Source organism: Streptomyces sp. NPDC048696 (assembly GCF_043198895.1).
In the GTDB taxonomy this organism is placed as follows: Bacteria; Actinomycetota; Actinomycetes; order Streptomycetales; family Streptomycetaceae; genus Streptomyces.
On the sequence record NZ_JBICVJ010000015.1, the window covers coordinates 114,548 to 169,358 of the forward strand.

Below are 54,811 nucleotides of genomic sequence, written 5' to 3' on the forward strand. Positions count from 1 at the left end.
CACGGTGCCTCCTGCGACCCCCGCGCTACGTGCGTCAAGGGTGACGGTCTTGAGGTTCGACGGATAGGAATGAGTCAGAGGAACCGGGCGGGCATACCGCACGGAAACTTAGACAGTGCACGCCACCTTACCGGCGACCCTGCCCCCCTAGGAACGACCAACCGGGGATGCCCCAATTGAGAGGCATCCCCGGTCGGATGTTCAGGCCAACGAGCTGTCTCAGACGAGCTCGGTGACGGTGCCGCCGGCGGCGGCAATCTTCTCCTTGGCGGAGCCGGAGACGGCGTCGACCGTCACCTGCAGCGCCACGGAGATCTCGCCCTGGCCCAGGACCTTGACGAGGCTGTTCTTGCGCACGGCACCCTTGGCGACCAGGTCGGCAACGGTGACTTCGCCACCCTCGGGGTAGAGGGCGCCGAGCTTGTCCAGGTTCACGACCTGGAACTCGGTGCGGAAGGGGTTCTTGAAGCCCTTCAGCTTCGGGAGACGCATGTGGAGGGGCATCTGCCCACCCTCGAAGCGCTCCGGAACCTGGTAGCGGGCCTTCGTGCCCTTGGTACCACGACCCGCGGTCTTACCCTTGGACGCCTCACCACGACCCACACGGGTCTTGGCGGTCTTGGCACCCGGGGCAGGGCGGAGGTTGTGGGCCTTCAGCGGGGAATTCTCCGCCATGTCAGTCGACCTCCTCAACCGTCACGAGGTGGCGGACGGTGTGCACCATGCCGCGGAACTCGGGACGGTCCTCCTTGACAACCGTGTCGTTCAGGCGCTTGAGCCCGAGCGAACGCAGGGTGTCGCGGTGGTTCTGCTTGCTGCCGATGTACGACTTCGTCTGCGTGATCTTGAGGCGGGCCATTACGCACCCGCCCCGGCACGCGCACGAAGCAGAGCCGCGGGGGCGACGTCCTCAAGGGGCAGACCGCGGCGGGCCGCGATCTCCTCGGGACGCTGCAGGCCCTTGAGGGCCGCCACGGTCGCGTGCACGATGTTGATCGCGTTGTCGGAGCCGAGCGACTTCGACAGGATGTCGTGAACGCCGGCGCACTCCAGAACGGCGCGCACCGGGCCACCGGCGATAACACCGGTACCGGGGGAAGCAGGCTTCAGCAGGACAACGCCGGCCGCCTTCTCGCCCTGGATCGGGTGCGGGATGGTGCCCTGGATGCGGGGAACCTTGAAGAAGTTCTTCTTGGCTTCCTCGACACCCTTGGCGATGGCCGCGGGAACTTCCTTGGCCTTGCCGTAACCGACACCTACGGTGCCGTCACCGTCGCCCACCACGACCAGCGCGGTGAAGCTGAAGCGGCGACCACCCTTGACAACCTTGGCAACGCGGTTGATCGCGACAACGCGCTCAACATAAGCGGTCTTCTCGGCGGCAGCGCCACCGTCGCGACCCTTCCGGTCCCGCCGCTCGCCGCCACCGGCACCGCTTCCGCGGCGCTGGGGTCCAGCCATTGGATTTACCTCTCTCTGTTACGTCCGTTAGTCCCGGAACCGGGGCTTAGAACTTCAGCCCGGCTTCGCGGGCGGCGTCAGCCAGAGCGGCAATGCGCCCGGCGTACCTGTTGCCACCACGGTCGAACACGACGGCCTCGACACCGGCGGCCTTGGCGCGCTCGGCGACCAGGGCGCCGACCTGCTTGGCCTGCGCGGACTTGTCGCCCTCGCCACCGCGGATCGAAGCGTCCAGGTTCGACGCCGACGCCACGGTGTGACCCTTGATGTCGTCGATGACCTGAGCGGTGATACCGCGGTTCGAACGCGTCACGACGAGGCGCGGACGCTCCGCCGTACCCGACACGTTCTTGCGGATGCGGATGTGGCGGCGCGCCTTGGCGGCCCGCTTGTAAGCGTCGCCCTTGGCGATCTTCACACCGTATGCCATGGCTTACTTACCAGCCTTTCCGACCTTGCGGCGGATGACCTCGCCGGCGTACTTGACGCCCTTGGCCTTGTACGGGTCGGGCTTCCGCAGCTTGCGGATGTTCGCCGCGACCTCGCCGACCTTCTGCTTGTCGATGCCCTCGACCGAGAACTTCGTGGGCGACTCGACCTTGAAGGAGATGCCTTCGGGCGCCTCGATCGTGATCGGGTGGCTGTATCCGAGCGCGAACTCCAGGTTGGAGCCCTTCGCCTGGACGCGGTAACCGACACCGCTGATTTCGAGCGCCTTGACGTATCCCTGGGTCACGCCGGTGATCATGTTCGCCACCAGCGTGCGGGACAGGCCGTGCAGGGCCTTGTTCTGACGCTCGTCGTTCGGACGGGTGACGTTGAGAACGCCGTCCTCGCCCTTGACAATCTCGATCGGCGCGGCAACAGCGTGCGTGAGGGAACCCTTGGGGCCCTTCACGTGCACCGTACGGCCATCGATGGTGACGTCCACACCAGCGGGAACCTGGATGGGGAGCTTGCCGATTCGCGACATTAGCTTTTCCTCCGTTCCCGACTACCAGACGTAGGCGAGGACTTCCCCACCCACGCCCTTCTTGCCTGCCTGCTGGCCGGTCAGGAGACCGTGGGACGTGGAGATGATCGCCACGCCCAGGCCACCGAGGACCTTCGGCAGGTTGGTGGACTTCGCGTACACACGCAGACCCGGCTTCGAGATCCGCTTGATGCCGGCGATCGAGCGCTCGCGGTTCGGGCCGAACTTCAGCTCGAGGACGAGGTTCTTGCCGACCTCGGCGTCCTCGACCTTCCAGCCGGTGATGAAGCCCTCCTGCTGGAGGATCTCCGCGATGTGCGACTTGATCTTGCTGTGCGGCATCACGACGGTGTCGTGGTACGCCGAGTTAGCGTTACGCAGACGAGTCAGCATGTCTGCGATGGGGTCAGTCATGGTCATGAATTGGCCTTCGGCCTCTCTCGCCGGGGTTTCCTGTATGCGCCATCCCTCTCCCCACTCATGGGCGGGACGGGTGCGGTGCGGGGACCTACGGCGTAGTAAGTCGTACGGGCGGCGGACGCCCAACCCTCCTAGCCTAAGCCATGGAGGGATGGGCCTCCGCCCACCCTTTGCTTACCGAGAGACTCCGGAAAAACCCGAAATTACGGGGTTTACCAGGAGCTCTTGGTCACGCCCGGCAGCTCGCCACGGTGAGCCATCTCACGAAGGCAGACGCGGCACAGGCCGAACTTGCGGTACACGGAGTGCGGCCGGCCACAGCGCTGGCAGCGGGTGTACGCGCGCACAGCGAACTTGGGCTTACGGGCAGCCTTCGCGATGAGAGCCTTCTTCGCCATCTCGCTTACGCCTCCTTGAACGGGAAGCCGAGGTGACGGAGAAGGGCACGGCCCTCAGCGTCGTTGGTCGCCGTGGTGACCACGGTGATGTCCATACCCCGGGTACGGTCGATCTTGTCCTGGTCGATCTCGTGGAACATGACCTGCTCCGTGAGACCGAAGGTGTAGTTGCCACGGCCGTCGAACTGCTTCGGCGACAGACCACGGAAGTCACGGATACGCGGCAGCGCGAGCGACAGCGTACGGTCCAGGAACTCCCACATGCGGTCACCACGGAGGGTGACGTGGCAGCCGATCGGCTGACCCTCGCGCAGCTTGAACTGCGCGATGGACTTCCGGGCCTTCGTCACGGCCGGCTTCTGGCCGGTGATCGTGGTCAGGTCGCGGATGGCGCCGTCGATCAGCTTGGAGTCGCGGGCGGCGTCGCCCACACCCATGTTGACGACGACCTTGACGAGGCCGGGGATCTGCATGACGTTCTCGTACGAGAACTCCTCACGCAGCTTGCCCGCGATCTCCTCGCGGTACTTCGTCTTGAGACGCGGAGTGGTGGTGGTAGCCATCAGATGTCCTCACCCGTCCGCTTGGCAACGCGAACCTTGTTGCCCTCGTCGTCGAAGCGGTAACCGACACGCGTGACGACCTTGTTGCCGTCCTTCTCCACGACGAGCTGAACGTTGCTCACGTGGATCGGGGCCTCGGTGGTCACGATGCCGCCGGTCTGCGAACCGCGAGCGGTCTGGCCGGCCTTCGTGTGCTTCTTGACCCGGTTGACACCCTCGACCAGGACGCGGTCCTCGCGGGGGAAGGCCGCGATGACCTTGCCCTGCTTGCCCTTGTCCTTACCGGTGATGACCTGAACCAGGTCGCCCTTCTTGATCTTCATGCTTACAGCACCTCCGGCGCGAGCGAGATGATCTTCATGAACTTCTTCTCGCGCAGCTCCCGGCCCACCGGGCCGAAGATGCGGGTGCCGCGGGGGTCGCCGTCGTTCTTCAGAATGACAGCGGCGTTCTCGTCGAAGCGGATGTACGAGCCGTCCTGACGACGACGCTCCTTGACGGTGCGCACGACGACAGCCTTGACGACGTCGCCCTTCTTCACGTTGCCACCGGGGATTGCGTCCTTGACGGTGGCGACGATGACGTCACCGATGCCCGCGTAGCGGCGACCGGAGCCACCGAGAACACGGATGCAAAGGATCTCCTTGGCACCAGTGTTGTCGGCGACACGCAGTCGCGACTCCTGCTGGATCACGTCTATCTCCTGATCGTCTGCCGGTTCCCGGCCGGGGCTTGATCTCTCAAACCCCGGCCGAGCCTGGCGGAACTGATCCTGAGCAAAAGCTCAGGAAATTACTTGGCCTTCTCGAGGATCTCGACGATGCGCCAGCGCTTGCTCGCCGACAGCGGACGCGTCTCCATGATGAGGACGCGGTCGCCGACACCGGCAGCGTTCTGCTCGTCGTGCGCCTTGAGCTTGTTGGTACGGCGGATGACCTTGCCGTACAGCGCGTGCTTCACGCGGTCCTCGACAGCGACGACGACGGTCTTGTCCATCTTGTCGCTGACGACCAGACCCTCACGGGTCTTGCGGAAACCGCGCTGCTCAGTCGTCTCAGTCACATTCTTCTCGCTCATCAGGCGCTCTCCACCGTCTCGATGCCCAGCTCGCGCTCGCGCATCAGGGTGTAGATCCGGGCGATGTCCTTACGGACGGACTTGAGCCGACCGTGGTTCTCGAGCTGGCCCGTCGCCGCCTGGAAGCGGAGGTTGAACAGCTCTTCCTTGGCCTCGCGGAGCTTGTTGAGGAGCTCCTCGTTGCCCAGCTCGCGCAGCTCGGACGCCTTGGTTCCGGCCGACATCACGCCTCACCTGCCTCGCGCCGAACGATGCGGCACTTCATCGGGAGCTTGTGAGCAGCGCGGGTGAGCGCCTCACGAGCAATCTTCTCGTTCGGGTAGGACAGCTCGAACATCACCCGGCCCGGGTGAACGTTCGCGACCCACCACTCCGGAGAACCCTTACCGGAACCCATGCGGGTCTCGGCAGGCTTCTTCGTCAGGGGGCGGTCCGGGTAGATGTTGATCCAGACCTTGCCGCCACGCTTGATGTGGCGGGTCATCGCGATACGAGCCGCCTCGATCTGGCGGTTGGTCACGTACGCCGGCGTGAGGGCCTGGATGCCGTACTCGCCGAACGCAACCGTCGTACCACCCTTGGCCATACCGCGGCGCTTGGGGTGGTGCTGCTTGCGGTGCTTGACCCTACGGGGGATCAGCATTTCGGTCAGGCCTCCGTTCCGGTGCTCTCAGCCGGAGCGGCGGCGGCGGGAGCCTCGGCCTTGGGGGCCTCGGCAACCGGCGCAGCCTGCTGCGGCTTGCGGCCGCGACCGCCACGCTCGCCGCCACGACCACCGCGGCCACCGGCCGGACGGTCGTTGGCGCCACCACGGGCCGGGCGGTTACCCGCACGGGCCGCTGCGTTCTCGGCGCGGACCTCGGCGATGTTCTTGACATCGCCCTTGTAGATCCAGACCTTCACGCCGATGCGGCCGAAGGTCGTCTTGGCCTCGAAGAAGCCGTAGTCCACGTTCGCGCGGAGCGTGTGCAGGGGCACACGGCCCTCGCGGTAGAACTCCGAGCGGGACATCTCGGCGCCGCCGAGACGGCCACCGCACTGGATCTTGATGCCCTTGGCGCCGGCCTTCATGGTGCCCTGCATGCTCTTGCGCATGGCACGGCGGAAGGAGACGCGGGAGGAGAGCTGCTCGGCAACGGCCTGCGCGACCAGCTGAGCGTCCATCTCGGGGTTCTTGACCTCAAGAATGTTCAGCTGGACCTGCTTGCCCGTGAGCTTCTCGAGGTCGCCGCGGATGCGGTCGGCCTCGGCGCCACGGCGGCCGATGACGATGCCCGGACGCGCGGTGTGGATGTCCACCCGCACACGGTCACGGGTGCGCTCGATCTCAACCTTCGAGATGCCGGCGCGCTCCATGCCGGACGTCATCATCCGACGGATGGCGACGTCTTCCTTGACGTAGTCCTTGTACAGCTTGTCGGCGTACCAACGGGACTTGAAGTCCGTGGTGATGCCGAGCCGGAACCCATGCGGGTTAACCTTCTGGCCCATTACCGGGTTCCTTCCTTGCTGCTGACGACCACGGTGATGTGGCTGGTCCGCTTACGGATCCGGTAGGCCCGGCCCTGAGCACGCGGACGGAACCGCTTCAGGGTCGGACCCTCGTCCACAAACGCCTCGCTGATGAACAGCGAAGAGGCGTCCGTGTGGTCGTAGTTGTGCGCGGCGTTGGCGATGGCGCTGTCCAGCACCTTGCCAACCGGCACGCTCGCGGCCTGCGGGGCGAAACGCAGGACCGCCTGAGCCTCCGTGGCATCCATGCCACGGATGAGGTCCACCACGCGGCGGGCCTTCATGGGCGTGACGCGGATGTACCGCGCCTGGGCCCTGGCTTCCATGGTTGTCCCTTCGGTGTAAGTCATAGTCGTTCCACCCCGCGTTAGCGGCGCTTCGACTTCCGGTCGTCCTTGACGTGGCCGCGGAAGGTGCGAGTCGGCGAGAACTCGCCGAGCTTGTGGCCGACCATCGACTCGGTGACGAACACCGGGACGTGGGTCTTGCCGTTGTGCACCGCGATCGTGTGGCCGAGCATGGCCGGGATGATCATCGAGCGACGGGACCAGGTCTTGATGACGTTCTTGGTGCCAGCTTCGTTCTGGGCGTCCACCTTCTTTACGAGGTGTCCGTCGACGAAGGGCCCCTTCTTGAGACTGCGCGGCATCTAAACCCGCTCCTAGCGCTTCTTGTTCGTCTTGCGGCGGCGGACGATGTACTTGCTCGATGCCTTCTTCGGCGAGCGAGTACGACCCTCCTTCTGACCCCACGGGGAGACCGGGTGGCGACCACCGGAGGTCTTGCCCTCACCACCACCGTGCGGGTGGTCAACCGGGTTCATCGCGACACCGCGGACGGTCGGGCGAACGCCCTTCCAGCGCATACGGCCGGCCTTGCCCCAGTTGATGTTCGACTGCTCGGCGTTGCCGACCTCGCCGATCGTGGCGCGGCAGCGGACGTCGACCAGGCGGATCTCACCGGAAGGCATACGAAGGTGGGCCATCGTGCCCTCCTTCGCCAGCAGCTGCACGGAGGCACCCGCGGAGCGGGCGAACTTCGCGCCGCCGCCGGGCCGCAGCTCGATGGCGTGGATGGTCGTACCGACCGGGATGTTGCGCAGCGCCAGGTTGTTGCCGGGCTTGATGTCGGCCGCGGGGCCGTTCTCAATCCGGTCGCCCTGCTGCAGGCCCCGGGGGGCGATGATGTAGCGCTTCTCGCCGTCCGCGTAGTGCAGGAGCGCGATGCGCGCGGTGCGGTTGGGGTCGTACTCGATGTGAGCGACCTTCGCCGGAACGCCGTCCTTGTCGTGACGACGGAAGTCGATCACGCGGTAGGCGCGCTTGTGTCCGCCACCCTGGTGGCGAACGGTCACACGACCGGTGTTGTTACGGCCGCCCTTGCTGTGCAGGGGGCGGACCAGCGACTTCTCCGGCGTGGACCGCGTGATCTCGACAAAGTCGGCGACGCTGGAGCCACGACGGCCCGGAGTCGTCGGCTTGTACTTGCGGATACCCATTTCTCAGTCCTCGTCCGATATTCGGACCAGGGCGCTCCGTTAGGAGGCCTGGCCGAAGATGTCGATACGGTCGCCCTCAGCGAGGGTCACGATGGCGCGCTTGGTGTTGGCGCGCTTGCCGAAACCGGTCTTGGTGCGCTTGCGCTTACCCTGACGGTTGATCGTGTTGACCCCGGTGACCTTGACCGAGAAGACCGCCTCGACGGCCTGCTTGATCTGGGTCTTGTTGGCGCCGGGCGCGACGATGAACGTGTACTTGTTCTCGTCCAGCAGCGCGTAGCTCTTCTCGGAGACGACCGGCTTGATCAGCAGGTCGCGCGGGTCCGTGAAGGTCTTGCTGGTAACGGTCGCCTCAGACATCAGGCGTCGCTCCCTTCGGTCTCAGCGGTCTGGGGGCCAGACACGAAGGACTCGAAAGCGGCCTGGGTGAAGACCACGTCGTCGGAGACGATCACGTCGTACGTGTTCAGCTGGCCCGGCTCCAGGATGTGCACCTGGGGCAGGTTGCGGGCGGACAGCCACGCGGCCTCGTCGGCGCGCTCGACGACCAGGAGCAGGTTCTTGCGCTCCGAGATCTTGCCGAACAGCGTCTTGGCGGCCTTGGTGGAGATACCACCCTCGACCACGCCGGTGACGACGTGGATACGGGAGTGACGCGCCCGGTCCGAGAGGGCACCGCGCAGGGCGGCGGCCTTCATCTTCTTCGGGGTGCGCTGCGAGTAGTCGCGCGGCACGGGACCGTGCACGACGCCACCACCGGCGAACTGCGGCGCGCGGGTCGAGCCCTGACGGGCGCGGCCGGTGCCCTTCTGGCGGTAAGGCTTCTTGCCACCACCACGGACTTCGCCACGGGTCTTGGTCTTGTGCGTGCCCTGGCGGGCAGCCGCGAGCTGAGCGACGACGACCTGGTGGATCAGCGGAACGCTGGTCTTGGCGTCGAAGATCTCCGCGGGGAGCTCGACGGTCCCGGCCTTGTCGCCAGCCGGCGAAAGGATGTCAATGGTGCTCATCGGTTCCTCAAACCCCCTTGGCCGCGGTACGGACCAGGACGAGGCCACCGTTCGGACCGGGGACCGCGCCCTTGATGAGCAGCAGACCCTTCTCCGCGTCAACGGCGTGGACGGTCAGGTTCTGGGTGGTCACACGCTCGTTGCCCATGCGGCCCGCCATGCGGAGGCCCTTGAACACACGGCCAGGGGTGGCGCAGCCACCGATGGAACCGGGCGAGCGGTGCTTGCGCTGGGTGCCGTGACCGGCGCCCAGGCCCTTGAAGTTGTGACGCTTCATGACACCGGCGAAGCCCTTGCCCTTGCTCTTGCCGGTGACGTCGACCTTGACGCCCGACTCGAACACGGCAGCGGTGATCTCCTGGCCGAGCGTGTACTCGCTGGCGTCAGCGGTACGCAGCTCCACCAGGTGGCGGCGCGGGGTGACGTCGGCCTTGGCGAAGTGACCCTTGAGGGGCTTGTTCACCTTGCGCGGGTCGATCTCGCCGAAGGCGATCTGGACCGACTCGTAGCCGTCGATGTCGTTGGTGCGGACCTGCGTCACGACGCACGGACCGGCCTTGACGACGGTCACCGGGACGACCCGGTTGTTCTCGTCCCAGACCTGGGTCATACCGAGCTTCTCGCCCAGGACGCCCTTGATGTTCTTGCTCATCTCGGCCCGTCCCTTCAGAGCTTGATCTCGATGTCGACACCGGCCGGGAGGTCGAGGCGCATGAGCGAGTCAACCGTCTTCGGCGTGGGGTCGAGGATGTCGATGAGGCGCTTGTGCGTGCGCATCTCGAAGTGCTCGCGAGAGTCCTTGTACTTGTGCGGCGACTTGATGACGCAGTACACGTTCTTCTCAGTGGGCAGCGGCACCGGGCCTGCGACCGACGCACCAGTGCGGGTCACCGTCTCGACGATCTTCTTCGCCGAGGAGTCGATGACCTCGTGGTCGTAGGCCTTGAGCCGGATGCGGATCTTCTGTCCCGCCATGGCTACTTAGTAGTCCTTTGTCTCGTAAACGCTCTGGAACCCGGGGGTTCTACTGACTCTGTCTCCGACCCACGCGGTCGGGCGTGTCGCACTCCCTCTACGCAGAAATCCCATACGGGATTTCCCAACCAAGGGGATGCGGGCCACAGGACCACGCGGCCGGGGGCAGAACACCCACCGGGTGCCTGGCCGGAGCCCCGCTGACACTTCCCGGAAGATTCCCGTACGTCCGCTCCAGCGCCGCCGCACGACGATGCCGTACGACAGATGGGGCGACGAGTACTGTGGGACTCGCTTCCGGTCCTCCCGGCGGGAGGCGCGCAGCATCGGCACTCAACCGAGCAACCCCGACAGTCTGCCATACGGGGCGCATGCCTGGCCAATCGAGCCGAGGATCGTACCCCACGTCACAGGGGGGTACGCACGGGGCTCGTCGTCGGCGGGTCGGGGTCGCGGGCGCCGGGCCCCAAAGACGCACCCGGCTCACAGGGGCGGACCGGCCCTCCCGCGACGTTCACCTCGGTCCGGGTACCCCACCGCCGCGATCACTCGGTTTCGAGCAGATCATCGATGTACTCGCGAAGGGGGCCGGGCACGGAGCCCCGATCAATAGCGCGAAGACGCGTCAGGGTTTTTGTATCCGTCAACCCACCCTCTCCGAGCGCCAGGAGCGCATGCAGCTGCGCTTCCAGAGCGGAATGGACTGGTTCGCAGGCCGCGCACACCGACAGGACCGCAGCCAGCATGTGGCCGTCGGCCTCGGAGTACGCGGACACCCAGTCGGTCGATCTGTCAGCCGCCCTCTCGCGGTCCCGGGCATCCGAGGAAACCAGATCGCGGAGCAGTTCCAGCAGCTGTTCCGAATTTACCGACACCGAAACCTCGTCTATTGTTTGGCTGATCAGTAGGGCAAGGGATAGGCCGACGGCCACGGGATGTGGGTGTCATTGGCCGCTCCTGGATTATAGTGCGGGCTGTTCGGATTATGGACCTGCCGATGATAGAGATTTCCTGATAGATCCTGATACTTCCCACCTATCGAAATCCGATAGACATCACCCAGCGACGCATTTGAACCAACTGGCGCTTTTCCGTCCGGGCCATGCACACGCATTCGCACCACGTTTCCCGTGTGGGGGTCGGTCCACTTGTATTCCACGCCGACCTGCGCACCACCGTTGGCGTCGGGAGTCAGCCTCCGCATGTCTGCGCCCGACGGCACCACGTCCATCGGGTTCGCGTGACGCAAGTCCCAGCCGGCATCCGGAATCCTCGGTGGGCACGGGGAAAGCCCCAGCGGGTCGGCCCAGGTGTGTGGGTTGTGAACATAGGCGACCGGGCTGGGGCCGGCTTCCAGGCCCAGCGGATCCACCGACAAATACCGCCCCACCTCCGGGTCGTAATGCCGGAAGTAGTTGTAATGCAGCCCCGTCTCCGGGTCGAAGTACTGGCCCGGGAACCGGAGTGGGGTATAGGTCGTCGCGGATGACGTCCACGTCGTCGTGCCCCACAGCGTCGACCTCGTGCGCCACGCGATCTCGCCACGCTCGTCGATCAGCTCGCTCGGTGTGCCCACCAGGTCCGTGACGATGGTGAAGAATCGCTCGTCGATCGCCTCCTGGGAGGGCTCGCCGACGCGTTCCGTCTGGGCCATCGGCCGCAGGCCGTCGTGGTCCCAGGTCAGTGTGACCGGGGTCGGTGTCCCTGACCCCGTCGTGGTCTGTTCGCACAGGGTCGACCCGTCCCAGGTGAAGAGCACCCGCTCCCCCGACGCCGACTCCTTCGCGATACGGCGGCCCAGCGGGTCGTACCGGTAGTGCCATACGACCCCGTCGGGCGTCGTCACCGACGTCAGGCGGTCCTCGGCGTCCCAGGTGTATCGCCAGACCTCCGGTTTACGGGACAGGCGGGTGCGTCGGCGCAGGATCACCCGGCCCTGCGCGTCGTGCTCGTAGCGGACGCCCCCGGCCCGCGTGATGCGGGTGCCCGCGTACGTACGCGCACCCGTCGCCTCCTGTCCCGGGTGCGTCGTCGGCCAGGCCGCATCCGTCTGGTTGCCCGCCGCGTCGTACGCGTACCGCTCGGTCCAGCCGTGGGCGTGGACCGCCGTCACCCGGCCGACCCCGTCCAGGTCGAAGCGGCGCGGGCCGGACAGCTGGTCGTCGACCGCGACCAGGTTGCCGTCGGGCCGGTAGGTGTACGCCCGGTGCTGGACCCGTCGACCCTCCGCGCCCGTCACCGACTGTTCCGTCAGCCGCCCCAGCTCGTCGTACGCATGCGTGAAGCGGACCTCGCCGACCGCCCGGCTCAGCTCGCGCCCCACCCCGTCGTACGCGAAGGACAGCCTGCGTCCCGACGTCGTCAGGTCCGCCCGGCGCCCCGACGCGTCGTAGCTCCATGCGCTCGCCGCACCTCCCGGCGTCGTCCGGCCGACCCGCCGCCCCAGCTCGTCGTACGAGAACGACAGCCTCCGGCCGTTCACCGTCTCGGCCCTCAGCCGCCCCGCCCGGTCCCGCAGCCACGTCACCGTCGCGTCCGGGTTGGCCGCGAGGGCGAGGCGGTCGGAGAGGTCGTACTCGTAGGTCGTGACCGCACCGGCCGCGTCCTTGCGGACCACTTGGCCCAGGGCGTTCCGTTCGTAGCGGATGCTCTCGCCCAGACCGTTCGTACGGGACGCCAGCGCCCCGGCCGCGTCGTACTCGTAGACCAGCGCGCGGCCGTCGAAGTCCCTCTCGGACACCATCCGCCCGGCCGGGTCGTACGCGTAACTCCACGTCAGGCCCTGCGGGTTGGTGACCCCCACCAGTCGCAGTTCCGTGTCGTGCGCGAACTCGTAGCGCACGCCGTCCGGGCCCGTCCGCGCCGCGAGCAGGTCGAAGTGCGTGTACTCGTACGTGGACACCCCGCCCAGCGCGTCCACGTGCCGGACGCAGTTGCCCTCGCCGTCGTACGTCCAGCTCTGCGCCGTACCGTCCGGCTCCACTCGGCGGGCGATCCGGCCTTCCGGGGTCCACTCGAAGCGGACGACCGCGCCCAGCGGATCGGTCACGGCCACCGGGCGGCCGAAGGCATCGCGCGCGTAGTGAGTCACAGCCCCCAGCGGGTCGGTGACCTCGACCGGGAGGCCCGCCGCATCGCACCGGACCCGCGTCACGTGCCCAAGACCGTCCGTCACCGAGGCGAGGTGGCCCGCCTCGGTGTACGTGAAGCGGGTCGTCGCACCCGCCGCGTCCGTCACCGACGTGCGGTTGCCGCGCTCGTCGTACGTGTAGCGGCACTCCGTCCGGTCGGGCGCGACCACCGAGACCGGCAGGTTCAGCTCGTTGTACGCGATCGAGGAGCCACGCCCGTCCGGCCGCGTCACCGCCACCGGATTGCCCCGCTCGTCATAGGCGAAGCGCGTCACCCGCCCCAGGGCGTCCGTACGGGACAGCAGCCGGTGGTGCCGGTCCCACTCCGAGCGCGTCACCGCCCCCGTCGGGCCGGTCTCCTCGACGATCTGCATGCGCTCGTTCACGGCGTAACGGGTCGTGGCGCCGAAGGAGTTCGTCGCCACGGTGGCTCGCAGACCTGTCGTCGGGTCGGGCTCCTCGTAGCGGAAGGCGTAGCGCAGATGGCCCGCCTCACCCGTCTCGAAGACACAGCGGTCCCGGTCGTCGTACGCGTACCGGTACGAGCTGTCGTTGCGGTCGGTCCAGGAGACGAGCCGGCCCCGCTCGTCGTATGCGAAGCGCATCGGCAGACCCGAGGAGTCGACGACCTCCGTGAGCTGCCCGCCGGTGTAGCCGTAGCGGATCAGCCCGCCCGCCCCCGCGAGGGCGACGGCGGTGATCCGGCCGTCCGAGGTGGTGAGGTCGAGGCGGTGGCCGCCGCAGTGGGAGATCGCAGTCGGGGCGCCGTCCGGGGCGTACTCGAAGGTGATCCAGTTGCCGTTGCGGTCGTCGATCTGGACCAGCGGAGCCGTCCCGTCCGCCCACTCCAGGAAGTGCCGGACCAGGCCGGAGTCCGGGTCCGTGACCGTGTAGCCGCCGTCGGCCGTGCGGTCCAGCGGCAGGCGCGGGCCGTGCTTCGGCAGCACCGGCACCCCCGGCGCGGGGTGCGGATACTCCAGCAGTTTGCCGTCCTCGGTCACGAAGACCAGGCCCTCGGCGTCGATCTCCAGACGCTGGTCGGCCGTGGAGGCCCAGGACGGCCCGAGCCAGCGCCCGCAGGCGTAGCCCGACTCCGTACGGCGCCGGAAGAGCAGGGGGAGCACGCCCGCGAGGGAGACGTCGGTCTCCATCAGGAACACCCGGCCGGAGGCGACGTCGACCGGGTCGCCGCAGTCCTTCTTGGCCTCGTCGGGCCGCGACCTCGCGTGCGGGTCGTCCTTCGCGGCCTGCCGGGCCGCGTTCACTCCGGCGCCCTCGGCACCGTCCTTCACTCCACCCCGCAATACCCCCTTGAACAGCCCCGCGCCCTTGGCTCCCACCAGGTCCGGCACCATCCGCCCCGCGAACTCGCTCGGGTCCTTCTGCGCCGAGTCCCACATGTCGCTGGCCGTGCGGTCCGGGTGGACGGCCGCCGATCCGAGACCCGCGAGGGTCGTGTTGACGTGCTTGTAGTAGTCGGCGGGGTGCGTGAGGTTGTACGGGTCCAGCGGGTCGATGCCGCGTACGAAGTCGAGCAGGCCGCCCGTTCCCTTGGCGAGGCCACCGCCGAAGTGGGCCAGTTCGATGCCGCCGCCCACGCCCCAGTCCATGACGTCGGCCTTGGCGCGGGCGAGTGGCGGGGGCACCTTCGGGGCGTGGGCGAGCGCCGCCGTCACGGCGGCCTTCGCGGTCTCGGCCGCCTCGTTGCGCTGGCGGCGGGCGGCACGGAGGATTTCTGCGGCCTGTTCCCGCTGCGCCTTGCCCGGGTCGCTGAAGGGCGCAGGACGCGGGCCGGGATCCTCGCCCGCCTTCAGCTTGGCGTTGTACGCGTCGGCCGCCGTGTTGTACGCGGTGCGCGCGGTCTCCGAGGACTTCTTGCCCTCCTTGTGGAGCGCGACGGCCTCCTTGGCCTGCCCCTGCGCCCAGTCGACCGTGGCGGCGTACGCGTCCAGCGCGCCCGCCGCCTTGTCGCAGGCGTCCGCCGCGTGCAGCCACTTCGTGGGATGGGTGGCGTACTTGGCGCGGAACGCGTCGCCCGCCTCGCCCTTCCAGTGCGACGAGTCCAGGGCCTTCAAGCCCCGGCCGACCCGTTCGAAAGCGCCCTTGAAGGCGGTGAGGTGCTTCGCGGTCCCGCGGATCTTGCCCGCGTCGCCGTGGACGAGCTCGTTGGCCTCCTCGGTCTGGCCGAGCTGCTTCTCGGCCACCTCCGCGCCCATGTCGGACGCGAAGTCGTCGCCCCAGTCCTCGATGGTGTCCGCGATGCCGTCGGCCCCGACGTATTCGAGCGCGTCCCCGGCCCGGTGGGCGGCCCAGTCGACGCCCTCGCCGACCGCCTTCTTGACCGTGCCGATCCCGTGCTCGATCTTCCCGAGCCCCGAGTTGGCCAGCTTCCCCCAGTCCGGCATCAGTCGCGCCCCCAGTGCGCCCGGTCGACGACCTCCTGGTCGGGGTTGACCGCCCGCCGGGACACCTCGTCCACCTGCGCGCGGGTCCGCTCGTCGATGACGCCGGCGTCGGCCATCCGGTCCATCACGCCCGCCTGTATGTCGTACGAGGCGTTGTCCCAGGTCCGGTTGACGTCCTTCTGCGCCTGCTTGAACGAGTCCGCGCTGTAGTCCGCGCCGTCGAACGGGGTCTGCGTCGCCAAGTCGCCCCAGCTCTTCTTGGCGACCTCCTCCTCGCTCAGGTTGGGATCGCCGTTGACGGAGTTGGCCAGCACCTTGAAGCTGTCGCTGACGTAGTGCTCCTCCTCGTAGATGACACCCGCCGACAGGCCGACGGCGTGCGCGAAGCCGTTGCCCTCCTGGGCGAGGCCGCGCACGCCCCACTCCCAGCGGTCGCAGAACGTCTTGAACTCGGAGGTCAGCCCGGAGTGGCCGAGCTCCATGCCCGAAAGCGCCAGCTCGGAGAAGCCCCGGCCGACCGAGCCCTCCCCCACCATCCCGATGTCCTTGAGCTCACCGAGCGTCTTGTTGATGCCGTCGGTGATCGCCGCGAGCGCGGCCCTCGGCGCCGCGAGGTCGGGGTTCTCGCCGCTCATGCCGCGACCACGGCCACGCTGTCCGGCACGATCCCGGCGACCGGCGGAAACAGCACGCCGTCATCGCCGCCCACATCGAGGGCGACCCCACCCGGCACCCCGAGCGCGGGCACCATCACATCCAACAGCCGTGCGCCGAGGACCCGTTGATACGTCCACTCCCGCGCACCTTCACCCCGTACGCGCGCGAACCGCGCCAGCGCGGCCTCGTCGGAGAAGGCACAGATCCACCGGACCCCGCCCCTGTCCGCCGTCCAGAGACCACCACCGTCGACGAGTGGTACGAGGACGGCGGTACGCCGTAACTCACCCAGCAATTCCGGGAACTGCGCTATGTCGGCATCCACCCGACAACCGTACTGAGGCCCCTCCCGTCACGGCATGAGTACCCCTACTTACTCAGCCGCGCGCGTGCGCGTACGCGATGAAGTCGCGCCATACCTGCGGGCTGAAGCCGAGGCGAGGGCCTTCGACGTTCTTGGAGTCGCGGACGTGCACGAGGTCGGGGGCTGTGGCAATCTCGACGCAGTCCTCGCCATTACTACTGCTGCTGTAGCTGCTCTTGAACCACGCCAGCTTGGCCACGTCACCTGCTGAGGGCTTACGGATCATGTCTCTCCCAGCGCTTGCTCGATGAAGGCCCGTGACTCCTCCGGTGTCAGAGCCCGGGCCCGGATGATGCCATACCGCAGTTCGAGAACCCGGAGATGCCTCGGGTCGGAGACAGGACGGCCACCGAACTGACCGTCCGTACGCCCCAAAGCCGAACCGTCCCCGAACTTCAGCACCTCGATCAGCCCGACTGTTCCCGGGTGGTCCGCCCGGGATGTCGGCATCACCTGAAACTCGACGTACGGCAACTCGGACACCTCCAACAGGTGTTCGAGCTGGCGGCGCAGCACCATTGTTCCCCCGATGGGGCGGGTCAATGTCACCTCCTCCTGCACAAAGCTGAGTTCAGGCGCGGGGGACCGGCCATAGATGGACTTTCGAGCCATCCGCGCGGACAGCAGCCGCTCCAGATCATCCGGTGAGTACGTGGGCCGCCAAGTCCCCAGCAACGCCCGCGCGTACTCCTCCGTCTGCAACAACCCATGCAGATTGTGGTTGCTGTAGAGCTGAAGCTCGACCGCCCGGGCCTCCAGCTTCGCCAGTTCCCGGACCTTCTTCGGGTACCGGGCCTTCTCCAGGTCCTTCTTCATGGCCGATACGAGGCCACCCGCGCCCAGCACCTCGTCCACCTTGTCCAGGAACTCCGGGCGCGGGATGCGCACCCCGCGCTCCACCTTGCGGATCAGGTCCTCGCCGTATCCGATCGCCTCCCCGAACTCCGGCACCCGCATCCCGGCCGCCTCACGCCGGAGTTTGACCTGGCGCCCCACCGCCTCCACCACCGGCGCGATCTCGTCCCCGGGCTCCACGTCCCAGCCGGCCTCGTCCGCACCCTCGCCGTCCGCACCCATCCCGACCACCGCCTCCGCCGTGCCTCCGTACCCGCCGTACAGACAAGACAGAGCCGGACAACGACCGGACAGTCACCGTACGCACCGACTCCGTCACTGTTCACCGTAGGCGCATCCGGCCACGCTGAGTGACGTGAACCAGGAATCCACCCAACTCCCGGCCCCCGTCCGCCACTTCAGCGTTCTGCTGTCCCCCACGCCGCGCGGCGCCCGGCTCGCGCGCCTGCTCGCCGTCGAGTGGCTGCGGACCTGGGAGCTGCCGTACGGGACCGCCGGGGACGCGGCGCACATCGTGGCGGAACTCGCCTCCAACGCGGCCACGCACGGCCGCCTCGCCGGGCGGGACTTCCTCCTCACCCTCCGGGTCGACGGCGGTGTACTCCGTATCGAGGTCACGGACACACGCGGTGACGAACTCCCGCGCCCTCGAACGCCGTCCGCCGACTCCGCGTCGGGGCGCGGCCTGCTCCTCGTCGAGGCACTGGCCGACCGCTGGGGCGTCGAACTCGGCCCCGTCCCACGCAAGACCGTCTGGGCCGAACTTGGCCCCCTCGCACCGGAGCATGGCGGACCGCGCTCCGGCGCGACCGGCGCTCTTCCCTAAGAAACACGGGGAGAAAGAACCCCACCAAGCCCCACCCTCCCGCCCGCCGCACAAACTCACTCCCCCGAGTGAATATGCCCAACTCGGCTGGATTCGAGAGGGGTTGACTGCCCTACGCTCGGCGCGAGCACCACAGGACAACCGCAGACATGCGACGGCCCCCGCCGGGACTGCAATCCCAGTGCGAGGGCCTGACCACCGAGGAAGTAGGGCTTCCCGATGGACACCCAAAACCCTAGCGCGCCCCCGCGCGCCCAGTCCCGTATCCCGGGCAAAAACCACCCCCATCGGGGACCTCGTTCCGGCGTCGTCCACGACAACGCCCGCCACACCACCCGCTTCACGGTGATCGGCAACCACCTCGCCCAGCACCCGGAGCTGTCCGGACTCGGCGTCCACATCCAGCCCCTCCCCGCCGGCGCCCGCGTCGACATCAAATCGCTCGCCGCCCGCTTCCCCGAGGGCCCCACCCGCATCGCCGCCCTGCGCGAACTCGAAGCCCACGGCTACCTCCGCCGCACCCGCGAACCGGTCCGGAACGGCGACGGCTGCGACCGCGGCTACCGCGGCCCGGACCCGCACAGGTGCGGCGCCTGCGCGGCCCGGCACCAGTCACCTCAGAGCACGAAGGAACCCCATGGTCAGCTCGCCCCATGAAGCGATGCACCGCATCTTCCAGGACCGCCCCGAGCTCTTCTCCCGGGTCTCCGAGGTGCTCGGCATCGACTTCTCCCCGCCCACCTCCGTCACCATCCTTCCGACCGACCTCACCGAGACCCGCCCACTCGAACGCCGCGTGGACACGTTACTGAGGCTGGAAATGGGGGACGACGAGCCGCTTCTTCTCGCCGTCGAAGCCCAGGGCAAGAAGGACCCGGCCAAGCCCGCGAGCTGGGCTTACTACGCCTCGTACCTGCTCACCAAGTACCGGCTGCAGCCGATGCTGCTGGTCGTCTGCCAGGACCGCGCCACCGCCGAATGGGCGGCGCGACCGGTCCGCTTCGGCCCTCCTCAGTGGCCCCTGCTCACCCTGCGCCCACTCGTCGCGGGACCGCACAACATGCCTGTGATCACCGATCCGGCCGAGGTCAACAAGGACCTCGCGCTCGCCACACTGGCCCTAATCACCCACGTCACGTCTCCGGACATCGGGGCCATACTCAAATCAATGACGACCGTGCTGCGGGACACACCGCACGCCATCGCCTACCCGATCATCGAACTCATCGCCCAAGGCCTGGGCAAGCACCCAGCCGCAGCACTATGGAGGAAACTGGTGGCCGTGGACCTGTCTTTCTACAAGTCATCCCTGTCCGAAGAACTCCGCGACGAAGGCCGGGCCGAGGGCCAGGCCAAGGGTGAGGCCAAGGGGCAGGCCGACGCCATCCTGTTCATCCTGGCGCGCCGCGGCATCGACGTCCCCGACGAGGCACGGGAACGCATCACCAGCTGCGACGACCTCGACATCCTTCACCACTGGCTCGATCGGGCCCTCACCGCCTCCTCCGCCGACGAGGTCTTCGCGGATGAGTAGTCCCGGCACGCCCGGGCGCGGTACTGGGGCGGGTGCGGTCGACTACGACCCGTCCCAGTACCGGCCGAGCCTCGTGCAGACCCACCGGGTCCGCCTCGTGGTCCCGGTCGCGGACATCTTTACCGAGCTCATCGCCCAGGGCCTGGCCGGTGTGCCGCACGCTTCGAAACTGTGGAGAGACCTGGTGATCAAGGACCTTTCATTCTTCTCGTCTCCGATCTCGGAGGAGATCCGCGATGAAAGCCGCACTCGCAGGCGTGCGGAGGACATCCTCGTCGTTCTGGAAGCACGCGGCATCGATGTCCCCGACGGGACCCGCGACCGCATCACCGGCTGCGACGACCCCGAGCTGCTGCGCAGCCGGCTCGTCCGTGCCGCCACCGCCACCTCCGCCGGAGAGGTCGCCCGATACGCGTAGTCGGCTCGCTACTCCGGCCGGACCACGAACATCGTGACCCGCCGCATCCCCCGTACCTCGCGGCTCCACCCCACCCCCGACGGGCCCCGGCTACGCCACCCGCAAGGACTTCGTCTACGGCGAGGACGTGACCATCGCCGACTGGACGATCCCGACGGACGGCCTGCCCCTGTACGCATAGCCCCCCACCCGGGTCCCGCCCGCGCCCCCGCCACCGCAGACAAAGAGAAAGTGGCCACAAAGAAAACTCCGTTCAAAACAATGCGGACCACAATTCAAACCGTCCCGTAATCGAATTCCTTCGAGCAACCGGCACCCCTTTCCTTCCGTCTACTTCGGCGACCGAAGAGCGGAAGAAATGGACGGGAACGGGGAACGTACGTGTTCGGAGCGAGCAGGGGTGGCGGCGCCGACGGAGCGGGCGAGGACGGCGAAGTCGGCACGGGCGGCACGGGTGACGGGGCGGGCGCGGGCGGCCGGGTGAGTCGGCGGCTTCGGCCCAGTCGGCGTGCCGTGCTCGGCACCGCTGCCGCCGCCGGGGTCGCCGCCGCCGTCGGGTCGTGTTCCGTGCCCGCCTCTCAGCGGCACCGGGAGGACGGGGCGACCGTCGCGCCCGGGCAGCCCGTCGCGGCCGGGCGGCGGGCCGTGCTGATGCAGATCGTGGCGCATCCCGACGACGACCTGTACTTCATGAACCCGGACACCCAGCACGCCCTGGACGGCGGCGCCAGGATCGTCAGCGTGTATCTCACCGGCGGCGAGGCCAACGGGGACAACCGGGTCGTCAGCGATCCCTCGACCATGCACTTCGACAAGGCCGCCTACTCCTCCGCCCGCCACCAAGGACTTCGGCAGGCCTATGCCGCGCTGCTCGGGCTGCCGCTCTTCACGCCCTGGCAGAAGGACGTCCTCAAGCTGCGCGGCGGGCACACCGCCGAGGTCAACTCCCTCGTCCACAACGGCCGCCACGTCGAGCTCGTCTTCCTCAACACCGCCATGCACACCCTGCGCGGCGGCCGTATGGGGCTGCCCAGTCTGTGGGAGGACCGGGCCCTCACCCTCCCCGTCGTCATCGCCACGGGCTCGCCGGTGACCGCCGCCACCCCGTACACGTACGACGAACTCGTCGAGGTCGTCGCCGGGCTGCTCGACACGTACGCGCCCACCCTCGTCCAGACCCTCGACCCCGACCCGGACATCCAGCACAGCCCCGAGAAGACCCGCCAGCACGACAGCGAGCAGCCGGGGTACGCCGACCACGCCGACCACACCGCCGCCGCCTCCTTCGCCTGGGCGGGGATGGTGCGGTATGTCGCCCAGGCCACCCAGCGACAGAAGGGGATACCCGGGTTCGCGGTCACCTCGTACCGCGCCTACTACAACCGGCACTGGCCCAAGAACCTCCCCCCGGACGTCCTCGCCGAGAAGGCCGCCCATCTGATCCCGTACGGCGGCGCCCCGGACTGGAAGTGCGGCAACCCCGGCGGCTGCGGGGACTACAACGTCGGCGGGAAGCGGCCCCTGACCAACTGGAAGGGGTGGGTGCGCTCCACCCACTACCGCTTCCCGGGGCCCCGGCCCGTCGTCGGCAACGAGCCCGACGGACGCCTCGCCGCGTACGGCGTGCTCGGGCTGCGGGCCGTGCGGTGGCGCGAGACCGCGCCCGGCAGCGGGCGGTTCGGCGCGCCGGACGACCTCGGCGGCGGGCCGCTCGCGCCCGTGCTCGGCGGCGCCGCTCTCAAGGACGGGCGGCAGGTGCTGTTCGGGCTGCGGTTCTCCTCCGTCGCCGGGCGCGCCGGGGCCAACACCCGTGAGGTGGTGATGCTCGAACAGGCCGCGCCCGGTGGGAAGTTCGCGGCCTGGCGCGGGCTCGGCAACCCCGAGCGCGGTGACGACCGCGGGCGCCGGATCGGCTCCCCCGTCGCCGTCACCGCCCCCGACGGCCGCCTCCACCTCTTCGTCCGCAACGCCGACAAGGGGGTCAGCTCGCGGGTGCGGGAGAGCGACGGCTCATGGGGGCCCTGGGCCGATCTCGGTGGCCAGATCATTCAGGACGGGCTCGCCACCGCCTTGGACGCCGAAGGGCGCGTGCATCTCTTCGCCCCGGGGTACGACTTCGTCCACCACTGGGCGCAGGACGCCCCCGGGCAGCCTCTCGCGTATGTGAAGAGCGGGCCGCGGCTGCCGCTGGCGGTCGACGCTCCCGCCGCCGTCGGGCTGCCCGCGCAGGCAGGCGGCGGTATACAGCTGCTGTACCGGACCCTCACCGACCCCCGTAAGACCAAGGGCAAGGGACTCGCCCCGGCCGACCCCCGGCTTCTCTCCCTGCGCGCGGACGGCACCTCCACCGGCCCGAACAGCCCGCAGCTCGACGGATACGGGACCGTCGGCGCGCTCCACTCCCCCAAGGACGGCCTGGTCGTCCTCGGCAAGGACGCCAAGGGGCGGGTGCGGGCGCTGGTCGGGACCGAGCGCCGGACCCGCCCCCCGGGCGTGGTCCCCGTCGACGCGCCGACCCTCCACCTCACCGCACGCGGCCCGGTCGCCGTCGGGCTCGGCGTGGACGGCAAGCCCTGGGTGTGGGCGCTGGGAGCCGCCGCCTCGACGGACGTACACGCCGCCGGGTAGGTCCGTGGACAGGCGCGCAAAACAGCGAAGGGCCCCGCACCTCTCGGTGCGGGGCCCTTCTTGGTGCTCAGCTGTGAGCTACCAGGTCAGAACACGAATTACTTCGTGATCTTGACGACCTGGCCGGCGCCCACGGTCCGGCCACCCTCACGGATGGCGAACTTCAGGCCCTCCTCCATGGCGACCGGCTGGATCAGCGCGACCGTCATGGCGGTGTTGTCGCCCGGCATGACCATCTCGGTGCCCTCGGGGAGGGTAACGACACCGGTCACGTCAGTCGTACGGAAGTAGAACTGCGGGCGGTAGTTGTTGAAGAACGGCGTGTGACGGCCACCCTCGTCCTTGGACAGGATGTACGCCTGGGCCTCGAACTCGGTGTGCGGCGTGACCGAACCGGGCTTGATGATGACCTGGCCGCGCTCGACGTCCTCGCGCTTGATGCCACGGAGGAGCAGACCGACGTTCTCACCGGCCTGGCCCTCGTCGAGCAGCTTGCGGAACATCTCGATGCCGGTGACCGTGGTGGTGGTCTTCTCGGTCTTGATGCCGATGATGTCGACGGTCTCGTTGACCTTGAGGACACCACGCTCGATACGACCGGTGACGACGGTGCCACGACCGGTGATCGTGAAGACGTCCTCGATCGGCATCAGGAACGGCTTGTCGACGTCACGCTCGGGCTGCGGGATGGACTCGTCGACGGCCTTCATCAGGTCGAGAACGGTCTGGCCCCACTTGGCGTCGCCCTCAAGGGCCTTGAGCGCCGAGACCTGGACGACCGGAAGCTCGTCGCCCGGGAACTCGTACTCGGAGAGGAGCTCACGGACCTCGAGCTCGACGAGCTCCAGGATCTCCTCGTCGTCCACCATGTCGGCCTTGTTCAGGGCGACGACGATGTACGGAACGCCGACCTGGCGGGCCAGGAGCACGTGCTCCTTGGTCTGCGGCATCGGGCCGTCGGTGGCGGCGACCACGAGGATGGCGCCGTCCATCTGCGCGGCACCCGTGATCATGTTCTTGATGTAGTCAGCGTGACCCGGGCAGTCGACGTGCGCGTAGTGACGCGACTCCGTCTGGTACTCGACGTGCGCGATCGAGATCGTGATACCGCGCTGGCGCTCCTCGGGAGCCTTGTCGATCTGGTCGAAGGCCGAGGCCTCGTTCAGGTCCGGGTACGCGTCGTGCAGCACCTTGGTAATGGCGGCCGTGAGGGTCGTCTTACCGTGGTCGATGTGACCGATGGTGCCGATGTTGACGTGCGGCTTAGTCCGCTCGAACTTCGCCTTCGCCACTGGGTCCTCCTGTGGAGTGGTTCTGTACGCCTTGCTTCATCGGCGCCAGGTGATCTTTGCTGGGATGCCGGGGCCCGGGGGCATTCGCCGCAATACTCTCGCATTGCGGCGAATGCCCCACCGGACTCCGGTGACAAGCCTAAAGCGGGTGAACTCCGAAGAGTTACTCGCCCTTGGCCTTCGCGATGATCTCCTCGGCGACGTTCCGCGGAACCTCGGCGTAGGAGTCGAACTGCATCGAGTAGCTTGCGCGACCCGAGGTCTTGCTGCGGAGGTCTCCGACGTAGCCGAACATCTCCGAGAGGGGCACGAGGCCCTTCACGACGCGGGCGCCGCTGCGCTCCTCCATGGCCTGGATCTGGCCACGGCGGGAGTTGATGTCGCCGATGACCTCACCCATGTAGTCCTCGGGCGTGGTGACCTCGACGGACATCATGGGCTCAAGGAGCACCGGGGAGGCCTTGCGCGCGGCCTCCTTGAACGCCTGCGAACCGGCGATCTTGAACGCGAGCTCGGAGGAGTCGACCTCGTGGTAGCCACCGTCGAGAAGAATGACGCGAACGCCGGTCATCTCGTAGCCGGCCAGGATGCCGAACTGCATGGCCTCCTGCGCACCCGCGTCCACCGACGGGATGTACTCCCGGGGGATGCGGCCACCGGTGACCTTGTTCACGAACTCGTAGGTCGCCTCGCCGCCCTCGATGGGCTCGATCGCGATCTGCACCTTGGCGAACTGACCGGTACCACCGGTCTGCTTCTTGTGGGTGTAGTCGTGACGCTCGACGGCCTTGCGGATCGTCTCGCGGTACGCGACCTGCGGCTTGCCGACGTTCGCCTCGACCTTGAACTCGCGACGCATACGGTCGACGAGGACGTCGAGGTGAAGCTCGCCCATACCACCGATGATGGTCTGGCCGGTCTCCTCGTCCGAGTGCACCTGGAAGGAGGGGTCCTCCTCCGCGAGACGCTGGATGGCGACACCCAGCTTCTCCTGGTCACCCTTGGACTTGGGCTCGATGGCGACCTGGATGACCGGGGCCGGGAAGTCCATGGACTCCAGGATGACCGGCTTCTTCTCGTCGCACAGCGTCTCACCGGTGGTGGTCTGCTTCAGGCCCATGACGGCGACGATGTCGCCGGCGCCCACCGACTCGATCTCCTCACGCTTGTTCGCGTGCATACGGTAGATCTTGCCGATGCGCTCCTTCTTGCCCTTGACGGAGTTCAGCACCGAGGTGCCGGCGTCCAGGCGACCGGAGTAGATCCGGATGAAGGTGAGCTTGCCGAGGTGCGGGTCGCTCGCGATCTTGAAGGCGAGGGCCGACAGCGGCTCCTCGTCCGACGGCTTGCGCTTGACGACGACCTCGGCGTCCTTGACGTCGTGGCCCTCGATGGCCTCGACGTCCAGGGGCGAAGGCAGGTAGCGCACGACCGCGTCGAGCAGGGGCTGAACGCCCTTGTTCTTGAACGCGGTGCCGCAGAAGACGGGGGTCACCGTGGTGTCCCCGCCCTTGCCGGACGCGATGGTGATACGACGGACCGCGGCGTACAGCTGCTCCTCGGTGGGCTCGGTGCCCTCCAGGAACAGCTCCATGATCTCTTCGTCGTTCTCCGCGACGGTCTCGACCAGCTTGCCGCGCCACTCTTCAGCGGCCTCGGTGTGCGTGGCCGGGATGTCGACGACGTCGTACATCTCGCCCTTGGTCGCTTCCGCGGACCAGACCAGGGCCTTCATGCGGACCAGGTCCACAACGCCCTTGAAGTCGGCCTCGGCACCGATCGGCAGCTGCATGACGATCGGGGTGGCGCCGAGGCGGTCCACGATCATGTCGACACAGCGGTGGAACTCGGCGCCGGTGCGGTCGAGCTTGTTCACGAAGCAGATACGCGGCACGCCGTAACGGTCGGCCTGACGCCAGACCGTCTCGGACTGCGGCTCCACACCGGCGACACCGTCGAACACGGTGACGGCACCGTCGAGGACGCGGAGCGAACGCTCCACCTCGACCGTGAAGTCCACGTGACCCGGGGTGTCGATGATGTTGATGGTGTGGTCGACGTCCTCGAGCGGCCAGTGGCAGGTCGTCGCGGCGGACGTGATGGTGATGCCGCGCTCCTGCTCCTGCTCCATCCAGTCCATCGTGGCAGCGCCGTCGTGGACCTCACCGATCTTGTAAGACACACCGGTGTAGAACAGGATGCGCTCGGTGGTGGTCGTCTTGCCCGCGTCGATGTGAGCCATGATGCCGATGTTGCGCACCTTGGCAAGGTCAAGCGAAGTGGTAGCCATATCGGCTCAGTCTTCTCTCGGTCTCGATGTGGGTTGCGACTACCAGCGGTAGTGCGCGAAGGCCTTGTTGGACTCGGCCATCTTGTGCGTGTCCTCACGCTTCTTGACGGCCGCACCGAGGCCGTTCGAAGCGTCGAGAAGCTCGTTCATCAGGCGCTCGGTCATGGTCTTCTCGCGGCGGGCGCGGGAGTAACCCACGAGCCAGCGGAGCGCCAGGGTCGACTGACGACCCGGCTTGACCTCGACCGGAACCTGGTAGGTCGCGCCACCGACACGGCGGGACTTGACCTCAAGGGACGGCTTGACGTTCTCCAGCGCGCGCTTCAGCGTGATGACCGGGTCGTTGCCGGTCTTCTCGCGGAGGCCTTCCATGGCGCCGTAGACGATGCGCTCGGCGGTGGAGCGCTTGCCGTCCAGCAGGATCTTGTTGATCAGCGACGTGACAAGAGGAGACTGGTAGACCGGGTCGATGATGACCGGGCGCTTCGGGGCGGGGCCCTTACGAGGCATTCTTACTTCTCCTTCTTGGCGCCGTAGCGGCTGCGGGCCTGCTTGCGGTTCTTGACAGCCTGGGTGTCAAGCGCACCGCGGATGATCTTGTAACGAACACCCGGCAGGTCCTTCACACGGCCACCACGCACGAGCACGATCGAGTGCTCCTGCAGGTTGTGACCCTCACCCGGAATGTAGGCCGTGACCTCGATGCCGGAGGTCAGACGCACACGCGCGACCTTCCGCAGCGCCGAGTTCGGCTTCTTCGGGGTGGTGGTGAAAACACGCGTGCAGACGCCGCGGCGCTGGGGCGAAGCCTCAAGCGCGGGCGTCTTCGTCTTCTCGACCTTGTCCTGCCGGCCCTTCCGGACCAGCTGCTGGATCGTAGGCACTACTTCTCCGGTTTCTGTGTGCCGTTGGTGAAACTAACCTGGAACGTCACCGACCCACGCGGTCGGGTGTGTCGAATACTGCAGGCTCTCGCCGTGGGCACGGAGAAAGCGCAGATTGCGGTGGCCGTTGTAGGACTCGCCCTGCGGACGTAGGCACGCAGGGGAGCCCAGGGCACACCCCAGGCACAAGGTCTGAGCGTACCTACCTCATCGACTTGGGTCAAAACAAATACCCACACGCGGGACACCCCGGGGGACCGGTGAGACGCGTCTCACCCGGGGCCCTCCTCCGGCGGCTCCGTACCCCCCTTGCCCCGCTCGCGCCTGGGCGCGGCCAGCCGGGGGATGGTGGGCACCTTGGAGTGCGGACTCTTGCGTACGAGCCCGGCCCGGCCGGGATCACGCCCGGGCGCGGCGTCGTCGGTGCGGGAGGCGGGGTCGGGCGCGGCGTCGGAGGCGGGCCGGGGGGCGGCGGGCCCGGCGTCGGAGGGGGGCCGGGGGGCGGCGCCGGGTCCGGTGTCGGAGGGGGGCCGGGGGGCGGCGCCGGGTCCGGTGTCGGAGGTCCGGCCGTGTTCGACTGCGGCGCCGTCGGGTGTTTGGCCGGGCGTGCCGGGTATCTCGTCGGCGCTCTCGCCGGGGGCTGGCGAGGAACGGGGCTCGGCCTGCTGCGGCAGGTCGCGGCGGAGCGGGATGACCTCGCCCCGGCCCGGGCGGCGGCCGGCCCGGCGCAGGGAGCGGGCCCGGGCGGCCGAGGCCGTCTCGTCCAAAGCGCGCTGGTACTGGGCCGCCGCGTCCCGCCAGCCGGCCGCGTACGCGCGCAGCTCGCGGTTCTCCACCTCGGCGCGCAGCAGCACGACCAGCTCCTCGGCGGAGTGGCGTTCCAGGTGGGTTCCCAGGGCGGCCAGCAGCCCCGGCAGGTCGTCCGGGACCGGCGGCAGCCCGGCGGGCCCGTCGGCCCCCTCGGCAGGCTCGTAAGGGCGCGGGCGGTCCTCGGGATCGCGGCCCGCACGCCCGGCCCGGTCGCCGCTGGGCCGGGAGATCCCGTCGCTCTCAGCCATGCACGGCTCTCTCTCGCGTCCCATCGCTGCCAGGCCGTGTCAGCTTACGTCCCTGTGCGACCGCGGAAACTCCGTTGCTGCGGGTTTGGCCGCGGGTGATCGGTGGCCGCCCGCTCCCCGGGTTCTCGGCCCCGCTCCTGGTGGCGCCTACCGCGACTCGACGGACCCCTGCGTCGCCGCGTCCGGCAGGAACTGCCCCGCCACCTTGATGAACATGGCCCGCTGCTCCGGCGGAACGCCGAGCCCGACGGCCGCCTCCTCCAGCGTCAGCTGCCAGGACGGCGTCGACGGCTCGCGCAGCGCGGGCAGCGGCAGATCATCCTCGGTGAGCCGGCCGGAGCGGATCAGCATCTCCCGTACCGGGACCTCCAGGACGTGCGCGAGGCGCCGCGTCGTCTCCAGGTCCGGCATGCTCTGGCGCTGCAGCAGTCGGGTGACGGCGGCCCGGTGGACCCCGGCCTCGTCGGCGAGGCGCGACCTGCCGCCACCGCGCGGGCTGTCGATGTCGAAGCCGCGCCGCCGGATCAGCTCTTCGATCCAGGTCGCGAACCGGTCCAGTTCGCTGGTGGTCATCGTGATCGCCTCCCTCCGAAGCAAGGACCAGACTATCGCGCTTGCGCGCAAGGAATTAATGGCTCGTCCGGCCACCGGTGTAAGGATTTTGTGGCGGGATTCCGAGGCTTGTCGCTCTCATCCCTGTTTGCGTGCCCGCTCGCAAGGTCACAGCGTGCGCCCACGCAACTCCGGGGACCCGCCTACCCTACCCCGGAGTAACCTCCCCGTCGCCCCCGCGCACCGGCATCCGCACCACCCGTCCGCCCCCCTCGGCGCCGCCGGAGGCGTACGCCATCGCCTCCCGCCAGCCGCTGCTGAACCCGCGCGCCTCCCCGTCGACGGCGATCTGCGCGCCGACCTTCGCCACGACCGCCCCGAGCGTCCGGCCGACGTCGGCGGTGTACGTCCCGGACTCCCCCGCCTCGGCGGCCACTTCCACTGCGGCCACCACCACCTCCACCAGCCGCTCCTGGGCGCTCATCACCATGGGCCGCACCGCCTTTCGAATATGCGTTCGACAAGCGCCACCCACGATACGCCGAAGGGCGCCCACCCCGTGTGAAACGGAGTGGGCGCCCTTCAGTGGACGTACGCCTTACTGGTTGTACGGACCGTAGTCGTAGTCCTCCAGCGGAACGGCCTGGCCGGAGCCGGTGCCGAACGGCGAGTAGTCGATGTCGTCGTAGCCGACGGCCGAGTACATCGCGGCCTTGGCCTCCTCGGTCGGCTCGACCCGGATGTTGCGGTAGCGGGACAGACCCGTACCGGCCGGGATGAGCTTACCGATGATGACGTTCTCCTTGAGGCCGATGAGGCTGTCGGACTTGGCGTTGATCGCCGCATCCGTCAGGACTCGGGTCGTCTCCTGGAAGGAGGCGGCCGACAGCCAGGATTCCGTCGCCAGCGAGGCCTTGGTGATACCCATCAGCTGCGGACGGCCGGAGGCGGGGTGACCGCCCTCGGTGACCACACGACGGTTCTCGGTCTCGAACTTCGAGCGCTCGACGAGCTCGCCCGGCAGCAGCTCCGCGTCGCCGGACTCGATGATCGTCACACGGCGCAGCATCTGCCGGATGATGATCTCGATGTGCTTGTCGTGGATCGACACGCCCTGCGAGTTGTAGACCTTCTGGACTTCGCCGACCAGGTGGACCTGGACCGCGCGCTGACCGAGGATCCGGAGCACGTCGTGCGGGTTGGTCGCACCGACGGTGAGCTTCTGGCCCACGTCGACCGCGTCGCCCTCGCCCACCAGCAGACGGGCACGCTTCGAGATCGGGAACGCCGTCTCGTCGCTGCCGTCGTCCGGAGTGACGACGATCTTCTTGGTCTTCTCGGTCTCCTCGATCCGGATGCGGCCCTTGGCCTCCGAGATCGGGGCGACACCCTTGGGCGTACGAGCCTCGAAGAGCTCGACGACACGGGGCAGACCCTGGGTGATGTCGTCACCGGCCACACCACCGGTGTGGAAGGTACGCATCGTCAGCTGGGTACCGGGCTCACCGATGGACTGGGCGGCGATGATGCCGACCGCCTCACCGATGTCGACCAGCTTGCCGGTGGCCAGCGAACGGCCGTAGCAGAAGGCACAGGTGCCGACGGCCGACTCACAGGTCAGGACCGAGCGGGTCTTGACCTCCTCGACGCCCGCGTTGACCAGCGCGTCGATGAGCACGTCACCGAGGTCCACGTTGGCCGGCGCGATGACCTTGCCGTCGACGACGACGTCCTCGGCGAGCATACGGGCGTAGACCGAGGTCTCGACGTCCTCCGTCTTGCGGAGCACACCGTCCTCGCCGCGCACCGCGATCTTCAGCTTGAGGCCGCGGTCGGTGCCGCAGTCCTCCTCGCGGATGATCACGTCCTGCGAGACGTCCACCAGACGACGGGTCAGGTAACCCGAGTCGGCGGTACGCAGGGCGGTGTCCGCCAGACCCTTACGGGCACCGTGCGTGGAGATGAAGTACTCCAGAACGGTGAGGCCCTCACGGAAGGACGCCTTGATCGGACGCGGGATGGTCTCGTTCTTCGCGTTCGACACCAGACCACGCATACCCGCGATCTGACGCATCTGCATCATGTTTCCTCGGGCACCCGAGTCAACCATCATGAAGATGGGGTTCGTCTTCGGGAAGTTCGCGTTCATCGCCTCGGCAACCTCGTTGGTCGCCTTGGTCCAGATCGCGATGAGCTCCTGCGTGCGCTCGTCCTTGGTGATCAGACCGCGCTCGTACTGCTTCTGGACCTTCTCGTCCTGCGCCTCGTAGCCCGCGACGATCGCCTTCTTGGCCTCGGGGACCACGACGTCGGAGATGGCCACGGTGACACCGGAACGGGTCGCCCAGTAGAAGCCCGCCGCCTTCAGGTTGTCGAGCGTCGCCGCCACGATGACCTTGGGGTAGCGCTCGGCCAGGTCGTTGACGATCTCGGAGAGCTGCTTCTTGCCCACCGAGTAGTCGACGAACGGGTAGTCCTCGGGCAGCAGCTCGTTGAAGAGCGCGCGGCCCAGCGAGGTGCGCAGCCGGAACGAGTCGCCCTGCTGCCAGGTCGTCTCGCCCTCCTCCTCGACCGGCGGGGTCCAGCCACGCGGCGGGACGGTGCCGATCGGGAAGCGGATGTCGATGGGCGACTGGAGCGCGAGCTCCCCCGCGTCGAACGCCATGATCGCCTCGGCCGTGGAGCCGAACGCGCGGCCCTCGCCCTTGGTGTCACGGAGCTCACCGTCGGTGGTGAGGAAGAACAGACCCAGGACCATGTCCTGCGTCGGCATCGTCACCGGACGGCCGTCGGCGGGCTTGAGGATGTTGTTCGAGGACAGCATCAGGATGCGGGCCTCGGCCTGCGCCTCCGCGGAGAGCGGCAGGTGCACGGCCATCTGGTCACCGTCGAAGTCCGCGTTGAACGCGGTGCAGACGAGCGGGTGGATCTGGATGGCCTTGCCCTCGACCAGCTGCGGCTCGAAGGCCTGGATGCCGAGGCGGTGCAGCGTGGGCGCACGGTTCAGCAGAACCGGGTGCTCGGCGATGACCTCTTCGAGGACGTCGTAGACGACCGTGCGGCCGCGCTCGACCATCCGCTTGGCGCTCTTGATGTTCTGCGCGTGGTTCAGGTCGACCAGGCGCTTCATCACGAACGGCTTGAAGAGCTCCAGCGCCATGGCCTTGGGCAGACCACACTGGTGCAGCTTCAGCTGCGGACCGACGACGATCACGGAACGCGCGGAGTAGTCCACACGCTTACCGAGCAGGTTCTGACGGAATCGACCCTGCTTGCCCTTCAGCATGTCGCTGAGGGACTTCAGCGGACGGTTGCCGGGGCCCGTGACCGGGCGACCACGACGGCCGTTGTCGAAGAGGGCGTCGACCGCCTCCTGGAGCATCCGCTTCTCGTTGTTCACGATGATCTCGGGGGCACCGAGGTCGAGCAGACGCTTCAGACGGTTGTTGCGGTTGATCACACGGCGGTACAGGTCGTTCAGGTCGGAGGTCGCGAAGCGGCCACCGTCCAGCTGCACCATCGGACGCAGGTCCGGCGGGATCACCGGCACGCAGTCGAGCACCATGCCCTTGGGGCTGTTGCTGGTCTGCAGGAACGCCGAGACGACCTTGAGGCGCTTGAGCGCACGGGTCTTCTTCTGGCCCTTGCCGGTACGGATGATCTCGCGGAGGCGCTCGGCCTCCTCGTCGAGGTCGAAGGTCTCCAGGCGCTTCTGCAGGGCAGCGGCACCCATCGAGCCGTCGAAGTACGTGCCGAAGCGGTCACGCAGCTCGCGGTAGAGCAGCTCGTCGCCCTCAAGGTCCTGGACCTTGAGGTTCTTGAAGCGCGACCAGACCTCGTCCAGACGGTCGATCTCGCGCTGCGCACGGTCGCGCAGCTGCTTCATCTCACGCTCGGCACCCTCGCGCACCTTGCGGCGCACGTCGGCCTTGGCGCCCTCGGCCTCAAGCTCGGCGAGGTCCGTCTCAAGCTTCTTGGCGCGGGCTTCGAGGTCCGAGTCGCGGCGGTTCTCGATCTGCTGGCGCTCGACGGAGACGTGCGCCTCCAGCGACGGCAGGTCGCGCGTACGGCGCTCCTCGTCCACGAACGTGATCATGTACGCGGCGAAGTAGATGACCTTCTCAAGGTCCTTCGGCGCGAGGTCGAGCAGGTAGCCAAGGCGCGACGGGACGCCCTTGAAGTACCAGATGTGGGTCACGGGAGCGGCAAGCTCGATGTGGCCCATCCGCTCACGGCGCACCTTGGCGCGGGTCACCTCGACGCCGCAGCGCTCACAGATGATGCCCTTGAAGCGGACGCGCTTGTACTTGCCGCAGTAGCACTCCCAGTCCCGGGTCGGACCGAAGATCTTCTCGCAGAAGAGTCCGTCCTTTTCGGGCTTGAGGGTGCGGTAGTTGATGGTCTCCGGCTTCTTGACCTCACCGTGGGACCACTGACGGATGTCGTCAGCAGTGGCGAGGCCGATCCGCAGCTCGTCGAAGAAGTTGACGTCGAGCACTTGTCGTCAATCCCTCTTTCGGGGTCGATTCTTCAAGATGGTCTGAGGGGGGTCCGGATGGGGGTCCCTCCCGGGCCCTTAAGGCCCAGGGGGAGGTGGGGGGCTCTCAGGGAGCCCCCCACCAGACCCGTCAGACCTCTTCGACGCTGCTCGGCTCGCGCCGGGACAGGTCGATACCGAGCTCCTCCGCAGCGCGGAAGACGTCCTCGTCCGTGTCGCGCATCTCGATGGACATGCCGTCCGAGGACAGCACCTCCACGTTGAGGCAGAGCGACTGCATTTCCTTGATGAGCACCTTGAAGGACTCGGGAATGCCGGGCTCGGGGATGTTCTCGCCCTTGACGATGGCCTCGTAGACCTTCACACGGCCGGTGACGTCGTCGGACTTGATGGTCAGCAGCTCCTGGAGGGCGTACGCGGCGCCGTATGCCTCCAGCGCCCACACCTCCATCTCACCGAAGCGCTGGCCACCGAACTGGGCCTTACCACCCAGCGGCTGCTGGGTGATCATCGAGTACGGACCGGTCGAGCGGGCGTGCAGCTTGTCGTCGACCAGGTGGTGCAGCTTCAGGATGTACATGTACCCGACCGAGATCGGGTCCGGGAACGGCTCGCCGGAGCGGCCGTCGAACAGGTTGGCCTTGCCGGACGGCAGGACCAGGCGGTCACCGTCGCGGTTCGGGATCGTGGCCTCGAAGAGACCGGCGATCTCGTCCTCGCGGGCACCGTCGAAGACCGGGGTCGCGACGTTGGTGCCGGGGGCGACCTGGTCGGCGCCGATGGCCTGCAGGCGCTGGGCCCACTCGTCGGCCAGACCGGAGACGTCCCAGCCGCGGCTGGCGAGCCAGCCGAGGTGGATCTCCAGGACCTGTCCCGGGTTCATTCGGGACGGGACACCCAGGGGGTTGAGGATGATGTCGACCGGGGTGCCGTCCTCCAGGAACGGCATGTCCTCGATCGGCAGGATCTTCGAGATGACGCCCTTGTTGCCGTGACGGCCGGCGAGCTTGTCACCGTCGGTGATCTTGCGCTTCTGCGCCACGTACACGCGCACCAGCTGGTTCACACCGGGGGGAAGCTCGTCGCCCTCCTCGCGGTCGAAGACGCGGACGCCGATGACCTTGCCGGTCTCGCCGTGCGGCACCTTCAGCGAGGTGTCACGGACCTCACGGGCCTTCTCACCGAAGATCGCGCGGAGCAGGCGCTCCTCCGGCGTCAGCTCGGTCTCACCCTTGGGCGTGACCTTGCCGACGAGGATGTCGCCGGCGACGACCTCGGCACCGATACGGATGATGCCGCGCTCGTCGAGGTCGGCGAGGACCTCCTCGGAGACGTTCGGGATGTCCCGGGTGATCTCCTCCGGGCCGAGCTTGGTGTCACGGGCGTCGACCTCGTGCTCCTCGATGTGGATCGAGGAGAGGACGTCGTCCTGCACGAGGCGCTGCGACAGGATGATCGCGTCCTCGTAGTTGTGACCCTCCCACGGCATGAACGCCACGAGCAGGTTCTTGCCCAGCGCCATCTCGCCGTTCTCGGTCGCCGGACCGTCGGCCAGGACCTGACCGGCGATGACCCGGGCGCCCTCGTCCACGACAACCTTCTGGTTGACCGAGGTGCCCTGGTTCGAGCGGGAGAACTTGTGCAGGCGGTACGTGGTGTACGTGCCGTCGTCGTTGGCGATGGTGATGTAGTCCGCGGAGACCTCCTGGACCACACCGTCCTTCTCGGCCTTGAGCACGTCGCCGGCGTCGGTGGCGCAGCGGTACTCCATGCCGGTGCCGACCAGCGGCGCCTCGGACTTAATCAGCGGCACCGCCTGACGCATCATGTTCGCGCCCATGAGGGCACGGTTGGCGTCGTCGTGCTCAAGGAAGGGGATCATCGCGGTCGCGACCGACACCATCTGGCGCGGCGAGACGTCGATGTAGTCCACCTCGGCCGGCGGCACGTAGTCGACCTCGCCGCCACGGCGGCGGACCAGGACGCGGGCCTCGGTGAGCTGGAGCTCGTCGTTGAGCGCGGCGTTGGCCTGCGCGATGACGAAGCGGTCTTCCTCGTCGGCCGTGATGTAGTCGACCTCGTCGGTGACCTGGCCCTCGACGACCTTGCGGTACGGCGTCTCGATGAAGCCGAACGCGTTGACGCGGCCGTAGGAGGCGAGCGAACCGATCAGACCGATGTTCGGGCCTTCAGGCGTCTCGATCGGGCACATACGGCCGTAGTGAGACGGGTGCACGTCACGGACCTCGAAGCCGGCCCGCTCACGGGAGAGACCACCCGGGCCAAGAGCCGACAGACGGCGCTTGTGGGTGAGCCCCGACAGCGGGTTGTTCTGGTCCATGAACTGCGACAGCTGGCTGGTGCCGAAGAACTCCTTGATGGAGGCGACGACCGGCCGGATGTTGATCAGGGTCTGCGGCGTGATCGCCTCGACGTCCTGGGTGGTCATGCGTTCGCGCACGACGCGCTCCATACGAGCCAGACCCGTACGGACCTGGTTCTGGATGAGCTCGCCGACGTTGCGCAGACGACGGTTGCCGAAGTGGTCGATGTCGTCGGTCTCGACGACGATGTTCCGACCCGACTCGCCGACCGTCTCGGTCTCGCCCGCGTGCAGCTTGACCAGGTACTTGATGGTCGCGATGACGTCGTCCGTGGTGAGGACGCCGGCGTCCAGCGGCTCATCCGCGCCGAGCTTCTTGTTCACCTTGTAGCGGCCGACCTTCGCGAGGTCGTAGCGCTTCGGGTTGAAGTAGAGGTTCTCCAGCAGCGTCTGAGCGGCCTCGCGGGTCGGCGGCTCGCCCGGGCGCAGCTTGCGGTAGATGTCGAGCAGCGCGTCGTCCTGGCCCTGGGTGTGGTCCTTCTCCAGGGTGGCGCGCATGGACTCGTACTCGCCGAACTCCTCCAGGATCTGCTCGGTGGTCCAACCGAGAGCCTTGAGGAGGACGGTCACGGACTGCTTGCGCTTGCGGTCGATGCGGACACCGACCATGTCGCGCTTGTCGATCTCCATCTCCAGCCAGGCACCCCGGGACGGGATGATCTTGGCCGTGAAGATGTCCTTGTCGGACGTCTTGTCGATGTTGGAGTCGAAGTAGACACCCGGCGAGCGGACGAGCTGCGACACCACGACACGCTCGGTGCCGTTGATGACGAAGGTGCCCTTGTTGGTCATGAGCGGGAAGTCGCCCATGAAGACCGTCTGGGACTTGATCTCGCCGGTCTCGTTGTTGGTGAACTCGGCGGTGACGAAGAGCGGGGCCGCGAACGTGAAGTCGCGCTCCTTGCACTCGTCGATCGAGTTCTTCGGCGGCTCGAAGCGGTGGTCGCGGAAGGTCAGCGACATCGACCCGCTGAAGTCCTCGATCGGGGAGATCTCCTCGAAGATCTCCTCCAGACCGGACTTCGTGGGGACGTCCTGTCCGTTCTCGAGAGCGGCCTCGACGCGAGACTTCCAAGCGGCATTGCCGAGCAGCCAGTCAAAGCTCTCGGTTTGCAGCGCAAGGAGGTTCGGAACCTCGAGGGGCTCCTTGATCTTTGCAAAGGAGATGCGCAGCGGGGCGGTGCTGGCGCCGTTGTTCGTATTGGCGGTCGAGGCGTTGCGCGAGGCGGCCAAGAGGGGGTCCTTCCGAGGGCTCGGACTCACTACGCGCGTACCGGTCCCACGAGGGCACAGAGAGAGAAGTTTCCCGATTCAGCCGGAGAAGGCCAGGTCAGGGCAGTTCAATCCGAGGTGCTCAAGCGAGGGCATGCCCCTGGTGACGGGCAGGGGGCAGCTAACAGGCAGCGCAAAGGGTCAGTGTAGCCACTCGGCCCACTGATGTCCAGGGCGGATTTTTCGCGACCCTCATTGTTCTTCTCAGTACCTCGCAAGCCACGCGCTGTGAGGCGCACATCGATACTGCCCTCTTCGTCTTCGATCCATGCCTCGGATCCGGATCGATGTGACGACGCGTCCTGAGAATTGCGCGCTGCGTGCGGTTCGTCAAGACCCCTCAGCTCCGCGGAGATCGCTCCGTGGCTGCTCGTACGGCTACGAGGCGTACACGGGGCGTACGGCGATGATCACCATACTCCCTGTCGTCCGCCGCGCAAGGCAGCCGTCACGGCGCCGCCCGGGTACGCCGAAAGGCGACCACCCGGATGGGTGATCGCCTTTCGGTGTGTGCGCGTTACACGTCCTGGGACGTCACGCACGAAGAGTCAGAAGACTCACAAGGTCACTTGACCTCGACGGCCGCACCGGCAGCCTTGAGGGACTCGGCAGCCTTGTCAGCGGCCTCCTTGTTGACCTTCTCGAGGACCGGCTTCGGGGTGCCGTCGACGAGGTCCTTGGCCTCCTTGAGGCCCAGGGAGGTGAGCTCACGCACGACCTTGATGACCTGGATCTTCTTGTCGCCGGCGCCGGTGAGGATGACGTCGAACTCGTCCTTCTCCTCGACGGCCTCGGCGGCGCCACCAGCGGCACCACCGGCGGCGGCAACGGCGACCGGGGCGGCGGCGGTGACGTCGAACTTCTCCTCGAACGCCGAGACGAACTCGGCCAGCTCGATGAGGGTCATCTCCTCGAACTGGGCGAGGAGGTCTTCCTGAGAGAGCTTCGCCATGATGGGCGATCCTTCCACTAAATCGGCAGGTGCCGGATGTATATAGAGGCGGGCGTAACGGCCCGCTGCGACCCGCGCACTAGGCGGCGCGGATCAATGCGCGAGCCGAATTACTCGGCACCGCCCTGCTCGGCCTTCTTGGCACGAAGCGCCTCCGCGGTGCGGATGAACTTCGAGGGAAGCGCCTGGAAGAGCGCGGCAGCCTGAGACTGCTTGCCCTTCATGGCGCCCGCCAGCTTGGCGAGCAGAACCTCGCGGGACTCAAGGTCCGCGAGCTTCTTGATCTCATCGGCGGACAGCGCCTTGCCATCAAGGACACCGCCCTTGATGATCAGGTTGGGGTTCTCCTTGGCGAAGTCACGAAGACCCTTGGCCGACACCACCGGGTCACCGGTGATGAAGGCAGCACCCGTCGGACCAGTGAACTGGTCGTCGAGCGAGGTGATCCCGGCGTTGTTGGCCGCAATCTTGGTCAGCGTGTTCTTCACCACGGCGTACTGGGCGTTCTCACCGAGCGAACGGCGCAGCGTCTTGAGCTGGGCCACGGTGAGACCCCGGTACTCGGTCAGCACGACGGCGTTCGAGCTGCGGAACTTGTCCTCAAGCTCGGCTACGTCGGCAGCCTTGTTGGGCGTCGGCATAGTGCGTCGGCTCCTTCCGGGTGATGAGGACCGCTCAAAAGGGACCGCGACATAAAAAACGCCCCGGCGCAAGTGCACGGGGCGTAGCTCGACCGGAGCGAGTCCGGGAACTTTCCACAGTCACCTGCGCGGGTCGTCCGCATGCAGCGGATCCTTCGGCCACCGCCCCTTCTTGCGAAGGCACGGCAACGACCAGCGGTCTTTGGCTTCTGTGGAAGAGTACGTGACGGGTGGCGGATCGAGCAAATCCGGTCGTACGGGACGGTCAGGCCGAGCCCGGGGTGCCGTTCTTGCCCAGGTCGCCCAGGCCCTTCAGCATCTCGAACAGATCCAGGGTGTCGTCCGCGGCCGGGGCCTTGACCTCGGCCTTCGTGCCGTAGTCCGAGTAGTGCGTGGACGTGGTCACCTTGCCCTGGGGGCTGTCCATGGCGACGTCCATCTTGACCGGGTAGCCGTCCTTGTTGACCCAGACCTCGGTGTCGTAGCCCTTGACGCCCGTCTTCTTCATGTTGGCGAGGAGCTGCTCGCGCTCCTTGGGGCCCAGGGTGTCGAGCGTCTTGTTGCTCGCCACCATCTCGTCGATGGTGAGCGTGCCCTTGTAGTGCTCGGTCGCGACGCCGTCCGCCTGCTCGGCGCCCAGGTGCTTCAGGTTGGGCGAGTCGAGCAGCAGGGCGAGCTGCTGGGACGGGTCCTGGTTCATGTTCTCCAGGCCGGACGTCATCGACTTGGTCAGCTGGTCGTTGCCGCCCGACATCTTGGCCGCGGCGGCCAGGTCGAGCTTGATCCAGTGCTTGCCGTCGAGGTCCTTGGCGGTCTCGGTGCCCATCGAGCTCGCGTCCATGTACATGACGTTGCCGAGCCAGACCATGCGGGCCTTCTCGGGGGCGCCCGCCGCCTTCGTCCTGGGCGAGGAGTTGACCACGGTCAGGTCCATCGACGTCGGGTTCCACGCCATGACGCCGGTGACCTGGGTGTCGCCCGCGTCCTGACCCATGGCGGCCGGCATCGACATGCTCATCCGGACCTTCGCCGACTTCGCGGCCGACGTCTTCTTGAAGGCCGCCGTCAGCATCTGCTGCGCGTCCGTACGCGACTGCTCGCCGACCACCGGCTTCTTGGCCGCGCCGTCCGCCTTCTTGCCGTCGCCGCCGCCGCAGCCCGCGGCTCCCGCCACCACCACGGCGGCCGTCGCCAGCGAGAGCCCCGTCCGCGTCCATCCGGTCCTGGTCATGCGTCCCACCCCTTGTTTCCCCTGTTCGCCCGTGTCGGGATTTTTCCGATCAGGCGTTCCCCCGCCACGGTATCCGACCACTGTGACAGGTGAGACGAATTAAGGCCTCGGCTCAGCCCTGCTGCTGGGTGGGGGTCTTGGGCTTGATCAAAGTCGTGAAGTCCAGGGTGTCGGCGGCCGCCGGGGCCTCGACGGCGACCTTGACGCCGTAGTCCGAGTAGAACGCCGTCGTGTTCAGCTCGCCGTTCTTCGTCGCCGCCCGCTCGGTCTTCTTGACCAGCAGGTCGTCCTTGTCCACCCAGATGTCGACGGTGTCCGTGCTGATGCCGCTCTGGTTCATCTGCGTCTTGAAGGCGTCCAGCGTCTTCGCGTCGAGCCCGGAGCTCGATCCCACCAGCTTGGCGATGTCGACCGTGCCCGAGTAGTGCGTCGTCTGCACGCCGCGCACGTCCTCGGTGCCGACCTTCTTGACGTCGCCCGAGGCCAGCAGCGCCTTCACGCCCTGCTGGGGCGTCGAGTTCTGCATCTGGTCCTTCATGACGGCGCCGCTCGGGCCCATCAGCTTGGCCATGTCGTCGTAGCCGTAGCGGATCCAGTGCTTGCCGCCTACGGACTGGGCGAAGGCGGGGCCCATGTTGGCGAAGTAGGCGTCGCGCAGATAGCGGGCGTCGATGCTCTCGGCGCCGATCTGCTTCATCGTCTGGGCCATCGTGCCCGCCGTGTACTTCATGCGCATGGTGCCGGTCATCCCGTTGCCCCACGCCAGGTCGCCCGCGCCCTGCAGGCCCATGGTGGTGCCCATGGACATCGTCATCTCGACCTTGGAGGAGCCGGCCCCGTCGGTCTTCTTCTGCACCGCCTGGAGGGCCGCGACCGGGCTGAAGTCCGAGCCCGCCTTGTGCTGCTCCTTGGCGGGCGCGGCCTTGTCGGAGCCGCTGCCGGACCCGCAGGCGGCGACCCCGGCGAGCGCCGCTCCGGCCGCCACCAGCGAGACACACGTACGCCGTACGGACCTGCTGTTCATGCCATCCCCCTCGAATACCTTTTCTCCTGGACATCGAAGGTAGCGCAGGGGTGCGACAACGCCGCGGGCGCCCGGGGAAGTTGGGACGGGGCTGCGACACAGCGTGCCCCTGGCAGCGACGGGCCCGGGCAGCAAAAAGCCGGGCCCCGCACCTGTGAACAGGTGCGGGGCCCGGCCCGGAATCAGCCGTTAGAGCGGTGAGGCTCAGACCGCGGCCGGGTCCTCCTCGACGAGGAGGTTGCGGGTGCGGTTGGCGTCCAGCTGGATGCCGGGGCCCATCGTGGTGGTGATGGTGGCCTTCTTGATGTAGCGGCCCTTGGCGGCGGACGGCTTCAGACGGAGGATCTCCTCCAGCGCGGCGCCGTAGTTCTCCACCAGCTTGGCGTCGTCGAAGGACACCTTGCCGATGATGAAGTGCAGGTTCGAGTGCTTGTCGACGCGGAACTCGATCTTGCCGCCCTTGATCTCCTCGACCGCCTTGGCGACGTCGGGGGTGACCGTGCCGGTCTTCGGGTTCGGCATCAGACCACGCGGACCGAGCACGCGGCCGAGGCGGCCGACCTTGCCCATGAGGTCCGGGGTGGAGACGACGGCGTCGAAGTCCAGACGGCCCTTGGCGACCTCGTCGATGAGCTCGTCGGAGCCGACGATGTCGGCGCCCGCGGCACGCGCGGCCTCGGCACGGTCACCGGTCGCGAAGACCAGGACCCGGGCGGTCTTACCGGTGCCGTGCGGAAGGTTCACGGTGCCACGGACCATCTGGTCGGCCTTGCGCGGGTCGACACCCAGGCGGAAGGCGACCTCGACGGTGCCGTCGAACTTGGTCGAGGAGGTCTCCTTGGCGAGACGGACGGCCTCGAGCGGCGCGTACTGCTTGTCCGCGACGATCTTGGCGTCCGCAGCGCGGAGAGTCTTGCTGCGCTTCACTTCTGCTCCTGTGTTCAATCAGGCATGGAGTCGTGGTGCGGACCAGCGCTTGGTCCTACCACTGGAGTGCTGTGTCACCTTGCGGCTACCGCCGCATGGCGGGGAAAGCTGAGATCAGCCCTCGACCGTGACGCCCATGGAACGGGCGGTGCCAGCGATGATCTTGGACGCGGCGTCCAGGTCGTTGGCGTTCAGGTCGGCGAGCTTCGTCGTGGCGATCTCGCGGACCTGGGCCTCGGTGATCTTCGCGACCTTGGTCTTGTGGGGCTCGCCGGAGCCCTTCTCGACACCAGCGGCCTTGAGGATCATCTTCGCGGCCGGCGGCGTCTTGGTGATGAAGGTGAAGGAGCGGTCCTCGTAGACCGTGATCTCCACCGGGATCACCCAGCCACGCTGCGACTCGGTCGCGGCGTTGTAGGCCTTGCAGAACTCCATGATGTTGACGCCGTGCTGACCGAGCGCGGGGCCGACCGGCGGGGCCGGGTTCGCCGCACCGGCGTTGATCTGGAGCTTGATAAGCCCCGTGACCTTCTTCTTCTTGGGAGGCATTGCTCTCTCCGGGTCCTAGTGAGAGTGAACCGCCTGCATCCGATCATCCAGATGGAGGCATACCGCACAACGATAACGGGTATCTGTCTGCGGCTAAAAACCGAGCAGGTCAGACCGGCTTTGAAGAGCCGGTCTGACCTGTTCGGAAGACGTGGTGTCCGAGCGGAACCAGTGAAAGAACTAGTTCTTCTGGATCTGGTCGAAGCTGAGCTCGACCGGGGTCTCGCGGCCGAAGATCTCGACGAGGCCCTTGACCTTCTTCGAGTCGGCGTTGATCTCGTTGATCGTGGCCTGCAGCGTCGCGAACGGGCCGTCGGTGACGGTGACCGAGTCGCCGACCTCGAAGTCCAGGACCTGGACCTCGACCTTGCGGGCCGGAGCCGGCTTGCCCTCGGCCTCGGCGGCCTCGCGGGCGGCCTTCTCCTCGGCCTCCGGGGCGAGCATCTTGACGATCTCGTCCAGGGTCAGCGGGTACGGGTCGTAGGCGTTGCCCACGAAGCCGGTGACGCCAGGCGTGTTGCGGACGACGCCCCAGGACTCGTTCGTCAGATCCATGCGGACGAGAACGTAACCGGGCAGCTTGTTCTGCCGGACGTTCTTGCGCTCGCCGTTCTTGATCTGGACGATCTCCTCTTCGGGGACCTCGGCCTGATAGATGAACTCCTCGACGTTCAGCGAGACGGCACGCTGTTCGAGGTTGGCCTTCACACGCTTCTCGTAACCGGCGTACGTGTGGATGACGTACCACTCGCCGGGCAGACCGCGCAGCTCCTGGCGCAGGGCCTCGACCGGGTCGACGGGCGCGGCGGGCTCCTCGGGAGCCTCCTCGGCCTCGTCCTCAGCGGCGGCCTCGACGTCGGCGTCCTCGGACACGGCCTCGGCGGCCTCCAGCTCGTCCTCGTCCTCGACGTGGAGCGCGGCTTCCTCGGCGGGCTCGCCCGCGGCGGCGTCGGCAGCGTCGGCCTGGTCCGGGTCCACGGCGTCCGCCGCCTCGACGATGTCGATCTGGTCCTCGACGGACTCGACCGACTCGACGGCGTCGTTCAGGTTCGGGTCAGACACGTGGCTGCTTCTTCCTGGCTACAGATGGGTGGAACAATGCGAAAAAGGCGCCGGTGGGCGCCCTTACGCGGCGGATCAGCCGAAGACGTACTTGACGACGTGCTGGAATCCGGAGTCGATCACGGTCACGATGCCGATCATGATGACGACGAACACGATCACCACAGTGGTGTACGTCGACAACTGGTTGCGCGTCGGCCAGACAACCTTACGGAGTTCGGCGACAACCTGCCGGTAGAAGAGCGCGAGACGGCCCAGGGGGCCCTTCTTGCCGCGCTTGCCGCCCTTGCGGGCCTTCTTCTTGGAGTCCTTGTCCGCTGACGCAGACGCCTCGTCCTGGGCATCAGGCATGTCGATGGAGCCCACGGCGTCCGTCACGCTTCTCACCTGATTCCGGGTCGTGGCCGTGCCGCGCCCGGTGGAGCCGCACGGCGGTGCATAGAAGTACGTACATGCGCACACACCCTGGCGAAGGTGCGTGTAGCAGGGCCGGAGGGACTTGAACCCCCAACCGCTGGTTTTGGAGACCAGTGCTCTACCAATTGAGCTACGACCCTTTGTGGTTCCCCCAACCTACCGCATCCAACCGAGTGCACCGAGTGCCCGGAGTGGATTCGATCGGCGGAGGCCAACGACAGGTGAGTGTACGTGGTTCAACGCCCGGCGTCGAACAGATAGCTCCTGACAGCTCCGTACGGACGCGTTGAACGCACTGTGCAACTGCCCCGTCCGGTCCATGAAACCCGTGTACCCCGGCCCGGGCCGGTCTGGGACGATGGCCGCATGAGCGCTGCAACCCCTCCCACCGAGCGCCGGGTGTCCGCGCGCATCGGCGCGATCTCCGAGTCCGCGACCCTCGCCGTCGACGCCAAGGCCAAGGCCCTCAAGGCCGCCGGGCGTCCGGTGATCGGCTTCGGCGCCGGTGAGCCCGACTTCCCGACCCCGGACTACATCGTCGAGGCTGCCGCCGCGGCCTGCCACGACCCCAAGTACCACCGCTACTCCCCGGCCGGCGGCCTGCCCGAGCTCAAGAAGGCGATCGCCGAGAAGACCCTGCGCGACTCCGGCTACGAGGTCGACCCGTCCCAGATCCTGGTGACCAACGGCGGCAAGCAGGCGATCTACGAGGCGTTCGCGGCGATCCTGGACCCGGGCGACGAGGTCATCGTCCCGGCCCCGTACTGGACCACCTACCCGGAGTCGATCCGCCTCGCGGGCGGCGTCCCGGTCGAGGTCGTCGCGGACGAGACCACCGGGTACCGGGTCTCGGTCGAGCAGCTGGAGGCGGCCCGTACGGAGAAGACGAAGGTCGTCCTCTTCGTCTCCCCCTCCAACCCGACCGGCTCCGTCTACACCCGCGCCGAGACCGAGGCCATCGGCCGCTGGGCCGTCGAGCACGGCCTGTGGGTGCTCACCGACGAGATCTACGAGCACCTGGTCTACGGGGACGCGGTCTCCGTGTCGCTGCCCGCGATCCTGCCCGAGCTGCGCGACAAGTGCATCGTCGTCAACGGCGTCGCCAAGACGTACGCGATGACCGGCTGGCGGGTCGGGTGGGTCATCGGCCCCAAGGACGTCGTCAAGGCCGCGACCAACCTCCAGTCGCACGCCACGTCCAACGTCGCCAACGTCTCCCAGGTCGCGGCCATCGCCGCGGTCTCCGGCAACCTGGACGCGGTCGCCGAGATGCGCACGGCGTTCGACCGCCGCCGCCAGACCATCGTGCGGATGCTCAGCGAGATCGACGGCGTCATCTGCCCGACCCCCGAGGGCGCGTTCTACGCGTACCCCTCGGTGAAGGGCCTGCTCGGCAAGGAGATCCGCGGCAAGCGCCCGCAGACCTCCGTCGAGCTCGCCGCGCTCATCCTGGACGAGGTCGAGGTCGCGGTCGTCCCGGGCGAGGCCTTCGGCACGCCGGGCTACCTGCGCCTGTCGTACGCGCTGGGCGACGAGGACCTGGTCGAGGGCGTCTCCCGGATCCAGAAGCTGCTGGCGGAAGCGCGCGACTGAACGCGCGTAAGCGGGCTCCCGGTCATGGACCGGGAGCCCGCTTACGCGTTCAGGCACACGCTCGTTCGGGGAACTCGGCTGCCTGGCAAGGACCAATTGCGGCAAGATCCTTCAGTGACTCCTCCCCCGGAGGGGCTTCTCACTCGGCCGCTCGCGCGGCCTCATGACGGACAAGCCCTGCCCGGCGCCTCACGGCACGGAGCGGAGTTTATCGGTAACGGAGGGTGCATGGAGAGCGTTCGGGACATTCGCCTGCTGCCGAAGGCCCATCTGCACCTGCACTTCACGGGGTCGATGCGCCCCACGACCCTGCTGGAGCTCGCCGACAAGTACGGCGTGCATCTGCCCGACGCGCTGACCAGTGGCGAGCCGCCGAAGCTGCGGGCCACCGACGAGCGGGGCTGGTTCCGCTTCCAGCGGCTCTACGACATCGCCAGGTCCTGCCTGCGCGCCCCGGAGGACATCCAGCGCCTGGTGCGGGAGGCCGCCGAGGAGGATGTCCGGGACGGCTGCGGCTGGCTGGAGATCCAGGTCGACCCGACGTCGTACGCGCCGATGCTGGGCGGGCTCATCCCGGCCCTGGAGGTCATCCTCGACGCGGTCGATGCGGCGTCCCGCGAGACCGGGCTCGGCATGCGCGTGGTGGTCGCGGCGAACCGGATGAAGCACCCGCTGGACGCCCGCACCCTGGCCCGGCTCGCCGTCCGCTACGCGGACCGGGGCGTGGTCGGCTTCGGGCTCTCCAACGACGAACGCCGCGGCATGGCACGCGACTTCGACCGCGCCTTCGCGATCGCCCGGGAGGGCGGGCTGCTCGCCGCGCCGCACGGGGGCGAGCTGACCGGCCCCGCGTCCGTGCGGGACTGCCTGGACGACCTGCACGCCTCGCGTGTGGGCCACGGCGTGCGGGCCGCCGAGGACCCCCGGCTGCTGCGGCGGCTCGCCGAGCGCGGGATCACCTGCGAGGTCTGCCCGGCCTCGAACGTGGCCCTGGGCGTCTACGAGAAACCCGAGGACGTCCCGCTGCGGACGCTGTACGAGGCGGGCGTGCCGCTGGCGCTCGGCGCCGACGACCCGCTCCTGTTCGGCTCCCGGCTGGCCGCGCAGTACGAGATCGCCCGCCGCCACCACGCCTTCACGGACGCCGAACTGGCCGAGCTCGCACGGCAGTCGGTGCGGGGGTCGGCGGCGCCGGACGAGGTGAAGAAGCGGCTGCTCGCGGGCGTGGACGCCTGGCTGGCGGCGTAAGCGCCCCCGGTCTCAGGCGATCCCGGTCTCAGGCGATCCCGGCGAGCAGGGTGCGGGCGATGGAGGCGGCGAACTCGTCCACCGGGTGCGGGGGCCTGCCGTCCTCGCTCATGTCGTACGCGTAGGCGCGCTGCGCGCAGGCGCCCAGGAGCAGCGAGGCGGCCGCGTAGGTGTCCGCCCCGGCCCGGATGCGCCCGGCGGCCTGTTCGGCCCGCAGATAGGCGTCCAGGCCCCGGATGGGCATGTGCGGGCCGTCGCCGAGCTCCCGCAGGCCCTCGAAGTGGCGCAGTTTGAGCCGGGGGTCGGCGTAGAGGGAGGCGGCGATCGGGAAGGTCTCGGCGTAGAAGAGCGCGGCCCGGCGGGCGATCTCGGTCAGGTTCTCCTCGACGGTCCGCTCCCCCGGGTCGGCGGCCAGCCGGTCGAGCAGCGGCGTCAGCCCGGGCAGCCGCTCGCGCAGCACGGTGACGAAGAGCTCTTCCTTGCTCGCGAAGTACTTGTAGAGCGCGGCCTCGGAGCATCCGACGGCCCGGGCGATCTCCTTGGTGGTGGCCCGGGCGAGGCCGATGGTGAGCATCAGCTGATGGGCGGCGTCGACGATGCGGACCCGGGTCGGCTGCCGCTGCATGGGGGTCTCCGTTCAACTGCGAAGGGCGGGAAGCGGCGCGTGTCCACGTCGGATGCGACACCGTTCGCCCGTGGTGGGGATCTGCTTGACGGGTGGGTGAGTGCTTACTCACCCTAGTGGCGAGTACGCACGTGCCCACCCCGGGGAGGACGTCATGAAGCTCACGGTTTTCGGCGCGACAGGCCGAATCGGCCAACAGGTCGTCGAGCAGGCGCTGGCCGCCGGACACGAGGTCACGGCGGTGGTACGGGACCCGGCGCGGTTCACCGTCACCGGCGCGGGCCTCGACGTCCTGCGGGGCGACCTGTCCGACCCCGAGAGCCTGCGCCCGGCCGTGGCGGGCCGTGACGCGGTCCTCTCGTGCCTGGGCGCCAACAAGCGCGCGGACGCGGCGAGCGGCATCGCGGCCCGGCTGACCCGTTCGATCGTGACGGCGATGGACGCGGCGGGCACCCGCCGCCTGCTGGTGATCAGCGCGGGCCCGGTCGGCCCGGAGGCGCCCGACGACCCGTTCCTCGACCGCCTCACGCACACGATCGTCAACGCCCTCTTCAAGGACGTCTACGACGACCTGCGGCAGATGGAGGCGGAGCTGGCGGCCTCGGCCCTGGACTGGACGTCGGTACGCCCGGTCCGCCTGGTCGACAAGCCGCTGACCAGCACGTACCGCAAGGCCGTCGGGGCCACCCCGCGCAGCGCCCGCAGCATCGGCCGCGCCGACGTGGCCCAGGCGATGCTGAGCATGATCGACGACGCGGCGACGGTGAAGCAGGGGGTGTGTGTGGCGTACTAGTACTTAGTACTAGTACGGGACGGACCCTCCGGCCCTAGATCTCGGCGTTGACCGTCACCGGCTCGTTGACCAGGGTCACGCCGAACGCCTGCTCCACGCCCGCGACGACCTCGCGGGCGAGCGCCAGCAGGTCCTCGGTGGTGGCGCCGCCCCGGTTGGTCAGGGCGAGGGTGTGCTTGGTGGAGATGCGGGCGGGGCCGGTGCCGTAGCCCTTGGTGAACCCGGCCCTGTCGATGAGCCAGGCGGCGGAGGTCTTGGTCCGCCCGTCGCCGACGGGGAACGCGGGCGGGGCGACGTCCGGGCCGAGCCGGTCGTGCACGCGCGCGAGGAAGGCCGTGAACTCGTCCTCGCCCAGCATCGGGTTGGTGAAGAAGGACCCCGCCGACCAGGTGTCGTGGTCCTCCGGGTCGAGCACCATGCCCTTGCCGGCCCGCAGCTTCAGAACCGTCTCGCGCGCGGTGGCGGCCGGAACGCGGTCGCCCGCCTCGACGCCGAGCGCCCGGGCGGTCTCGGGGTACTTGATCGGCGCGGACAGCCCGCCCGCGTCCTCAAGCTCGAACCGGACGCGCAGCACCACGTAACGCTCGGGGTGCTCCTTGAAGAGGCTGTGGCGGTACGAGAAGGCGCACGCCGAGTTGGGGAGCGTGACCGTGGCCCGCTCGACCCGGTCGTAGGCGACGACCTCGCTGATCGTCGCGGAGACCTCCTGGCCGTACGCGCCCACGTTCTGGATGGGGGTGGCCCCGGCCGACCCGGGGATCCCGGCCAGGCACTCGATCCCGGCGAGCCCGGCCTCGACGGTACGGGTCACGGTGTCGGTCCAGACCTCGCCCGCGGCCACTTCGAGGCGGGTCCCCTCCAGCCGGAACCCGGTGGTGGCGATCCGCAGCGCGGTCCCGGCGAATCCCTTGTCCCCGATGAGCAGATTGCTGCCGCCGCCGACGACGAGCAGCGGCGTCCGGCTCTCGTCCGCCTCGCGTACGGCCGCGATCACCTCGTCGTCGGTCCCGGCCACAACGAGCCGGTCGGCCGGCCCGCCGAGCCGGAAGGTGGTGAGGGGGGCGAGGGGAGCGTCGTGAAGTACCTGCACGGGGTCCAGCGTACGGGGCGGGTGGCGGGGGGCCGGGTGGCGGTGCCGGGGGCCACGCGCGCGTGGGGGTCGGTAGCGAGACGAGCCGGGCGCCACGCGCGCGTAGGGGCGGGGGCCGCGGCCCCCGGCCGCATCCCCCGCCCCCACCGATCACTCCCCCGTCACCCCACCAGCACGTCCTCCCGCGCCGCCCTCGGCACCTCCACCGGAGCCGCGGTCGTCCGGCGCGGCAGGCACAGGGCGCTGGCCGCCGCGAGCGCGACCGCCGCCGCGCCCGCCCACAGGGCGGGCCGCAGCCCGTCCGTGAAGGCCTGGCCCGAGGAGTAGCCGCCCTGGGCCGAGAAGACCGCCGCCAGGACGGCGACGCCGAGCGAGCCGCCGACCTCCCGCAGCGCGTTGTTCGCGCCGGACGCGATGCCCTGCTCGGCGGGCCGCACGCTGGACATCACCAGGTTCGCGGCGGGCGCGAAGTACAGCGCCATCCCGGTCCCGCCCGCGATCAGCGCCGGCAGCTGCGCCGCGTACGACACGGTCGGCGACATGATCACGGCGAACCAGGCGAGCCCGAGCGACTGGAGCGCGAGACCCGCGGCCACCACGGGCTTCCCGCCGATCCGGTCGGAGAGGATGCCCGCGACCGGGGCGACCAGCAGCGGCATCCCGGTCCACGGCAGCATCCGCAGCCCGGCCTCGGTCGGCGAGTAACCGAGCACGCCCTGCAGGAACTGGCTGAGCAGGAATATCGAGCCGAACATCCCGACGTACATCAGCAGGCTGGCCAGGTTGATCGCCGAGAACCCGCGGTTCCGGAAGAGCCGCATCGGCAGCAGCGGCGCCTCGGCGCGCATCCCGTGGCGGACGAAGGCGCCCAGCAGCAGCGTGCCGACGACGAGCCCGGCGAGCACCGTCGAGCTGGTCCAGCCGTCGATGTTGCCCCGGATCAGGCTGTAGACGATCCCGAAGAGCCCGCCGCTCGCGAGCACCGTGCCGACGACGTCGAGCCGCGCCCCGGACCCGTACGACTCGGACAGCCGCAGCCGTGCCAGCGGCAGCGCCAGCACGCCGAGCGGAACGTTCAGCCAGAAGATCCACTGCCAGGAGAAGTGCTCGGTCAGCGCGCCGCCGATGAGCGGGCCGCTGGCGACGGCGAGGCCGTTGACGGCGCCCCATATGCCGTACGCCATCCCGCGCTTGGCGGCCGGCACCGCCGCCGTGAGCAGCGTGAGGGTGAGCGGCATCATGATCGCCGCGCCGACGCCCTGGACCGCACGCGCGGCGACCAGACCCTGGATGCCGGGCGCGAGGGCCGCGGCGGCGGACGCCCCGGTGAAGATCGTCAGGCCGGTCATGAACAGCTTCCGGCGGCCGAACCGGTCCCCCAGCGCCGCGCCGAACATCAGCAGCACGGCGAAGGTGAGGGTGTACGCGCTGACCGTCCACTCCAGGTCGTCGAGCGCTCCGCCCAGGTCCTTGCGGATGGACGGCAGGGCCGTGGTGACGACGAGGTTGTCGAGCGCCGCCATGAACCCGGCGACGCTGGTGATGACCAGCGCCCATGCCGCACCCCCGCGACGCGCCTCTCCCGTTCCCGTTTCCTGCTCGGTCGTTCCCCGCCCGGCCGTTCCCTGCTCGTCGACCGCTCCCCGCCCGGACGTTCCTTGCGAAGACGTTCCTTGCTCGGACATCGCTTCCCCTGTTGGTTAGTTATGCATTACTAACTTTCACGGCCGCGGGTGTGCGCCGGAACATCGCCGTCGCGAGCCCCTTGCCGGTGCCGCCCCGTGCCGCCCCCGGAGCTACTTCTCCCGCGGGCCCTTGATCCGCGCGGACGGATAGACATCCGTCCAGACCCGGTGCTCGGGCGGGAACCCCATCGCCACCAGGGTGTTGATGAGCATGCCGAAGGCCAGGAACGTGGTGGTGTCCTCGTAGCCCTCCAGCGGGATGCTCACCGTGTCCCACAGCTCCATCCACTCGCGCCGGACGGCCTCGCCGAAGGTGTGGTCCCCCGCCGCCTCGGCAGCGGCGACCGCCACGTAGACCTGCATCTGCATGAGCAGCCGCTCCGGCTCGTCGGCGATGACCTGCGTGTACGCGCTGGCCATCGCGTGCACCGCCTCTTCGCCGTGCAGCCCCTCGGACGCCTCGGCGAACATCTTGACCGTGTCCTCCATGCAGCGGTGCGTCGCGGCGAGGAAGATCGCGGGCTTGTTCGGGAAGAGCCGGAACAGATAGGGCTGCGAGACACCCACCCGCTTGGCGATCGCCTCGGTGGACGTTCCGTAGTAGCCGCGGTGAGCGAACTCACTCATCGCCGCCCGCACGACGCTCTCGCGCCTCTCTTCCGCGCTCATCCTGACCATGGATTTAAAGTTAGTGGTTAATAACTAACTTCGTCAAGCGGTACGGACGAGTCGTCCCGTAGGAGTCGTACGGGACAACGAAAGCGGCCGCCGGGGCTCCCCGACGGCCGCTGTGCTTACTCTCGTACTTCTCGTACTCCGGTCAGGCGAGCGCGACCACCGCGCGCGACATGCCCAGGACCTTCTGGCCCGCGCTCATCGCGGTGAGGTCGACCCGGACCGTACGCGCCTCGTCGTCCAGCTTGGCCGCGACCTTGGCGCTGACCTCGATGAGCGCGCCCGTGCCGTCGTTCGGCACGACGACCGGCTTGGTGAAGCGGACCCCGTACTCGACGACCGCCGCCGGGTCGCCGGCCCAGTCGGTGACCACACGGATCGCGGAGGCCATGGTGAACATGCCGTGCGCGATGACGTCCGGCAGCCCGACCTCCTTGGCGAACTTCTCGTTCCAGTGGATCGGGTTGAAGTCACCCGAGGCACCGGCGTACCGGACGAGTGTGTCGCGTGTCACGGGGAAGGACTGCGCGGGCAGCTCGGTGCCGACCTCGACGTCCTCGTAACGGATCTTGGCGGTCATCGTCACTCCCCCTCGGCCGCGCGGGACACGAGCTTGATCCAGGCGGTCACGACGTGCTCGCCCGCCTCGTCGTGGACCTCGCCGCGGATGTCGACGATGTCGTTGCCCGCGAGCGACTTCACCGCCTCGATGGTCTGGCTCACGGTGAGCCGGTCCCCCGCCCGCACCGGACGCCGGTACGCGAACTTCTGGTCGCCGTGCACGACCCGGCTGTAGTCCAGGCCGAGCTGCGGGTCCTGGACCACGACGCCCGCCGCCTGGAATGTGATGGCGAACACGAAGGTCGGCGGCGCGATCACGTCCGGGTGCCCGAGCGCCTTGGCGGCCTCCGGGTCGGTGTACGCGGGGTTGGCGTCCCCCACGGCCTCGGCGAATTCGCGGATCTTCTCCCGGCCGACCTCGTACGGCGCGGTGGGCGGATAGGTCCGCCCCACGAAGGACTGGTCGAGCGCCATGGGCTCACAACCTCCTGCTGTAGGGACCCTGCGTAGGGATGTCGCGTAGTGATATCGCGTAGGGATGTGCTGAACGTCACCGCTTGTGGGAGCTTGCGGGAGCGGCTCCCGCACGAACGACGAGAGGCCGCTCCCCGGTACAGGGAACGGCCTCTCGTACGAGCCTGAATGCTTGACCCGTGATTAGCGGGTCTCGCGGTGCGCGGTGTGCGAGTTGCAGCGCGGGCAGTGCTTCTTCATCTCAAGGCGGTCCGGGTTGTTACGCCGGTTCTTCTTGGTGATGTAGTTCCGCTCCTTGCACTCCACGCAGGCCAGCGTGATCTTCGGGCGGACGTCGGTGGCAGCCACGTGAGTGCTCCTTGACGGACGGATAGACGGATGAACGCATAAAAGAGTAGCCGATCGGGAGACCGACCCCACAATCGGCTACTGGTGCTACTTGGAGTAGCGGTGACCGGACTTGAACCGGTGACACAGCGATTATGAGCCGCTTGCTCTACCGACTGAGCTACACCGCTTTGATGATCAAGTCCCCGCTTGTGGGCGGGGACCCTCTCACCAGAGCCCCAATACGGAATCGAACCGTAGACCTTCTCCTTACCATGGAGACGCTCTACCGACTGAGCTATTGGGGCGAGCGATGAAGACATTACACGGTCGGTCGCCGATCGCCCAAATCCGTTTCGCCGGGCCGCTGGGCGGGCCGAGCCGCGACGTTGAGGGGCCCGCCGCGGAGGCGGCCCCCGAAGGGGGCGGGTGCGGCTCACGGGGCGGGTGGGGCGGCTCTTGGGGCTGGTGGGGCGGGTGGGCGAGGGGGTGGGTGGACGCCGGAGCGGGGAGACGGGTCGGGGACGGCGGGCGGGGATCCTGCGCGTGGGCGCACCGTGAGCGCGGCGGTGTGGGCGGGCCCCGGAACCGGCGCGTGAGCGCACCCCGAGCGCGGCGTGTGAGCGCGCCCCGGACACGGCGCGTGGACGCACCCGAGCGCGGCGTGTGCGTACCGCGAACGCGGCGGCTCAGGCGAGCTCCGGACCCGGCCCGACCCGTGGGCCCGCCCGGACACGGCGCGTGGGCGCACCCCGAGCGCGGCGCGTGAGCGCATCCCGGACACGGCGCGTGGGCGCACCCCGAGCGCGGCGTGTCAGCGCATCCCGGGCTCGCCCCAGGCCGTAAGGCTGGGCACACCCCCCCCCCGGCCTCCGGCTCCCGCCCCCTGGGGCGCCTCCCGTCGATCGCCCCGCGACCCCATCCCGCCCCACCCGTCCCGTAGGCCACTCGTGCCCACACCGGTACGACTATTTCGCTCCTCCTCGATGCGCGCGGGGCTCGCCCCTAGGCTCGGGTCACGCTGCGTGATCTTGCCCTGAAGCCCCGCGGGGCCCGAGGACCACCTGGAGCGCGATGTCCGACAGCCAGTCGCAGCCGGCCCACTCGCCCGGCACCGGGGACGGCCCCGCCGAGGCCGCCGCCACGCTCCTGCTCTCCGGCGCCCGGCTCGCCGACGGCCGGACCGTGGACGTCCGGCTCGGCGGCGGCCGCATCGAGGCCGTCGGTACGGCGGGCAGCCTCGCCGCCCACCTCTCCCGGGTCGACCTGGGCGGCTTCCTGCTGCTCCCCGCCCCCGCCGAGCCGCACGCGCACGGCGACACGGCGCTGACCGCGTTCGGCCCCGAGGGGCCGGTCTCGTACGCGGCGGAGGACGTCCAGCGCCGCGCGACCGAGGCCGCGCTGCTCCAGTTGGGCCACGGCGCGACCGCGCTGCGCTCGCACGTACGCATCGACGACGTACGGGGTCTTGAGCCGCTGGAGGCCGCGCTGCAGACCCGCAGGTCGCTGCGGGGGCTCGCCGAGCTGAGCGTGGTGGCGGTGCCCCGGCTGCTGACGGGCGTGGCGGGAGCGGACGGGCTCGCGATGCTGCGGGACGCGGTGAAGATGGGCGCGTCGGTGGTCGGCGGGTGTCCGGATCTCGACCCCGACCCGGCCGGGTACACGGAGGCGGTCCTGGAGGTCGCCGCCGAGCACGGCTGCTCGGTCGACCTGCACACCGACGGGGACGACCCGGCACGCCTGGCCCGGCTGGCCGCGATGAGCGGCGGACTGCGCCCCGGCGTGGCGATCGGCCCGTGCGCGGGCCTGTCCCGCCTGCCCCGCGAGGCGGTTGCGCGCGCGGCGGACCAACTCGCGGCGGCGGGCGTCACGGTGGTGTGCCTGCCGCAGGGTGTCTGCGGCATGACGGACCGTCAGGGAACGCCTCCGGTACGGATGTTGCGGGCGGCGGGCGTACGGGTAGCGGCGGGTAGCGGCGCCCTGCGCGACATCTCCAACCCGGT

60 protein-coding genes, 3 tRNA genes and 2 pseudogenes (2 of these 65 cut by a window edge) are annotated in these 54,811 nt (G+C 68.4%); 10 read left to right on the forward strand and 55 right to left on the reverse strand.

Annotation, left to right across the window (positions count from 1 at the left end; genetic code table 11):
• The 28 genes and pseudogenes from secY to ACGFRG_RS28405 form a co-directional block, all read right to left on the reverse strand.
• On the reverse strand, positions 1–3 hold the 5' portion of the coding sequence (gene secY / locus ACGFRG_RS28270) for a preprotein translocase subunit SecY (protein WP_361430788.1). Its footprint begins 1,311 nt before the window's first position; 3 of the gene's 1,314 nt are visible here — the first part of the coding sequence; it begins with the start codon at positions 1–3; its stop codon lies off the left edge, out of view.
• 216 nt (positions 4–219) lie between these two features.
• A complete protein-coding gene (gene rplO, locus ACGFRG_RS28275; protein ID WP_361430787.1) occupies positions 220–675 on the reverse strand; it encodes a 50S ribosomal protein L15 in 456 nt (151 codons plus the stop codon).
• A 1-nt stretch (position 676) separates the two neighbouring features.
• Positions 677–859 (reverse strand): 50S ribosomal protein L30, encoded by a 183-nt coding sequence (gene rpmD, locus ACGFRG_RS28280; protein ID WP_007826007.1) that lies wholly within the window; start codon positions 857–859, stop codon positions 677–679.
• Positions 859–1,461 carry a 30S ribosomal protein S5 gene (gene rpsE / locus ACGFRG_RS28285; protein WP_017239585.1) on the reverse strand — a complete coding sequence of 201 codons (603 nt, stop codon included), beginning with the start codon at positions 1,459–1,461 and terminating at the stop codon, positions 859–861. The genes rpmD and rpsE overlap by 1 nt, the downstream gene beginning before the upstream one ends.
• 46 nt (positions 1,462–1,507) lie before the next feature.
• Positions 1,508–1,891: a 50S ribosomal protein L18 gene (rplR, locus tag ACGFRG_RS28290; protein ID WP_361430785.1), complete on the reverse strand. Its 384-nt coding sequence runs from the start codon at positions 1,889–1,891 to the stop codon at positions 1,508–1,510.
• A gap of 3 nt (positions 1,892–1,894) precedes the next feature.
• A complete protein-coding gene (gene rplF / locus ACGFRG_RS28295) occupies positions 1,895–2,434 on the reverse strand; it encodes a 50S ribosomal protein L6 (RefSeq protein ID WP_188276382.1) in 540 nt (179 codons plus the stop codon).
• Between the two features lie 21 nt (positions 2,435–2,455).
• Positions 2,456–2,854 carry a 30S ribosomal protein S8 gene (gene rpsH / locus ACGFRG_RS28300; RefSeq protein ID WP_067163170.1) on the reverse strand — a complete coding sequence of 133 codons (399 nt, stop codon included), beginning with the start codon at positions 2,852–2,854 and terminating at the stop codon, positions 2,456–2,458.
• Positions 2,855–3,066: 212 nt separating this feature from the next.
• On the reverse strand, positions 3,067–3,252 hold the full coding sequence (locus ACGFRG_RS28305; RefSeq protein ID WP_004571834.1) for a type Z 30S ribosomal protein S14: 186 nt from the start codon (positions 3,250–3,252) through the stop codon (positions 3,067–3,069).
• A gap of 5 nt (positions 3,253–3,257) precedes the next feature.
• Entirely contained in the window at positions 3,258–3,815 is a 558-nt protein-coding gene (rplE, locus tag ACGFRG_RS28310; protein WP_067163167.1) for a 50S ribosomal protein L5, read from the reverse strand.
• Positions 3,815–4,138: a 50S ribosomal protein L24 gene (gene rplX / locus ACGFRG_RS28315; protein WP_067163164.1), complete on the reverse strand. Its 324-nt coding sequence runs from the start codon at positions 4,136–4,138 to the stop codon at positions 3,815–3,817. The genes rplE and rplX overlap by 1 nt, the downstream gene beginning before the upstream one ends.
• A gap of 2 nt (positions 4,139–4,140) precedes the next feature.
• Entirely contained in the window at positions 4,141–4,509 is a 369-nt protein-coding gene (gene rplN / locus ACGFRG_RS28320) for a 50S ribosomal protein L14 (protein WP_053727611.1), read from the reverse strand.
• A 98-nt stretch (positions 4,510–4,607) separates the two neighbouring features.
• A complete protein-coding gene (gene rpsQ / locus ACGFRG_RS28325; protein WP_008739702.1) occupies positions 4,608–4,892 on the reverse strand; it encodes a 30S ribosomal protein S17 in 285 nt (94 codons plus the stop codon).
• Positions 4,892–5,116: a 50S ribosomal protein L29 gene (rpmC, locus tag ACGFRG_RS28330; protein WP_015035581.1), complete on the reverse strand. Its 225-nt coding sequence runs from the start codon at positions 5,114–5,116 to the stop codon at positions 4,892–4,894. The genes rpsQ and rpmC overlap by 1 nt, the downstream gene beginning before the upstream one ends.
• Positions 5,116–5,535, reverse strand: coding sequence for a 50S ribosomal protein L16 (rplP, locus tag ACGFRG_RS28335; RefSeq protein ID WP_053727610.1), 420 nt, complete (start codon positions 5,533–5,535; stop codon positions 5,116–5,118). Before rplP ends, rpmC begins: the two co-directional genes overlap by 1 nt.
• Positions 5,536–5,540: 5 nt before the next feature.
• Positions 5,541–6,383, reverse strand: a complete 843-nt coding sequence (rpsC, locus tag ACGFRG_RS28340) for a 30S ribosomal protein S3 (RefSeq protein WP_393268432.1) — start codon at positions 6,381–6,383, stop codon at positions 5,541–5,543.
• Positions 6,383–6,730: a 50S ribosomal protein L22 gene (gene rplV / locus ACGFRG_RS28345; RefSeq protein ID WP_030359020.1), complete on the reverse strand. Its 348-nt coding sequence runs from the start codon at positions 6,728–6,730 to the stop codon at positions 6,383–6,385. Before rplV ends, rpsC begins: the two co-directional genes overlap by 1 nt.
• Before the next feature lie 41 nt (positions 6,731–6,771).
• Complete coding sequence (gene rpsS / locus ACGFRG_RS28350) at positions 6,772–7,053, reverse strand: 30S ribosomal protein S19 (RefSeq protein ID WP_030154697.1); 282 nt, start codon at positions 7,051–7,053, stop codon at positions 6,772–6,774.
• Positions 7,054–7,065: 12 nt separating this feature from the next.
• Positions 7,066–7,902, reverse strand: a complete 837-nt coding sequence (rplB, locus tag ACGFRG_RS28355; protein WP_361430782.1) for a 50S ribosomal protein L2 — start codon at positions 7,900–7,902, stop codon at positions 7,066–7,068.
• 39 nt (positions 7,903–7,941) lie between these two features.
• On the reverse strand, positions 7,942–8,262 hold the full coding sequence (rplW, locus tag ACGFRG_RS28360) for a 50S ribosomal protein L23 (protein ID WP_344074964.1): 321 nt from the start codon (positions 8,260–8,262) through the stop codon (positions 7,942–7,944).
• The gene (gene rplD, locus ACGFRG_RS28365) at positions 8,262–8,912 is read right to left on the reverse strand and encodes a 50S ribosomal protein L4 (RefSeq protein ID WP_361430781.1); all 651 of its coding nucleotides are present in this window, start codon (positions 8,910–8,912) and stop codon (positions 8,262–8,264) included. Before rplD ends, rplW begins: the two co-directional genes overlap by 1 nt.
• Positions 8,913–8,919: 7 nt before the next feature.
• Positions 8,920–9,564, reverse strand: a complete 645-nt coding sequence (gene rplC / locus ACGFRG_RS28370) for a 50S ribosomal protein L3 (protein WP_361430779.1) — start codon at positions 9,562–9,564, stop codon at positions 8,920–8,922.
• Between the two features lie 14 nt (positions 9,565–9,578).
• A complete protein-coding gene (gene rpsJ, locus ACGFRG_RS28375; protein ID WP_003948644.1) occupies positions 9,579–9,887 on the reverse strand; it encodes a 30S ribosomal protein S10 in 309 nt (102 codons plus the stop codon).
• A gap of 545 nt (positions 9,888–10,432) precedes the next feature.
• The gene (locus ACGFRG_RS28380; RefSeq protein WP_393268438.1) at positions 10,433–10,762 is read right to left on the reverse strand and encodes a hypothetical protein; all 330 of its coding nucleotides are present in this window, start codon (positions 10,760–10,762) and stop codon (positions 10,433–10,435) included.
• A gap of 26 nt (positions 10,763–10,788) precedes the next feature.
• Complete coding sequence (locus tag ACGFRG_RS28385) at positions 10,789–15,423, reverse strand: putative T7SS-secreted protein (RefSeq protein WP_393268441.1); 4,635 nt, start codon at positions 15,421–15,423, stop codon at positions 10,789–10,791.
• The gene (locus tag ACGFRG_RS28390; RefSeq protein ID WP_393268444.1) at positions 15,423–16,058 is read right to left on the reverse strand and encodes a hypothetical protein; all 636 of its coding nucleotides are present in this window, start codon (positions 16,056–16,058) and stop codon (positions 15,423–15,425) included. Before ACGFRG_RS28390 ends, ACGFRG_RS28385 begins: the two co-directional genes overlap by 1 nt.
• A pseudogene (locus ACGFRG_RS28395) lies at positions 16,055–16,387 on the reverse strand (SseB family protein); the annotation flags it as partial. The pseudogene ACGFRG_RS28395 and the gene ACGFRG_RS28390, both read right to left, overlap by 4 nt.
• A gap of 70 nt (positions 16,388–16,457) precedes the next feature.
• Complete coding sequence (locus ACGFRG_RS28400; protein ID WP_393268447.1) at positions 16,458–16,670, reverse strand: DUF397 domain-containing protein; 213 nt, start codon at positions 16,668–16,670, stop codon at positions 16,458–16,460.
• The gene (locus tag ACGFRG_RS28405) at positions 16,667–17,521 is read right to left on the reverse strand and encodes a Scr1 family TA system antitoxin-like transcriptional regulator (protein WP_393268450.1); all 855 of its coding nucleotides are present in this window, start codon (positions 17,519–17,521) and stop codon (positions 16,667–16,669) included. The genes ACGFRG_RS28400 and ACGFRG_RS28405 overlap by 4 nt, the downstream gene beginning before the upstream one ends.
• A gap of 133 nt (positions 17,522–17,654) precedes the next feature.
• On the opposite strand from ACGFRG_RS28405, the gene ACGFRG_RS28410 reads away from it, so the two are divergent.
• The 6 genes and pseudogenes from ACGFRG_RS28410 (at position 17,655) to ACGFRG_RS28435 (ending at position 22,705) form a co-directional block, all read left to right on the forward strand.
• Positions 17,655–18,125: an ATP-binding protein gene (locus ACGFRG_RS28410; RefSeq protein ID WP_361430769.1), complete on the forward strand. Its 471-nt coding sequence runs from the start codon at positions 17,655–17,657 to the stop codon at positions 18,123–18,125.
• A 219-nt stretch (positions 18,126–18,344) separates the two neighbouring features.
• The gene (locus ACGFRG_RS28415; RefSeq protein ID WP_393268453.1) at positions 18,345–18,782 is read left to right on the forward strand and encodes a hypothetical protein; all 438 of its coding nucleotides are present in this window, start codon (positions 18,345–18,347) and stop codon (positions 18,780–18,782) included.
• Complete coding sequence (locus tag ACGFRG_RS28420; RefSeq protein WP_393268456.1) at positions 18,763–19,659, forward strand: hypothetical protein; 897 nt, start codon at positions 18,763–18,765, stop codon at positions 19,657–19,659. Before ACGFRG_RS28415 ends, ACGFRG_RS28420 begins: the two co-directional genes overlap by 20 nt.
• Complete coding sequence (locus ACGFRG_RS28425; protein WP_393268459.1) at positions 19,652–20,077, forward strand: hypothetical protein; 426 nt, start codon at positions 19,652–19,654, stop codon at positions 20,075–20,077. The genes ACGFRG_RS28420 and ACGFRG_RS28425 overlap by 8 nt, the downstream gene beginning before the upstream one ends.
• A 63-nt stretch (positions 20,078–20,140) precedes the next feature.
• A pseudogene (locus ACGFRG_RS28430) lies at positions 20,141–20,258 on the forward strand (Uma2 family endonuclease); the annotation flags it as partial.
• 299 nt (positions 20,259–20,557) lie between these two features.
• Positions 20,558–22,705 carry a PIG-L family deacetylase gene (locus ACGFRG_RS28435; RefSeq protein WP_393268540.1) on the forward strand — a complete coding sequence of 716 codons (2,148 nt, stop codon included), beginning with the start codon at positions 20,558–20,560 and terminating at the stop codon, positions 22,703–22,705.
• Between the two features lie 98 nt (positions 22,706–22,803).
• Here ACGFRG_RS28435 and tuf read toward each other — a convergent pair whose 3' ends face one another.
• The 18 genes from tuf to ACGFRG_RS28525 form a co-directional block, all read right to left on the reverse strand.
• Positions 22,804–23,997, reverse strand: coding sequence for an elongation factor Tu (gene tuf / locus ACGFRG_RS28440; protein WP_361430765.1), 1,194 nt, complete (start codon positions 23,995–23,997; stop codon positions 22,804–22,806).
• 163 nt (positions 23,998–24,160) lie between these two features.
• The gene (fusA, locus tag ACGFRG_RS28445) at positions 24,161–26,287 is read right to left on the reverse strand and encodes an elongation factor G (RefSeq protein WP_361430764.1); all 2,127 of its coding nucleotides are present in this window, start codon (positions 26,285–26,287) and stop codon (positions 24,161–24,163) included.
• A 39-nt stretch (positions 26,288–26,326) separates the two neighbouring features.
• On the reverse strand, positions 26,327–26,797 hold the full coding sequence (rpsG, locus tag ACGFRG_RS28450; RefSeq protein ID WP_101389595.1) for a 30S ribosomal protein S7: 471 nt from the start codon (positions 26,795–26,797) through the stop codon (positions 26,327–26,329).
• A 2-nt stretch (positions 26,798–26,799) separates the two neighbouring features.
• Positions 26,800–27,171 carry a 30S ribosomal protein S12 gene (rpsL, locus tag ACGFRG_RS28455; protein ID WP_007265893.1) on the reverse strand — a complete coding sequence of 124 codons (372 nt, stop codon included), beginning with the start codon at positions 27,169–27,171 and terminating at the stop codon, positions 26,800–26,802.
• Positions 27,172–27,443: 272 nt separating this feature from the next.
• Positions 27,444–28,229: a hypothetical protein gene (locus ACGFRG_RS28460; protein ID WP_393268465.1), complete on the reverse strand. Its 786-nt coding sequence runs from the start codon at positions 28,227–28,229 to the stop codon at positions 27,444–27,446.
• 147 nt (positions 28,230–28,376) lie between these two features.
• Positions 28,377–28,802, reverse strand: a complete 426-nt coding sequence (locus ACGFRG_RS28465) for a helix-turn-helix transcriptional regulator (RefSeq protein ID WP_361430762.1) — start codon at positions 28,800–28,802, stop codon at positions 28,377–28,379.
• Positions 28,803–28,989: 187 nt separating this feature from the next.
• Positions 28,990–29,271, reverse strand: coding sequence for a hypothetical protein (locus ACGFRG_RS28470; RefSeq protein WP_393268468.1), 282 nt, complete (start codon positions 29,269–29,271; stop codon positions 28,990–28,992).
• Positions 29,272–29,379: 108 nt separating this feature from the next.
• Complete coding sequence (locus ACGFRG_RS28475) at positions 29,380–33,279, reverse strand: DNA-directed RNA polymerase subunit beta' (protein ID WP_361430760.1); 3,900 nt, start codon at positions 33,277–33,279, stop codon at positions 29,380–29,382.
• Positions 33,280–33,409: 130 nt separating this feature from the next.
• Positions 33,410–36,895, reverse strand: coding sequence for a DNA-directed RNA polymerase subunit beta (gene rpoB / locus ACGFRG_RS28480; protein WP_361430759.1), 3,486 nt, complete (start codon positions 36,893–36,895; stop codon positions 33,410–33,412).
• A 604-nt stretch (positions 36,896–37,499) separates the two neighbouring features.
• Entirely contained in the window at positions 37,500–37,886 is a 387-nt protein-coding gene (gene rplL / locus ACGFRG_RS28485) for a 50S ribosomal protein L7/L12 (protein ID WP_361430758.1), read from the reverse strand.
• 110 nt (positions 37,887–37,996) lie between these two features.
• The gene (gene rplJ, locus ACGFRG_RS28490) at positions 37,997–38,527 is read right to left on the reverse strand and encodes a 50S ribosomal protein L10 (protein WP_361430757.1); all 531 of its coding nucleotides are present in this window, start codon (positions 38,525–38,527) and stop codon (positions 37,997–37,999) included.
• A 265-nt stretch (positions 38,528–38,792) separates the two neighbouring features.
• Positions 38,793–39,758 (reverse strand): hypothetical protein, encoded by a 966-nt coding sequence (locus ACGFRG_RS28495; RefSeq protein ID WP_361430756.1) that lies wholly within the window; start codon positions 39,756–39,758, stop codon positions 38,793–38,795.
• Positions 39,759–39,870: 112 nt separating this feature from the next.
• Entirely contained in the window at positions 39,871–40,782 is a 912-nt protein-coding gene (locus ACGFRG_RS28500) for a hypothetical protein (RefSeq protein WP_361430755.1), read from the reverse strand.
• Positions 40,783–40,986: 204 nt separating this feature from the next.
• Positions 40,987–41,709, reverse strand: coding sequence for a 50S ribosomal protein L1 (gene rplA, locus ACGFRG_RS28505; protein ID WP_361430754.1), 723 nt, complete (start codon positions 41,707–41,709; stop codon positions 40,987–40,989).
• Positions 41,710–41,823: 114 nt separating this feature from the next.
• Positions 41,824–42,258: a 50S ribosomal protein L11 gene (rplK, locus tag ACGFRG_RS28510; protein WP_361430752.1), complete on the reverse strand. Its 435-nt coding sequence runs from the start codon at positions 42,256–42,258 to the stop codon at positions 41,824–41,826.
• 180 nt (positions 42,259–42,438) lie between these two features.
• A complete protein-coding gene (nusG, locus tag ACGFRG_RS28515) occupies positions 42,439–43,320 on the reverse strand; it encodes a transcription termination/antitermination protein NusG (RefSeq protein WP_393268475.1) in 882 nt (293 codons plus the stop codon).
• A 75-nt stretch (positions 43,321–43,395) separates the two neighbouring features.
• Complete coding sequence (secE, locus tag ACGFRG_RS28520; RefSeq protein WP_188276408.1) at positions 43,396–43,698, reverse strand: preprotein translocase subunit SecE; 303 nt, start codon at positions 43,696–43,698, stop codon at positions 43,396–43,398.
• A 106-nt stretch (positions 43,699–43,804) separates the two neighbouring features.
• A tRNA-Trp gene (locus ACGFRG_RS28525) sits at positions 43,805–43,877 on the reverse strand.
• Between the two features lie 226 nt (positions 43,878–44,103).
• Between ACGFRG_RS28525 and ACGFRG_RS28530 the strand changes: the two genes are divergently transcribed.
• Together ACGFRG_RS28530 and ACGFRG_RS28535 are read left to right on the forward strand one after the other, a co-directional pair.
• Positions 44,104–45,330, forward strand: a complete 1,227-nt coding sequence (locus ACGFRG_RS28530) for a pyridoxal phosphate-dependent aminotransferase (RefSeq protein WP_361430749.1) — start codon at positions 44,104–44,106, stop codon at positions 45,328–45,330.
• Positions 45,331–45,558: 228 nt separating this feature from the next.
• A complete protein-coding gene (locus tag ACGFRG_RS28535) occupies positions 45,559–46,578 on the forward strand; it encodes an adenosine deaminase (RefSeq protein ID WP_361430748.1) in 1,020 nt (339 codons plus the stop codon).
• Between the two features lie 28 nt (positions 46,579–46,606).
• On the opposite strand, the gene ACGFRG_RS28540 is transcribed toward ACGFRG_RS28535, so the two are convergent.
• Positions 46,607–47,203 carry a helix-turn-helix domain-containing protein gene (locus ACGFRG_RS28540; protein ID WP_361430747.1) on the reverse strand — a complete coding sequence of 199 codons (597 nt, stop codon included), beginning with the start codon at positions 47,201–47,203 and terminating at the stop codon, positions 46,607–46,609.
• A gap of 154 nt (positions 47,204–47,357) precedes the next feature.
• On the opposite strand from ACGFRG_RS28540, the gene ACGFRG_RS28545 reads away from it, so the two are divergent.
• Positions 47,358–47,996 (forward strand): NAD(P)-dependent oxidoreductase, encoded by a 639-nt coding sequence (locus tag ACGFRG_RS28545; protein WP_393268480.1) that lies wholly within the window; start codon positions 47,358–47,360, stop codon positions 47,994–47,996.
• 34 nt (positions 47,997–48,030) lie between these two features.
• Here the strand turns inward: ACGFRG_RS28545 and ACGFRG_RS28550 are convergent, their stop codons facing one another.
• The 8 genes from ACGFRG_RS28550 to ACGFRG_RS28585 form a co-directional block, all read right to left on the reverse strand.
• Positions 48,031–49,086, reverse strand: a complete 1,056-nt coding sequence (locus tag ACGFRG_RS28550) for a UDP-N-acetylmuramate dehydrogenase (protein ID WP_393268483.1) — start codon at positions 49,084–49,086, stop codon at positions 48,031–48,033.
• Positions 49,087–49,247: 161 nt separating this feature from the next.
• Complete coding sequence (locus ACGFRG_RS28555; RefSeq protein ID WP_393268486.1) at positions 49,248–50,771, reverse strand: DHA2 family efflux MFS transporter permease subunit; 1,524 nt, start codon at positions 50,769–50,771, stop codon at positions 49,248–49,250.
• Between the two features lie 111 nt (positions 50,772–50,882).
• The gene (locus tag ACGFRG_RS28560) at positions 50,883–51,449 is read right to left on the reverse strand and encodes a TetR/AcrR family transcriptional regulator (protein ID WP_393268489.1); all 567 of its coding nucleotides are present in this window, start codon (positions 51,447–51,449) and stop codon (positions 50,883–50,885) included.
• Between the two features lie 142 nt (positions 51,450–51,591).
• Positions 51,592–52,026, reverse strand: a complete 435-nt coding sequence (locus ACGFRG_RS28565; RefSeq protein ID WP_361430742.1) for a MaoC family dehydratase — start codon at positions 52,024–52,026, stop codon at positions 51,592–51,594.
• A 2-nt stretch (positions 52,027–52,028) separates the two neighbouring features.
• Complete coding sequence (locus ACGFRG_RS28570) at positions 52,029–52,481, reverse strand: MaoC family dehydratase N-terminal domain-containing protein (protein ID WP_361430741.1); 453 nt, start codon at positions 52,479–52,481, stop codon at positions 52,029–52,031.
• A 183-nt stretch (positions 52,482–52,664) separates the two neighbouring features.
• Positions 52,665–52,829: a 50S ribosomal protein L33 gene (rpmG, locus tag ACGFRG_RS28575; protein ID WP_003956487.1), complete on the reverse strand. Its 165-nt coding sequence runs from the start codon at positions 52,827–52,829 to the stop codon at positions 52,665–52,667.
• A 97-nt stretch (positions 52,830–52,926) separates the two neighbouring features.
• Positions 52,927–52,999, reverse strand: a tRNA-Met gene (locus ACGFRG_RS28580).
• 44 nt (positions 53,000–53,043) lie between these two features.
• Positions 53,044–53,116: transfer RNA gene (locus ACGFRG_RS28585), tRNA-Thr, on the reverse strand.
• Positions 53,117–53,882: 766 nt separating this feature from the next.
• Here ACGFRG_RS28585 and ACGFRG_RS28590 point away from each other — a divergent pair.
• A protein-coding gene (locus ACGFRG_RS28590) for an amidohydrolase family protein (RefSeq protein WP_361433582.1) crosses the window boundary here: on the forward strand, positions 53,883–54,811 show its 5' portion. 325 nt of this gene lie beyond the right edge of the window; 929 of the gene's 1,254 nt are visible here — the first part of the coding sequence; it begins with the start codon at positions 53,883–53,885; its stop codon lies off the right edge, out of view.

Coding starts and splice junctions, on each gene's coding strand:
- rplO (WP_361430787.1), bottom strand. CDS start 675: ATGGCGGAGAATTCCCCGCTGAAGGCCCACAACCTCCGCCCTGCCCCG.
- rpmD (WP_007826007.1), bottom strand. CDS start 859: ATGGCCCGCCTCAAGATCACGCAGACGAAGTCGTACATCGGCAGCAAG.
- rpsE (WP_017239585.1), bottom strand. CDS start 1,461: ATGGCTGGACCCCAGCGCCGCGGAAGCGGTGCCGGTGGCGGCGAGCGG.
- rplR (WP_361430785.1), bottom strand. CDS start 1,891: ATGGCATACGGTGTGAAGATCGCCAAGGGCGACGCTTACAAGCGGGCC.
- rplF (WP_188276382.1), bottom strand. CDS start 2,434: ATGTCGCGAATCGGCAAGCTCCCCATCCAGGTTCCCGCTGGTGTGGAC.
- rpsH (WP_067163170.1), bottom strand. CDS start 2,854: ATGACCATGACTGACCCCATCGCAGACATGCTGACTCGTCTGCGTAAC.
- ACGFRG_RS28305 (WP_004571834.1), bottom strand. CDS start 3,252: ATGGCGAAGAAGGCTCTCATCGCGAAGGCTGCCCGTAAGCCCAAGTTC.
- rplE (WP_067163167.1), bottom strand. CDS start 3,815: ATGGCTACCACCACCACTCCGCGTCTCAAGACGAAGTACCGCGAGGAG.
- rplX (WP_067163164.1), bottom strand. CDS start 4,138: ATGAAGATCAAGAAGGGCGACCTGGTTCAGGTCATCACCGGTAAGGAC.
- rpsQ (WP_008739702.1), bottom strand. CDS start 4,892: ATGAGCGAGAAGAATGTGACTGAGACGACTGAGCAGCGCGGTTTCCGC.
- rpmC (WP_015035581.1), bottom strand. CDS start 5,116: ATGTCGGCCGGAACCAAGGCGTCCGAGCTGCGCGAGCTGGGCAACGAG.
- rplP (WP_053727610.1), bottom strand. CDS start 5,535: ATGCTGATCCCCCGTAGGGTCAAGCACCGCAAGCAGCACCACCCCAAG.
- rpsC (WP_393268432.1), bottom strand. CDS start 6,383: ATGGGCCAGAAGGTTAACCCGCATGGGTTCCGGCTCGGCATCACCACG.
- rplV (WP_030359020.1), bottom strand. CDS start 6,730: ATGGAAGCCAGGGCCCAGGCGCGGTACATCCGCGTCACGCCCATGAAG.
- rpsS (WP_030154697.1), bottom strand. CDS start 7,053: ATGCCGCGCAGTCTCAAGAAGGGGCCCTTCGTCGACGGACACCTCGTA.
- rplB (WP_361430782.1), bottom strand. CDS start 7,902: ATGGGTATCCGCAAGTACAAGCCGACGACTCCGGGCCGTCGTGGCTCC.
- rplW (WP_344074964.1), bottom strand. CDS start 8,262: ATGTCTGAGGCGACCGTTACCAGCAAGACCTTCACGGACCCGCGCGAC.
- rplD (WP_361430781.1), bottom strand. CDS start 8,912: ATGAGCACCATTGACATCCTTTCGCCGGCTGGCGACAAGGCCGGGACC.
- rplC (WP_361430779.1), bottom strand. CDS start 9,564: ATGAGCAAGAACATCAAGGGCGTCCTGGGCGAGAAGCTCGGTATGACC.
- rpsJ (WP_003948644.1), bottom strand. CDS start 9,887: ATGGCGGGACAGAAGATCCGCATCCGGCTCAAGGCCTACGACCACGAG.
- ACGFRG_RS28385 (WP_393268441.1), bottom strand. CDS start 15,423: ATGCCGGACTGGGGGAAGCTGGCCAACTCGGGGCTCGGGAAGATCGAG.
- ACGFRG_RS28390 (WP_393268444.1), bottom strand. CDS start 16,058: ATGAGCGGCGAGAACCCCGACCTCGCGGCGCCGAGGGCCGCGCTCGCG.
- ACGFRG_RS28400 (WP_393268447.1), bottom strand. CDS start 16,670: ATGATCCGTAAGCCCTCAGCAGGTGACGTGGCCAAGCTGGCGTGGTTC.
- ACGFRG_RS28405 (WP_393268450.1), bottom strand. CDS start 17,521: ATGGGTGCGGACGGCGAGGGTGCGGACGAGGCCGGCTGGGACGTGGAG.
- ACGFRG_RS28415 (WP_393268453.1), top strand. CDS start 18,345: ATGGACACCCAAAACCCTAGCGCGCCCCCGCGCGCCCAGTCCCGTATC.
- ACGFRG_RS28420 (WP_393268456.1), top strand. CDS start 18,763: ATGGTCAGCTCGCCCCATGAAGCGATGCACCGCATCTTCCAGGACCGC.
- ACGFRG_RS28425 (WP_393268459.1), top strand. CDS start 19,652: ATGAGTAGTCCCGGCACGCCCGGGCGCGGTACTGGGGCGGGTGCGGTC.
- fusA (WP_361430764.1), bottom strand. CDS start 26,287: ATGGCTACCACTTCGCTTGACCTTGCCAAGGTGCGCAACATCGGCATC.
- rpsG (WP_101389595.1), bottom strand. CDS start 26,797: ATGCCTCGTAAGGGCCCCGCCCCGAAGCGCCCGGTCATCATCGACCCG.
- ACGFRG_RS28460 (WP_393268465.1), bottom strand. CDS start 28,229: ATGGCTGAGAGCGACGGGATCTCCCGGCCCAGCGGCGACCGGGCCGGG.
- ACGFRG_RS28465 (WP_361430762.1), bottom strand. CDS start 28,802: ATGACCACCAGCGAACTGGACCGGTTCGCGACCTGGATCGAAGAGCTG.
- ACGFRG_RS28470 (WP_393268468.1), bottom strand. CDS start 29,271: ATGGTGATGAGCGCCCAGGAGCGGCTGGTGGAGGTGGTGGTGGCCGCA.
- rplL (WP_361430758.1), bottom strand. CDS start 37,886: ATGGCGAAGCTCTCTCAGGAAGACCTCCTCGCCCAGTTCGAGGAGATG.
- rplJ (WP_361430757.1), bottom strand. CDS start 38,527: ATGCCGACGCCCAACAAGGCTGCCGACGTAGCCGAGCTTGAGGACAAG.
- ACGFRG_RS28495 (WP_361430756.1), bottom strand. CDS start 39,758: ATGACCAGGACCGGATGGACGCGGACGGGGCTCTCGCTGGCGACGGCC.
- ACGFRG_RS28500 (WP_361430755.1), bottom strand. CDS start 40,782: ATGAACAGCAGGTCCGTACGGCGTACGTGTGTCTCGCTGGTGGCGGCC.
- rplK (WP_361430752.1), bottom strand. CDS start 42,258: ATGCCTCCCAAGAAGAAGAAGGTCACGGGGCTTATCAAGCTCCAGATC.
- ACGFRG_RS28530 (WP_361430749.1), top strand. CDS start 44,104: ATGAGCGCTGCAACCCCTCCCACCGAGCGCCGGGTGTCCGCGCGCATC.
- ACGFRG_RS28535 (WP_361430748.1), top strand. CDS start 45,559: ATGGAGAGCGTTCGGGACATTCGCCTGCTGCCGAAGGCCCATCTGCAC.
- ACGFRG_RS28540 (WP_361430747.1), bottom strand. CDS start 47,203: ATGCAGCGGCAGCCGACCCGGGTCCGCATCGTCGACGCCGCCCATCAG.
- ACGFRG_RS28545 (WP_393268480.1), top strand. CDS start 47,358: ATGAAGCTCACGGTTTTCGGCGCGACAGGCCGAATCGGCCAACAGGTC.
- ACGFRG_RS28555 (WP_393268486.1), bottom strand. CDS start 50,771: ATGTCCGAGCAAGGAACGTCTTCGCAAGGAACGTCCGGGCGGGGAGCG.
- ACGFRG_RS28560 (WP_393268489.1), bottom strand. CDS start 51,449: ATGGTCAGGATGAGCGCGGAAGAGAGGCGCGAGAGCGTCGTGCGGGCG.
- ACGFRG_RS28565 (WP_361430742.1), bottom strand. CDS start 52,026: ATGACCGCCAAGATCCGTTACGAGGACGTCGAGGTCGGCACCGAGCTG.
- ACGFRG_RS28570 (WP_361430741.1), bottom strand. CDS start 52,481: ATGGCGCTCGACCAGTCCTTCGTGGGGCGGACCTATCCGCCCACCGCG.